The 55,221-nt window shown below is 60.0% G+C and carries 61 protein-coding genes (1 of these 61 only partly in view); 34 read left to right on the top strand and 27 right to left on the bottom strand.

Features of this window, described 5'->3' with window-relative positions; all coding sequences use genetic code 11:
- The 23 genes from LC354_RS09880 to LC354_RS09770 all read left to right on the top strand — a co-directional run.
- Positions 1 to 967, top strand: partial view of an NADH-quinone oxidoreductase subunit D gene (locus LC354_RS09880; RefSeq protein ID WP_223423395.1) — the 3' portion only. It extends 245 nt beyond the left edge of the window; 967 of the gene's 1,212 nt are visible here — the last part of the coding sequence; the start codon falls outside the window, past its left edge; it ends in the stop codon at positions 965 to 967.
- A gap of 74 nt (positions 968 to 1,041) precedes the next feature.
- Positions 1,042 to 2,151, top strand: a complete 1,110-nt coding sequence (nuoE, locus tag LC354_RS09875) for an NADH-quinone oxidoreductase subunit NuoE (RefSeq protein WP_223423379.1) — start codon at positions 1,042 to 1,044, stop codon at positions 2,149 to 2,151.
- A 44-nt stretch (positions 2,152 to 2,195) separates the two neighbouring features.
- The gene (locus LC354_RS09870; protein ID WP_223423378.1) at positions 2,196 to 2,897 is read left to right on the top strand and encodes a hypothetical protein; all 702 of its coding nucleotides are present in this window, start codon (positions 2,196 to 2,198) and stop codon (positions 2,895 to 2,897) included.
- 9 nt (positions 2,898 to 2,906) lie between these two features.
- Positions 2,907 to 3,131 carry a DUF5337 domain-containing protein gene (locus LC354_RS09865; protein ID WP_223423376.1) on the top strand — a complete coding sequence of 75 codons (225 nt, stop codon included), beginning with the start codon at positions 2,907 to 2,909 and terminating at the stop codon, positions 3,129 to 3,131.
- A gap of 6 nt (positions 3,132 to 3,137) precedes the next feature.
- On the top strand, positions 3,138 to 4,415 hold the full coding sequence (gene nuoF / locus LC354_RS09860) for an NADH-quinone oxidoreductase subunit NuoF (RefSeq protein ID WP_223423374.1): 1,278 nt from the start codon (positions 3,138 to 3,140) through the stop codon (positions 4,413 to 4,415).
- Between the two features lie 163 nt (positions 4,416 to 4,578).
- Entirely contained in the window at positions 4,579 to 4,953 is a 375-nt protein-coding gene (locus LC354_RS09855) for a hypothetical protein (RefSeq protein ID WP_223423373.1), read from the top strand.
- Entirely contained in the window at positions 4,934 to 5,392 is a 459-nt protein-coding gene (locus LC354_RS09850; protein ID WP_223423371.1) for a DUF3291 domain-containing protein, read from the top strand. Before LC354_RS09855 ends, LC354_RS09850 begins: the two co-directional genes overlap by 20 nt.
- Before the next feature lie 36 nt (positions 5,393 to 5,428).
- Complete coding sequence (locus tag LC354_RS09845; protein ID WP_223423369.1) at positions 5,429 to 5,806, top strand: hypothetical protein; 378 nt, start codon at positions 5,429 to 5,431, stop codon at positions 5,804 to 5,806.
- 153 nt (positions 5,807 to 5,959) lie between these two features.
- Positions 5,960 to 6,325, top strand: coding sequence for a DUF5333 domain-containing protein (locus tag LC354_RS09840; protein ID WP_223423367.1), 366 nt, complete (start codon positions 5,960 to 5,962; stop codon positions 6,323 to 6,325).
- Positions 6,326 to 6,328: 3 nt separating this feature from the next.
- On the top strand, positions 6,329 to 8,347 hold the full coding sequence (gene nuoG, locus LC354_RS09835; RefSeq protein WP_223423365.1) for an NADH-quinone oxidoreductase subunit NuoG: 2,019 nt from the start codon (positions 6,329 to 6,331) through the stop codon (positions 8,345 to 8,347).
- Positions 8,348 to 8,718: 371 nt separating this feature from the next.
- Entirely contained in the window at positions 8,719 to 9,756 is a 1,038-nt protein-coding gene (gene nuoH, locus LC354_RS09830) for an NADH-quinone oxidoreductase subunit NuoH (RefSeq protein ID WP_223423364.1), read from the top strand.
- Between the two features lies 1 nt (position 9,757).
- The gene (locus LC354_RS09825; RefSeq protein ID WP_223423362.1) at positions 9,758 to 9,952 is read left to right on the top strand and encodes a hypothetical protein; all 195 of its coding nucleotides are present in this window, start codon (positions 9,758 to 9,760) and stop codon (positions 9,950 to 9,952) included.
- 1 nt (position 9,953) lies between these two features.
- Entirely contained in the window at positions 9,954 to 10,448 is a 495-nt protein-coding gene (nuoI, locus tag LC354_RS09820; RefSeq protein WP_223423360.1) for an NADH-quinone oxidoreductase subunit NuoI, read from the top strand.
- Complete coding sequence (locus tag LC354_RS09815; RefSeq protein WP_223423358.1) at positions 10,445 to 10,849, top strand: carboxymuconolactone decarboxylase family protein; 405 nt, start codon at positions 10,445 to 10,447, stop codon at positions 10,847 to 10,849. The genes nuoI and LC354_RS09815 overlap by 4 nt, the downstream gene beginning before the upstream one ends.
- Complete coding sequence (locus tag LC354_RS09810; RefSeq protein ID WP_223423356.1) at positions 10,846 to 11,448, top strand: NADH-quinone oxidoreductase subunit J; 603 nt, start codon at positions 10,846 to 10,848, stop codon at positions 11,446 to 11,448. Before LC354_RS09815 ends, LC354_RS09810 begins: the two co-directional genes overlap by 4 nt.
- Positions 11,449 to 11,452: 4 nt before the next feature.
- Positions 11,453 to 11,848, top strand: a complete 396-nt coding sequence (locus tag LC354_RS09805; protein WP_223423354.1) for a hypothetical protein — start codon at positions 11,453 to 11,455, stop codon at positions 11,846 to 11,848.
- A 3-nt stretch (positions 11,849 to 11,851) separates the two neighbouring features.
- On the top strand, positions 11,852 to 12,157 hold the full coding sequence (gene nuoK, locus LC354_RS09800) for an NADH-quinone oxidoreductase subunit NuoK (protein WP_008553673.1): 306 nt from the start codon (positions 11,852 to 11,854) through the stop codon (positions 12,155 to 12,157).
- 6 nt (positions 12,158 to 12,163) lie between these two features.
- Positions 12,164 to 14,278 carry an NADH-quinone oxidoreductase subunit L gene (gene nuoL, locus LC354_RS09795; RefSeq protein WP_223423353.1) on the top strand — a complete coding sequence of 705 codons (2,115 nt, stop codon included), beginning with the start codon at positions 12,164 to 12,166 and terminating at the stop codon, positions 14,276 to 14,278.
- Positions 14,278 to 15,819, top strand: a complete 1,542-nt coding sequence (locus LC354_RS09790) for an NADH-quinone oxidoreductase subunit M (RefSeq protein ID WP_223423351.1) — start codon at positions 14,278 to 14,280, stop codon at positions 15,817 to 15,819. Before nuoL ends, LC354_RS09790 begins: the two co-directional genes overlap by 1 nt.
- 10 nt (positions 15,820 to 15,829) lie before the next feature.
- Positions 15,830 to 17,266 carry an NADH-quinone oxidoreductase subunit NuoN gene (nuoN, locus tag LC354_RS09785; protein WP_223423349.1) on the top strand — a complete coding sequence of 479 codons (1,437 nt, stop codon included), beginning with the start codon at positions 15,830 to 15,832 and terminating at the stop codon, positions 17,264 to 17,266.
- 54 nt (positions 17,267 to 17,320) lie between these two features.
- The gene (locus LC354_RS09780; RefSeq protein ID WP_223423347.1) at positions 17,321 to 18,070 is read left to right on the top strand and encodes a biotin--[acetyl-CoA-carboxylase] ligase; all 750 of its coding nucleotides are present in this window, start codon (positions 17,321 to 17,323) and stop codon (positions 18,068 to 18,070) included.
- Positions 18,071 to 18,082: 12 nt separating this feature from the next.
- Complete coding sequence (locus LC354_RS09775) at positions 18,083 to 18,856, top strand: type III pantothenate kinase (RefSeq protein WP_223423346.1); 774 nt, start codon at positions 18,083 to 18,085, stop codon at positions 18,854 to 18,856.
- Between the two features lie 4 nt (positions 18,857 to 18,860).
- A complete protein-coding gene (locus tag LC354_RS09770) occupies positions 18,861 to 20,531 on the top strand; it encodes a ribonuclease J (RefSeq protein ID WP_223423344.1) in 1,671 nt (556 codons plus the stop codon).
- Between the two features lie 53 nt (positions 20,532 to 20,584).
- Here LC354_RS09770 and LC354_RS09765 read toward each other — a convergent pair whose 3' ends face one another.
- The 4 genes from LC354_RS09765 to LC354_RS09750 form a co-directional block, all read right to left on the bottom strand.
- Positions 20,585 to 22,057 carry a DEAD/DEAH box helicase gene (locus LC354_RS09765; RefSeq protein WP_223423343.1) on the bottom strand — a complete coding sequence of 491 codons (1,473 nt, stop codon included), beginning with the start codon at positions 22,055 to 22,057 and terminating at the stop codon, positions 20,585 to 20,587.
- A gap of 124 nt (positions 22,058 to 22,181) precedes the next feature.
- On the bottom strand, positions 22,182 to 23,117 hold the full coding sequence (locus LC354_RS09760; RefSeq protein ID WP_223423341.1) for a glycosyltransferase family 2 protein: 936 nt from the start codon (positions 23,115 to 23,117) through the stop codon (positions 22,182 to 22,184).
- Between the two features lie 3 nt (positions 23,118 to 23,120).
- On the bottom strand, positions 23,121 to 24,074 hold the full coding sequence (locus tag LC354_RS09755; RefSeq protein WP_223423340.1) for a glycosyltransferase family 2 protein: 954 nt from the start codon (positions 24,072 to 24,074) through the stop codon (positions 23,121 to 23,123).
- Positions 24,075 to 24,077: 3 nt separating this feature from the next.
- Positions 24,078 to 25,685 (bottom strand): peptide chain release factor 3, encoded by a 1,608-nt coding sequence (locus LC354_RS09750; RefSeq protein ID WP_223423338.1) that lies wholly within the window; start codon positions 25,683 to 25,685, stop codon positions 24,078 to 24,080.
- A gap of 165 nt (positions 25,686 to 25,850) precedes the next feature.
- On the opposite strand from LC354_RS09750, the gene LC354_RS09745 reads away from it, so the two are divergent.
- Positions 25,851 to 26,195, top strand: coding sequence for a BrnA antitoxin family protein (locus tag LC354_RS09745; RefSeq protein ID WP_223423336.1), 345 nt, complete (start codon positions 25,851 to 25,853; stop codon positions 26,193 to 26,195).
- 104 nt (positions 26,196 to 26,299) lie between these two features.
- Positions 26,300 to 26,665: a nuclear transport factor 2 family protein gene (locus tag LC354_RS09740; protein ID WP_223423334.1), complete on the top strand. Its 366-nt coding sequence runs from the start codon at positions 26,300 to 26,302 to the stop codon at positions 26,663 to 26,665.
- A gap of 30 nt (positions 26,666 to 26,695) precedes the next feature.
- Here LC354_RS09740 and LC354_RS09735 read toward each other — a convergent pair whose 3' ends face one another.
- Positions 26,696 to 27,700 carry a Hint domain-containing protein gene (locus tag LC354_RS09735; protein WP_223423332.1) on the bottom strand — a complete coding sequence of 335 codons (1,005 nt, stop codon included), beginning with the start codon at positions 27,698 to 27,700 and terminating at the stop codon, positions 26,696 to 26,698.
- Positions 27,701 to 27,836: 136 nt separating this feature from the next.
- Between LC354_RS09735 and LC354_RS09730 the strand changes: the two genes are divergently transcribed.
- The 5 genes from LC354_RS09730 to LC354_RS09710 all read left to right on the top strand — a co-directional run bounded on the left by LC354_RS09730 (position 27,837) and on the right by LC354_RS09710 (position 31,831).
- Positions 27,837 to 28,616 carry an SDR family oxidoreductase gene (locus LC354_RS09730; RefSeq protein WP_223423331.1) on the top strand — a complete coding sequence of 260 codons (780 nt, stop codon included), beginning with the start codon at positions 27,837 to 27,839 and terminating at the stop codon, positions 28,614 to 28,616.
- Positions 28,616 to 29,743: a DNA alkylation repair protein gene (locus LC354_RS09725; RefSeq protein ID WP_223423329.1), complete on the top strand. Its 1,128-nt coding sequence runs from the start codon at positions 28,616 to 28,618 to the stop codon at positions 29,741 to 29,743. Before LC354_RS09730 ends, LC354_RS09725 begins: the two co-directional genes overlap by 1 nt.
- 362 nt (positions 29,744 to 30,105) lie before the next feature.
- Positions 30,106 to 31,158: an ABC transporter ATP-binding protein gene (locus LC354_RS09720; protein ID WP_223423393.1), complete on the top strand. Its 1,053-nt coding sequence runs from the start codon at positions 30,106 to 30,108 to the stop codon at positions 31,156 to 31,158.
- Positions 31,155 to 31,499 (top strand): Lin0512 family protein, encoded by a 345-nt coding sequence (locus tag LC354_RS09715; protein ID WP_223423327.1) that lies wholly within the window; start codon positions 31,155 to 31,157, stop codon positions 31,497 to 31,499. The genes LC354_RS09720 and LC354_RS09715 overlap by 4 nt, the downstream gene beginning before the upstream one ends.
- Positions 31,496 to 31,831, top strand: a complete 336-nt coding sequence (locus LC354_RS09710) for a Lin0512 family protein (RefSeq protein ID WP_223423325.1) — start codon at positions 31,496 to 31,498, stop codon at positions 31,829 to 31,831. The genes LC354_RS09715 and LC354_RS09710 overlap by 4 nt, the downstream gene beginning before the upstream one ends.
- 86 nt (positions 31,832 to 31,917) lie before the next feature.
- Here LC354_RS09710 and LC354_RS09705 read toward each other — a convergent pair whose 3' ends face one another.
- Positions 31,918 to 32,589 carry a helix-turn-helix transcriptional regulator gene (locus LC354_RS09705; protein WP_223423323.1) on the bottom strand — a complete coding sequence of 224 codons (672 nt, stop codon included), beginning with the start codon at positions 32,587 to 32,589 and terminating at the stop codon, positions 31,918 to 31,920.
- Between the two features lie 306 nt (positions 32,590 to 32,895).
- Between LC354_RS09705 and tatA the strand changes: the two genes are divergently transcribed.
- From tatA to LC354_RS09685, 4 genes are read left to right on the top strand one after another with little or no spacing between them, the layout of a single operon-like run.
- On the top strand, positions 32,896 to 33,114 hold the full coding sequence (gene tatA / locus LC354_RS09700; RefSeq protein WP_223423322.1) for a twin-arginine translocase TatA/TatE family subunit: 219 nt from the start codon (positions 32,896 to 32,898) through the stop codon (positions 33,112 to 33,114).
- A gap of 3 nt (positions 33,115 to 33,117) precedes the next feature.
- Positions 33,118 to 33,585: a Sec-independent protein translocase protein TatB gene (gene tatB, locus LC354_RS09695; RefSeq protein ID WP_223423320.1), complete on the top strand. Its 468-nt coding sequence runs from the start codon at positions 33,118 to 33,120 to the stop codon at positions 33,583 to 33,585.
- Position 33,586: 1 nt separating this feature from the next.
- Positions 33,587 to 34,519, top strand: coding sequence for a twin-arginine translocase subunit TatC (gene tatC, locus LC354_RS09690; protein WP_223423318.1), 933 nt, complete (start codon positions 33,587 to 33,589; stop codon positions 34,517 to 34,519).
- A gap of 23 nt (positions 34,520 to 34,542) precedes the next feature.
- Complete coding sequence (locus tag LC354_RS09685) at positions 34,543 to 35,385, top strand: ATP-binding protein (RefSeq protein WP_223423391.1); 843 nt, start codon at positions 34,543 to 34,545, stop codon at positions 35,383 to 35,385.
- Between the two features lie 121 nt (positions 35,386 to 35,506).
- Here LC354_RS09685 and LC354_RS09680 read toward each other — a convergent pair whose 3' ends face one another.
- The 21 genes from LC354_RS09680 to LC354_RS09580 form a co-directional block, all read right to left on the bottom strand.
- A complete protein-coding gene (locus LC354_RS09680) occupies positions 35,507 to 36,685 on the bottom strand; it encodes a M23 family metallopeptidase (RefSeq protein WP_223423316.1) in 1,179 nt (392 codons plus the stop codon).
- Positions 36,686 to 36,755: 70 nt separating this feature from the next.
- Complete coding sequence (locus tag LC354_RS09675) at positions 36,756 to 37,403, bottom strand: protein-L-isoaspartate(D-aspartate) O-methyltransferase (protein ID WP_223423315.1); 648 nt, start codon at positions 37,401 to 37,403, stop codon at positions 36,756 to 36,758.
- Complete coding sequence (surE, locus tag LC354_RS09670; protein WP_223423314.1) at positions 37,400 to 38,185, bottom strand: 5'/3'-nucleotidase SurE; 786 nt, start codon at positions 38,183 to 38,185, stop codon at positions 37,400 to 37,402. Before surE ends, LC354_RS09675 begins: the two co-directional genes overlap by 4 nt.
- A 110-nt stretch (positions 38,186 to 38,295) precedes the next feature.
- Positions 38,296 to 38,949 (bottom strand): SDR family NAD(P)-dependent oxidoreductase, encoded by a 654-nt coding sequence (locus LC354_RS09665; protein WP_223423312.1) that lies wholly within the window; start codon positions 38,947 to 38,949, stop codon positions 38,296 to 38,298.
- Between the two features lie 31 nt (positions 38,950 to 38,980).
- Complete coding sequence (locus LC354_RS09660) at positions 38,981 to 39,247, bottom strand: hypothetical protein (RefSeq protein WP_223423310.1); 267 nt, start codon at positions 39,245 to 39,247, stop codon at positions 38,981 to 38,983.
- Between the two features lie 103 nt (positions 39,248 to 39,350).
- Positions 39,351 to 39,764 (bottom strand): hypothetical protein, encoded by a 414-nt coding sequence (locus LC354_RS09655; protein WP_223423308.1) that lies wholly within the window; start codon positions 39,762 to 39,764, stop codon positions 39,351 to 39,353.
- 44 nt (positions 39,765 to 39,808) lie between these two features.
- Complete coding sequence (gene purF, locus LC354_RS09650) at positions 39,809 to 41,290, bottom strand: amidophosphoribosyltransferase (protein WP_223423390.1); 1,482 nt, start codon at positions 41,288 to 41,290, stop codon at positions 39,809 to 39,811.
- A gap of 110 nt (positions 41,291 to 41,400) precedes the next feature.
- Complete coding sequence (locus LC354_RS09645; RefSeq protein ID WP_223423306.1) at positions 41,401 to 41,970, bottom strand: Hint domain-containing protein; 570 nt, start codon at positions 41,968 to 41,970, stop codon at positions 41,401 to 41,403.
- Between the two features lie 381 nt (positions 41,971 to 42,351).
- Complete coding sequence (locus LC354_RS09640) at positions 42,352 to 42,906, bottom strand: CvpA family protein (RefSeq protein ID WP_223423304.1); 555 nt, start codon at positions 42,904 to 42,906, stop codon at positions 42,352 to 42,354.
- Between the two features lie 33 nt (positions 42,907 to 42,939).
- Entirely contained in the window at positions 42,940 to 44,304 is a 1,365-nt protein-coding gene (gene radA / locus LC354_RS09635; RefSeq protein ID WP_223423302.1) for a DNA repair protein RadA, read from the bottom strand.
- 39 nt (positions 44,305 to 44,343) lie between these two features.
- The gene (locus tag LC354_RS09630) at positions 44,344 to 44,787 is read right to left on the bottom strand and encodes a paraquat-inducible protein A (RefSeq protein WP_223423301.1); all 444 of its coding nucleotides are present in this window, start codon (positions 44,785 to 44,787) and stop codon (positions 44,344 to 44,346) included.
- 54 nt (positions 44,788 to 44,841) lie between these two features.
- Positions 44,842 to 45,588 (bottom strand): ABC transporter ATP-binding protein, encoded by a 747-nt coding sequence (locus LC354_RS09625; protein WP_223423299.1) that lies wholly within the window; start codon positions 45,586 to 45,588, stop codon positions 44,842 to 44,844.
- 91 nt (positions 45,589 to 45,679) lie between these two features.
- A complete protein-coding gene (locus LC354_RS09620; RefSeq protein WP_223423297.1) occupies positions 45,680 to 46,453 on the bottom strand; it encodes an MlaE family ABC transporter permease in 774 nt (257 codons plus the stop codon).
- A complete protein-coding gene (alr, locus tag LC354_RS09615) occupies positions 46,450 to 47,484 on the bottom strand; it encodes an alanine racemase (RefSeq protein ID WP_223423296.1) in 1,035 nt (344 codons plus the stop codon). The genes LC354_RS09620 and alr overlap by 4 nt, the downstream gene beginning before the upstream one ends.
- 66 nt (positions 47,485 to 47,550) lie before the next feature.
- The gene (locus LC354_RS09610) at positions 47,551 to 48,339 is read right to left on the bottom strand and encodes a DUF1194 domain-containing protein (protein WP_223423294.1); all 789 of its coding nucleotides are present in this window, start codon (positions 48,337 to 48,339) and stop codon (positions 47,551 to 47,553) included.
- 250 nt (positions 48,340 to 48,589) lie between these two features.
- Positions 48,590 to 50,083, bottom strand: a complete 1,494-nt coding sequence (locus LC354_RS09605; protein WP_223423292.1) for a replicative DNA helicase — start codon at positions 50,081 to 50,083, stop codon at positions 48,590 to 48,592.
- 254 nt (positions 50,084 to 50,337) lie between these two features.
- A complete protein-coding gene (locus LC354_RS09600; protein ID WP_223423290.1) occupies positions 50,338 to 51,018 on the bottom strand; it encodes an orotate phosphoribosyltransferase in 681 nt (226 codons plus the stop codon).
- A 79-nt stretch (positions 51,019 to 51,097) separates the two neighbouring features.
- On the bottom strand, positions 51,098 to 52,129 hold the full coding sequence (gene pyrC, locus LC354_RS09595) for a dihydroorotase (protein WP_223423289.1): 1,032 nt from the start codon (positions 52,127 to 52,129) through the stop codon (positions 51,098 to 51,100).
- A gap of 33 nt (positions 52,130 to 52,162) precedes the next feature.
- A complete protein-coding gene (locus LC354_RS09590) occupies positions 52,163 to 53,104 on the bottom strand; it encodes a phosphoadenosine phosphosulfate reductase (protein WP_317849287.1) in 942 nt (313 codons plus the stop codon).
- Positions 53,105 to 53,292: 188 nt separating this feature from the next.
- Positions 53,293 to 54,339, bottom strand: coding sequence for a glycosyltransferase family 2 protein (locus LC354_RS09585; protein WP_223423285.1), 1,047 nt, complete (start codon positions 54,337 to 54,339; stop codon positions 53,293 to 53,295).
- Entirely contained in the window at positions 54,336 to 55,025 is a 690-nt protein-coding gene (locus LC354_RS09580) for an FkbM family methyltransferase (RefSeq protein WP_223423283.1), read from the bottom strand. The genes LC354_RS09585 and LC354_RS09580 overlap by 4 nt, the downstream gene beginning before the upstream one ends.
- Positions 55,026 to 55,221: the final 196 nt, after the last annotated feature.

Below are 55,221 nucleotides of genomic sequence, written 5' to 3'. Positions count from 1 at the left end.
GCCGATGAATCAGGAACATGCCTGGTGTCTGGCCATCGAAAAGCTGACAGGTGTCGAGGTGCCGCGCCGCGCCTCGCTGATCCGGGTTCTGTATTCCGAGATCGGTCGCGTGCTGAACCATTTGCTGAACGTTACGACGCAGGCGATGGACGTTGGCGCGCTGACCCCGCCGCTGTGGGGCTTCGAAGAGCGTGAAAAGCTGATGATCTTTTACGAACGGGCCTGCGGCGCACGTCTGCACGCAGCGTATTTCCGCCCCGGCGGAGTGCATCAGGACCTGCCTGACGCGCTGCTCGACGATATCGAACAATGGGCGCATGAGTTTCCCCGTGTAATGGACGATATCGACGGGTTGCTGACCGAAAACCGCATTTTCAAACAACGCAATGCCGATATCGGCGTTGTGACTCAGGAAGACGCACTGAACTATGGTTTCTCCGGCGTGATGGTCCGTGGCTCCGGCATGGCATGGGATTTGCGCCGGTCGCAGCCTTACGAGTGCTATGACGAGTTCGACTTCCAGATCCCCGTCGGCAAAAACGGCGATTGCTATGATCGCTATCTGGTGCGCATGGAAGAAATGCGCCAATCAGTGTCGATCATCAAACAGGCCATCGCCAAGCTGCGCGATTGTCCAGGCGATATTCTGGCGCGCGGCAAGATCACACCACCCTCGCGCTCCGACATGAAAACGTCAATGGAAAGCCTGATCCATCACTTCAAGCTCTACACCGAAGGGTTCCACGTGCCGGCAGGCGAGGTGTATTGCGCTGTCGAAGCCCCCAAGGGGGAGTTCGGCGTCTACCTCGTCGCCGATGGGTCCAACAAACCCTACCGCTCCAAAATCCGCGCGCCCGGCTTCCTGCATCTGCAGGCGATGGACTACATGAGCACGGGCCATCAGTTGGCCGATGTGGCCGCCATTATCGGCACCATGGATGTGGTATTCGGAGAGATTGATCGCTGATCCCACTTCATCTTGCCAGATAAACTCCCGCCGGAGGCTCCCGACGCCTCAACACTTACCAAGGGTCAGACTTAATGCTCCGCCGCCTTCACCACACACAGCCCGACAGCTTCGCCTTCACGCCCGCCAACCAGGCGTGGGCCGAAGCGCAGATCACCAAGTACCCCGAAGGCCGTCAGGCCTCGGCCATCATCCCGCTGCTCTGGCGAGCACAGGAGCAGGAAGGCTGGTTGACCCGTCCCGCCCTTGAGACCGTCGCGGATATGCTGGATCTGGCCTATATCCGCGCACTTGAAGTGGCTTCGTTTTACTTCATGTTTCAATTGCAACCTGTTGGTTCCGTTGCACATATTCAAATCTGCGGTACGACGTCGTGCATGATTTGCGGCGCCGAAGATCTCGTGGCTGTCTGCAAGGAAAAGATCGCGGCGAAACCGCACCAGCTGTCTGCAGATGGCAAGTTCAGTTGGGAAGAGGTTGAATGTCTTGGTTCTTGCACGAATGCGCCGATGGCACAGATCGGCAAGGATTATTACGAAGATCTCACAACCGCGCGCATGGGTGAATTGATCGACGCGCTGGCCGCCGGTGAAGTGCCGACGCCCGGGCCGCAAAACGGCCGCTATGCGTCTGAACCGCTCCACGGGCTTACCTCGCTCAAGGATTTCGACAGCGGTCACACCAAATATAATGCCTCTGTCCAACTGGCGGTGGACATTGGTGACACGGTGAAACGCATTGATGGCACCGAAGTGCCCTTGATTGCGCCGTGGCAGGGCAAGGCGGCCAATGCGTCGGCGCAACCGAAAGCGACCGGGAAAACCGCGCCAGAGAAAGCCAAATCTCCGGATGCGCCTAAGGAAGTCCTTGAAAAGGCTTCAAAAGGCCTCGGTGCCAAGCCAGCGGGCCTGACTGCGGCGCGGGACACGGGTGCGGACGATTTGAAGATGATCAAAGGTATCGGCCCCAAGCTCGAAACTTTGCTCAACAATCTCGGGTTCTTTCATTTTGACCAGATTGCAACCTGGACACCGGACGAAGTGGCTTGGGTGGATCAGAACCTCGAAGGCTTCAAGGGGCGCGCAAGCCGGGACGATTGGGTCGCGCAGGCAACCGCATTGGCAGACGTTGGTGAAACGGATTCCTCCAAACGTGCGAAGAAGGACGGGATGGACGACGAATAAGTTATTGAATCATAGGGTTAGCTAAAACCGGGAGAGGAACACAGATGAACAACAATCAAGCGATGGTGGGCTGCGCCTTGGGCAGCTGGTTGGTCGCGGCATTTGCAGGCGCATTGGCCGCTGTACTACTCATGGTGCTTGGCGGTTGGAGCTTTTTGCAGGCTGCGTTCATAGGTGCCGTGGTTTTTGCAGCAGCCGGTGTGTTGATCAGTGTCATCATGTGTCGGCCCTTGCCGCCCTTGGGCGGCGCGTCTGAGATCACGGACAATTCTGCTCCTTCCGCCGCCCAGCGTGCTGCAGCATCCGAGTCCACTCGGTCCGGTGTGCAATCGTCCAAACCGATGCCAGGCCAGGATGATTTGGCCGCACGAAAAGGCGAATGGAAATACGAATCGAAAGCGGCGGCTGCACCCGCGACACCCAAGACGAAACCTGCCGCGCCTGCTAATGATGGGCCGGGCACAAAGCCACAAACGCTTGAGGCGGCCCGTGAAGACGGCCCTGACAATCTCAAACAGATCAAGGGTGTCGGTCCAAAACTCGAAGGTGTTCTGCATTCGATGGGTTTTTACCACTTCGATCAGATCGCGTCTTGGGGCGCAGATGAAATTGCTTGGGTCGATGAGAATCTGGAAGGCTTCAAAGGCCGTGTGAGCCGGGACAATTGGGTTGAACAGGCAAAAACTCTGGCCGAGGGCGGAACCACAGAGTTTTCGGCCAAGGTCAAAAAAGGCGGCGTTTATTAACGCTGAAGGATGATGGTGCAAAGACAGGGAAATTCCGCATCGGCGGGCCAACGGCTGGCGCTGGTGATCGCCGGGGTCGGGATTCTCTGGGTCTGTGCCAATGTGGCGGGATCATATCTGGGGCTGTCCAATCGGACCCGCGCCCTATTTGATCTTGCGGCCCTTGCCGGTTTCGGCTGGGCGTTTTGGATTGCAATCGGGATCTGGCGCAGCCGCCAGAATGACAAGGATTAAGTGCGCATGCTTGCTGATAAAGATCGGATCTTTACCAACCTTTACGGAATGCACGATCGGACGCTGAAAGGCGCTCAGGCGCGTGGCCATTGGGATGGCACCGACAAGCTGATCCAGAAGGGTCGCGACTGGGTTGTTCAGGAAATGAAGGACAGCGGTCTGCGCGGGCGCGGCGGCGCGGGCTTTCCGACAGGTCTGAAGTGGTCCTTCATGCCCAAGGAAAGCGATGGCCGTCCTGCCTATCTGGTCGTGAATGCGGACGAATCAGAACCCGGAACGTGCAAAGACCGCGAGATCATGCGGCATGATCCCCATACACTGATCGAGGGCTGTCTGATCGCGTCTTTCGCGATGAATGCTCATGCGTGCTACATCTACATTCGTGGAGAGTACATCCGCGAGAAAGAGGCGCTTCAGGCGGCGATCGATGAGGCTTATGATGCGGGTCTGGTTGGCCCGAATGCGTCGGGTTCGGGCTGGGATTTCGACATTTATCTGCACCACGGGGCAGGGGCCTATATCTGCGGCGAGGAAACTGCGTTGCTCGAATCGCTTGAAGGCAAGAAGGGCATGCCGCGGATGAAGCCGCCGTTTCCCGCCGGTGCCGGCCTCTATGGCTGCCCGACCACGGTGAACAATGTCGAATCCATCGCCGTCGTGCCGACGATCCTGCGCCGCGGCGCGTCGTGGTTTTCGGGCTTTGGTCGGCCGAACAATGCGGGCACCAAGCTTTTCGCGATATCGGGGCACGTGAACAACCCCTGCGTCGTCGAAGAAGCGATGAGCATCCCCTTCGAAGAGTTGATCGAAAAGCATTGCGGCGGTATCCGCGGCGGCTGGGACAACCTCAAGGCCGTGATTCCTGGCGGCTCGTCGGTGCCGATGGTGCGCGGCGAGAACATGCGCGATGCGATCATGGATTTCGACGCGCTCAAGGAAAAAGGGTCATCCCTCGGAACCGCCGCCGTCATCGTGATGGACGAAAGCACCGACATCATCAAAGCGATCTGGCGGTTGTCCAAATTCTACAAGCACGAAAGCTGTGGCCAGTGCACGCCCTGCCGCGAAGGCACCGGATGGATGATGCGGGTGATGGACCGTCTGGTAAAGGGCGAGGCCGAGGTCGAGGAAATCGACATGCTTCTCGACGTTACAAAACAGGTCGAAGGCCACACGATCTGCGCGCTTGGCGATGCGGCAGCCTGGCCGATCCAAGGGTTGATCAAGAATTTCCGGGGCGAGATTGAGGATCGGATTGCCAGCAAACGGATTGCGGCTGAGTGACAATTTGACCTCGGTCGTCGTCCGTCGGCCCATGGTATTTCAACTGGCGCATACTGTCGGTTCAATCTCATCTGTCTTGGTGTTCGTGATTTTTGGTTTGTTCTGAAGCGCAACACTCCTTTGAAGTACATGGATGCGCTCCGCTCACTTTAACGCGGGGGCCGTGATATATGATTGGCAAGATCCAGAGCATGGCGGGCGCGTCGGCACGCCCGGATTTAACGGCAATTCCCGAATCGCTGAGGATTGGCATTTGATGGACAGCTTCTTTACGATCGCGATCGTCATTCTGTTCGGGCTGAGCGTTTTTGTTCTGGCCCGTGCCGATGGATGGTCACGGCTCGCGTCCTGGGCGGTCGCCGTTGGAATATTTGCATTGCCTGCCGCTCTGTTTGTAGTTTTGTACGTCCTTCGGGTGCCTGCTTACGTGTTCGAAACAGTTCTGGGCGTAGCCGGTCTTGGCGCGTTCATCGTTTTGTTTGCATTGGCCAAATCTGTTTCAAACAAGATCAGAGGCCATGACGATGCATCTCGCTGAGTTCAACATAGGAACCCTGAAATACGATTGGGATGATCCGCGGGTGGCTGATTTTGCAGACAATCTGGACAGGGTTTATGACATCGCACGCCGCAGCCCGGGTTATGTCTGGCATCTTGTGGGGAATGAGATGGAAGCGGCTCAATTGGATGCCGAAGGTGTGCTGGGCGGCAATCCGCGGACCGCATCCACCTTGTCCGTCTGGCAAGACGCCGAAACTCTCGGGAATTTTGTCTGGAACACCGTTCACAAGCAGTTTTACGACCGCAAAGGTGAATGGTACGACCCGGATCAGGGATTGCGCCTGGTAATGTGGTGGGTGCCGGATGGGCATCGGCCAACGATCACGGAGGCGATGGAGCGCTTTCATCATCTGGCGAACCATGGCAATAGTGATTATGCCTTTGGCTGGAGTCACTTGAAAGACAAGCCGATCTAACGCACCCATGGGGGCGCTTCGGTGGAGAAGACGGAAATGACCAAGATCAGATCGCTTGCTCTGACGGATATGCGCCCGACGCTGTGGATGGGTGCGTTGCTCATGGCTGCCCTTCTGGTGTCTGCATGCAGTGGGGGCATCAGGGCGGACAAGATTGCATTTGACGGTGTGAACTTTCGCTCGAGCGCGAGCGCCATCGATAAGCAGCGCGATTTTTTCGAGGTTACTGTTGCACCCGCGTCCTCTTCGATTTTGGGCGCGCGCGAGGCGGGGCGGTATGAGGCCACACGCTATTGCATCAAGAACTTCGGCTCCTCGGACATGGATTGGGCCCAGGGGCCGGATGCCGCGGACGGAACCCTCATCATCGACAATGACAGGCTGATTTTGCGCGGTACGTGTACACCGCAATAATAATGTCGGCCGCCGCGACGTTATTTTCGCGCTGGCGGGTTGTGTACTGTGTTGATATTGCATAGCAGACCAGTGCTTTCCCATATGGTGTACGAGATACACAAGCCGTGGAGAGATGTGATGCGCGCGATGACTATGACTTTGATTTTATGTATGACCGCTGGAACCGCTTCGGCCAATCCGCATCTTCGTGATGTGCCTGAGATCGACGGCCTGCTTGTAGAAGTGCGGATCGCGGATAAGATACGCAAGAAATGCGATGACATTTCCGCGCGGTTGCTGCGAGCCAACGGTCTGGTTTATGGATTGAAGTCAAAGGCCCGTGACATGGGATATTCCGAGACCGAGATCAACGCGTACATAAATTCCGACGCGGACAAAGAGCGCCAGCGCGACCTGCGTGATGCATACATGTTCTCGCGTGGCGTGGATAAGGACAAACCAGAAACCTATTGCGCTCTGGGCAAGGCTGAGATTGAAAAAGGTGGCCAGATTGGCGCCCTACTGAGGATGAAGTGACGCATGAGCAACCTACGCAAGATCATCATCGACGGGCAGGAAATCGAAGTGGAAGGGGCGCTGACCCTGATCCAGGCGTGCGAAGAGGCGGGCATCGAAATTCCCCGCTTCTGTTATCACGAGCGACTGTCGATTGCCGGGAACTGCCGGATGTGTCTGGTTGAGGTTGTCGGTGGGCCGCCCAAGCCAGCGGCCTCCTGCGCGATGCAGGTCAAGGATCTGCGCCCCGGTCCCGAAGGGGCGCCGCCCGTCATAAAGACCAATTCGCCCATGGTCAAAAAGGCCCGCGAGGGCGTCATGGAATTCCTGCTGATCAACCATCCGCTCGATTGCCCGATCTGCGATCAGGGCGGCGAGTGCGATTTGCAGGATCAGGCCATGGCCTACGGTGTTGATTTCAGCCGCTTTCGCGAACCCAAGCGTGCCGTAGACGATCTGGACCTTGGCCCACTGGTCGAGACGCACATGACGCGCTGTATTTCATGCACCCGCTGCGTGCGCTTTACCACCGAGGTGGCGGGCATCACGCAAATGGGCCAGACGGGCCGTGGTGAAGACAGTGAGATTACATCCTACCTTGGGGAAACTCTCGATTCGAACCTGCAGGGCAACATCATCGATCTGTGCCCCGTCGGCGCGCTTGTGTCGAAGCCTTACGCTTTTACCGCCCGTCCGTGGGAACTGACCAAGACGGAAAGTATCGACGTCATGGATGCGCTCGGATCAAGCATCCGGGTCGATACCAAGGGGCGCGAAGTCATGCGCTTCCTGCCGCTGAACCATGACGGCACAAACGAAGAATGGATTTCGGACAAGACCCGCTTTGTCTGGGACGGGTTGCGCCGCCAGCGTTTGGACAAGCCCTTTATCCGCGAAAACGGCAAATTGCGCACCGCGACCTGGCCCGAAGCGTTGGGCAAGGCGGCGGCAGCCATCAAGGGGGCGAAATCCCTCGCCGGTCTGATCGGCGATCTCGCACCTGTCGAGGCAGCCTTTGCCCTCAAACAACTGATCGAAGGGCAGGGCGGTATCGTCGAGTGCCGCACGGATGGTTCCAAGCTGCCCAGCGGCAATCGCGCCGCCTATGTTGGCACGGCGTGCATCGAAGACATCGACACAGCCGAAGCCATCATGATCATCGGCTCCAACCCACGGCTTGAAGCGCCAGTGCTGAACGCACGGCTGCGCAAGGCATGGTCGCGGGGCGCGAATGTGGGCGTGATCGGCGAGGCTGTTGATCTGACTTTTGAATACAACCACATCGGTACTGATACGGACACGATCACTGACCTTCTTGGCCGGGATCATAGTGGTGTCGCCGAAAAGCCATCGCTGATCATCATCGGCCAAGGGGCTTTGACCCGCAGCGACGGTGCGGCGGTTTTGGCGGCGGCGCAAGCTCTGGCGGAGAGCACGAAGTCCGGTCTTTTGGTGCTGCACACAGCTGCGGCCCGCGTAGGCGCGATGGATGTCGGCGCAACCAACGCGGACGGGATGGCCGCAGTCGACGGCGCGGATGTCATCTATAACCTCGGCGCCGACGAGGTGGACATCGCGGCCGGTGCCTTCGTGATCTATCAGGGCAGTCATGGCGACCGGGGCGCGCATCGCGCTGACGTCATCCTGCCCGGAGCGGCTTATACCGAAGAGCCGGGCCTGTTCGTGAACACGGAAGGACGGCCCCAACTGGCTGCTCGCGCCAGCTTTGCCCCCGGCGACGCCAAGGAAAACTGGGCCATCTTGCGGGCTTTGTCGGGCGAGTTGGGTGCGACGCTTCCTTTTGACAACATCGGTGCATTGCGCACGGCCATCGTCGCGGCGCACCCGCATCTGGGGGATATCGACGTTGTTGCCCAAAACGAGGGTGCGGCATTGGAGCAGGGCAAGATGGAAGGCGGCATATTGGCATCGACCATCACGGATTTCTACCTGACCAACCCGATCGCCCGCTCCAGCCAGTTGATGGCCGAGCTGAGCGCAGGCGTCAAAGCCCGTGCACAAGGGGCCTTGGCCGCTGAATGACTGCGATGGAACTCATAACCTGCACGCCGCGTGCGGACTGCGAAACGATGCCAGTGGCCGACCTCGTCGGACCGAAGACCCGGTGTGGTCAACCGAGGGGTTGGCACGCGGGCCCGATGCTTTCATGTTTTGAACCGATCGCGCAAATCGCGACGCATGACGCACAATCTGGCGTCACAGGCCGCTGCCTGATCCGAGTGCGGGATTTTGCGCGTCATTTGCGGACAAAAATTGAAGAAGAGTCTGGCGTGTGGCGGGCGGATGCTGTTTACACGGTCACGCCAGCGCTACCGCGCGGAGTGCGCACCATCGACATAGACGTCGTGGGTGCACCCCAAGCGGAGAAGACAATTCCGACGGTGTGAGGACAAATGGCTGATTTCTTTACCACTCCTGGCGGCATCGCCGTCCTGGTCCTCGCGCAGGTTATGGCGGTTGTGGCCTTTGTCATGATTTCTCTCTTGTTCCTTGTGTATGGCGACCGGAAAATCTGGGCCGCCGTGCAGATGCGGCGCGGTCCGAACGTCGTGGGCACCTTCGGTTTGCTGCAAACCGTGGCGGACGCGCTGAAATATATTGTCAAAGAAGTCGTAGTGCCTGCAGGCGCGGACAAGACCGTCTTTATGCTCGCCCCGCTCACCAGTTTCGTGCTTGCGATGATCGCTTGGGCGGTGATCCCGTTCAACGACGGCTGGGTGTTGTCCGATATCAACGTCGCTATTCTTTATGTGTTCGCGGTGTCCTCGCTTGAAGTGTACGGCGTCATCATGGGTGGATGGGCATCGAACTCGAAATATGCGTTCCTCGGTTCCCTCCGCTCTGCCGCGCAGATGATCTCTTATGAAGTGTCGATCGGCCTGATCATCATCGGCGTGATCCTGTCGACCGGCTCGCTGAACTTCGGAGCCATCGTGAATGCTCAGGATTCGGCTTACGGCTTCTTTGGCTGGTACTGGTTGCCGCATTTGCCGATGGTGTTTCTGTTCTTTATCAGCGCATTGGCCGAAACAAACCGACCGCCGTTCGATTTGCCGGAAGCGGAATCGGAGCTGGTCGCGGGCTATCAGGTCGAATATTCGTCCACACCGTTCCTGTTGTTCATGGCGGGCGAATACATCGCCATCTTCCTGATGTGCGCGCTGATGTCGCTTTTGTTCTTTGGTGGCTGGCTGTCGCCGATCCCTGGCCTGCCGGATGGTGTGCTGTGGATGGTTGGCAAGATGGCGTTCTTCTTCTTCCTCTTCGCCATGGTGAAAGCGATCACGCCGCGCTATCGCTATGACCAGTTGATGCGCCTGGGGTGGAAGGTTTTCCTGCCATTCTCGCTGATCTGGGTCGTCTTCGTGGCCTTTGCAGCCAAGTTCGACTGGTTCTGGGGCATTTACGCACGATGGGCCGTAGGGGGCTGATATGAGCATTGCACAAGCGATCAAAAAATCGAACGCCCGTGACCTCGCCGATTTGACCGCGTTTATCGTGTCGGAGTGCGAGATGGTCACGCAAGACACCGACGGCAACATGATCGATATCAAGAATGCAGATGTGATCAAAGCCATCCAGGCATGGGCCTATATGCACCTTAACGACGGCACCCCGGGGGATTGAGATGACTCAGATCGACTATGGACGCGCTGCCAAGTACTTTCTTCTGCAAGACTTTTGGGTCGGCATGAAGCTGGGCCTGAAATACTTTTTCTCGCCCAAGGCGACGATCAATTACCCGCATGAAAAGGGCCCGCTGTCGCCGCGGTTTCGTGGCGAACATGCACTGCGCCGCTATCCCAATGGGGAAGAGCGCTGTATCGCGTGCAAGCTTTGCGAGGCGATCTGCCCGGCGCAGGCCATCACGATTGATGCCGAACCGCGCGAGGATGGCAGCCGTCGCACGACCCGCTATGACATCGACATGACCAAATGCATCTATTGCGGCTTCTGTCAGGAAGCCTGCCCGGTGGATGCGATTGTCGAGGGACCGAACTTCGAGTTCAGCACTGAAACCCGCGAAGAGTTGTACTACGACAAGGAAAAACTGCTCGCCAATGGCGATCGTTGGGAAGCCGAGATCGCCCATAACCTAGAGCTGGATGCACCTTACCGATGACCGAAACTCCGCCAAACCCGTTTGCGGCCATGATGGCGCAAGTGCAGGAAATGTCCAAAGCGTTTCCCCAAATGGAAGCCTTCAGTACCAAGGGAATGGAGGCCATGTGGCCCGTCATGCCCAAGGATCTGATGGAAACCTGGTTTGGCAACACCTTCAACGAAGACGGTCTGGATGCGCGGACCCGCCTGTTATTGACTTTGGCCGGGCTCACCATGCAAGGCGCTCAGGCTGACACAGCGATCCGCCAGACTGTTCGCCACGCCCGCGAGGCCGGGGCGACCGATCAACAGATCAGTGAGACTTTGGGCATGATGTCGGTGTTTGCCGGTGTGCCTGCCATGACGCGCGCCATGGATTTGGCCCGCGAAGTCATGGATGATGATGAGGACGAGACATGACCGTTGCAGCATTTTACCTTTTTGCGATCAGTCTGATCACGGGCGGTCTGTTCACCGTCGTCAGCCGCAGTCCGGTGCATTCAGTGCTGTGGTTGATTCTGTCCTTCCTCAGTGCCGCGGGCCTTTTCGTGCTGTTGGGGGCTGAATTTGTCGCGATGTTGTTGGTGATCGTCTATGTGGGTGCGGTCGCGGTGCTGTTCCTCTTTGTGGTGATGATGCTCGACGTTGATTTCGCCGAACTCAAGGCGGAGATGGCGAAATACTTGCCGTTGGCGCTGCTGATCGCGCTGGTCGTCCTGATGCAGTTCGTTCTGGCCTTTGGCGCATGGGAGGCCAACCCGGCCGCCGAAGCGCTGCGCGCGCAGGTTATCCCTGTGGACCGGCACAATACCGAAGCCCTCGGCATGATCCTTTATGATCAGTACTTTCTACTCTTTCAACTGGCTGGCTTGATCCTGTTGGTTGCGATGATCGGCGCCATCGTTCTGACGCTGCGCCACCGTCCGGATGTCAAACGCCAGGACGTTGTTGCCCAGATGATGCGCGATCCTGCAGCCGCGATGGAGTTGAAGGACGTCAAACCGGGGCAGGGACTGTAAGCCTATGACATTGCAATTCAAGATCGGGTCCCGGGCGATACTGGCCGGTGTCGGGCTGTCTTTGATGGTCAGCGTCGCCTTGGCCGAGACCGAGATCAACAACCCGAATGATACGATCAACAAACACTTTGCCGTCGCAAGCAAACTGTTTGGAGCGGATGAAGTTCAGTTTCATGCCCGACAAGAGGGTGAGGACGGAAGTCGCAACAAGGTCTACTCCTTCAATTGCATTCAAAAGACGTACAATGAGCTTTTTGATGAAGAATTCGAGCCAACCGACTTTCCGTTGGAGTCGCAGCCGTCTTCGATGCAGCCGTTTGACCAATACTCAGAAGTCGCGCCCTTGGCGGCGCATGCATGCAAGCAGCACGGGGCCCCTATCCTGGGGTTTGAATGGTGATTTATGATCGGACTTGAACATTACCTGACAGTGGCGGCGACGCTGTTTGTCATTGGCATCTTCGGGCTGTTTCTGAACCGCAAGAACGTCATCATCCTGCTGATGAGCATCGAATTGATGTTGCTCGCCGTGAATATCAATCTGGTCGCATTTTCTAGTTTCCTCGGGGATCTGGTGGGGCAGGTCTTTACCTTGTTCGTGTTGACGGTCGCTGCCGCCGAAGCGGCGATTGGTCTGGCCATTCTGGTCTGTTTCTTCCGCAACCGTGGCACGATCGCCGTCGAAGACGTCAATGTGATGAAGGGCTAAAGAACTATGGAAACCATTATCCTCTTTGCCCCGCTGCTTGGCGCTCTGCTTTGTGGCTTTGGCTGGCGCCTGTTTGGCGAAACCGCCGCGATGTGGATTGCCACCGGCCTGTTGTTTCTGTCGGCTTTCCTGTCGTGGATCGTGTTCTTCACATTTGACGGTGTCACCGAGCAAATCCAGATCATGCGCTGGATCGAAAGCGGCAGTCTGAGCACCGATTGGGCGATCCGCATGGACCGTCTGACTGCGATCATGCTGATTGTCGTCACCACCGTATCCAGCCTCGTCCACCTGTATTCCTTTGGCTACATGGACAAGGATCCGCAGTGGAAAGAGGGCGAAGTCTACAAGCCGCGGTTCTTTGCCTACCTGTCGTTCTTTACCTTTGCGATGTTGATGCTGGTGACGGCGGATAACCTGGTGCAGATGTTTTTTGGCTGGGAAGGCGTGGGCGTTGCCTCGTACCTGCTGATCGGGTTCTATTATCGCAAGCCATCGGCCAATGCCGCGGCGATCAAAGCCTTTGTGGTCAATCGGGTTGGCGATTTCGGCTTTGCCCTCGGTATCTTTGGCCTGTTTTTCCTCACCGACAGCATCCGCTTTGACGACATCTTCGAAGCGGTACCAACGATTGCTGAAACGCAACTGACCTTCCTGTGGAGCGAATGGAACGCGGCCAACCTGATCGCCGTTCTGCTCTTTATCGGTGCGATGGGGAAATCGGCGCAATTGTTCCTGCACACATGGTTGCCTGATGCGATGGAAGGCCCGACGCCCGTTTCGGCCCTGATCCACGCGGCCACCATGGTGACGGCGGGTGTGTTCCTTGTCTGCCGCATGTCCCCTTTGATGGAAGTCGCGCCACAGGCAATGATGTTCGTCACGGTTCTTGGGGCGTCCACGGCCTTTGTTGCGGCCACCATTGGTTTGGTGCAAACCGACATCAAACGCGTGATCGCCTATTCGACCATGTCGCAACTGGGCTATATGTTCGTGGCGGCAGGCGTCGGCATGTATTCGGCGGCGATGTTCCACCTGTTCACCCACGCGTTCTTCAAGGCGATGTTGTTCCTTGGCGCGGGCTCGGTCATTCATGCGATGCACCACGAACAGGACATGAACAACTATGGCGCGCTGCGTAAAAAGATACCTTACACCTTTGCCGCCATGATGATCGGTACATTGGCGATCACCGGCGTGGGTATTCCGCTGACGCATATCGGTTTTTCCGGCTTTCTGTCCAAGGATGCGATCATCGAAAGCGCCTTTGCGGCCGGGTCCGGTTACGGGTTCTGGATGCTGGTGATCGCGGCGGCGATGACCTCGTTCTATTCCTGGCGTCTGATGTTCCTGACCTTTTACGGCGAGGCGCGCGGCGACAAGCATACGCACGACCATGCCCATGAAAGCCCGCTGGTGATGTTGATCCCGCTTGGGGTTCTGGCGCTTGGCTCGGTCTTTGCCGGGATGATCTGGTACAACAGTTTCTTTGGGCACACAGATCAGGTCGGTAAGTTCTATGGCATTCCTTACGCCGAAGCAGGCGCCGCACATGGCGGGGCCGAAGCCGAGGATCACGGCGACGATCACGCGGCCACCACAACCGAAAGCCATGGCGAAGAAGATGCGCATGGCGGGGAACATCACTATGTGTTCACCGGCAAACCGGGTGAGGGTGCGCTCTATATCGCTCCGGACAACACAGTTCTGGATGACGCACATGCGGTTCCGAAATGGGTCAAGGCCTCGCCCTTTGTGGCAATGCTCTTTGGCTTCATCATGGCCATGTGGTTCTATATCTGGAACCCGTCACTGCCCGCGCGCCTGGCAGAGAACCAGCGCCCGCTGTACCTTTTCTTGTTGAACAAATGGTACTTCGACGAGCTCTACAACGTCGTCTTTGTCAAACCAGCGATGTGGATCGGCAAACAGTTGTGGAAAAAGGGCGATGGTGACGTCATTGACGGAACACTGAACGGTGTCGCAATGGGCATCGTACCCTTCATCACGCGCCTCGCAGGCCGAGCGCAGTCTGGCTATATCTTTACTTACGCCTTCGCCATGGTGATCGGAATTGCAATTCTTGTCACTTGGATGACGCTCAGCGGGGGAGCAAACTGATGGACAACCTTCTTTCCATCGTCACCTTCATCCCGGCGCTGGCCGCTCTGATCCTGGCCGTGTTCTTGCGCGGCGAAGACGAGGCAGCCCAGACCAACGCCAAGTGGGTCGCCATGTTTGCCACTTCGGCGACGTTCCTGGTGTCGCTGTTCATCCTGTTCGAGTTCGACTCCAGCAATACCGGCTTTCAGTTCGTGGAAGAAGCCGAATGGCTGATGGGCCTGCAATACAAGATGGGCGTAGACGGGATTTCGGTTTTGTTCGTGATGCTCACCACCTTCATGATGCCGCTGGTGATTGCGGCCTCGTGGAACGTGAACACCCGCGTCAAGGAATACATGATCGCTTTCCTGCTGTTGGAAACGCTCATGTTGGGCGTGTTCATGGCGCTGGATCTTGTGCTGTTCTACCTCTTCTTCGAGGCGGGTCTGATCCCGATGTTCCTGATTATCGGGATCTGGGGCGGGGCCAACCGAATTTATGCATCGTTCAAATTCTTCCTCTACACCTTCCTCGGCTCGGTTCTGATGCTGGTGGCAATGGTCGGCATGTTCGCCGATGCGGGCACCACGGATATCGAACAGTTGCTGACACACAACTTTGCATCCGAGACATTCAGCCTGATGGGTATTCAGATCATCGGGGGCATGCAGACGCTGCTGTTTATCGCTTTCTTTGCCAGCTTTGCGGTCAAGATGCCGATGTGGCCGGTGCATACCTGGTTGCCGGACGCCCACGTGCAGGCTCCGACGGCAGGGTCGGTCGTTCTGGCGGCGATCCTGTTGAAAATGGGGGGCTATGGCTTCTTGCGGTTCTCGATCCCGATGTTCCCTGTTGGGTCTGAGGTTCTGACACCGCTGGTTCTGTGGATGTCGGCCATCGCGATTGTCTATACCTCGCTGGTTGCACTGGTTCAGGAAGACATGAAAAAGCTGATTGCCTATAGTTCCGTGGCCCACATGGGCTTCGTCACCATGGGCATCTTTGCGGCGAACCAGCAGGGCATCGATGGCGCTATCTTTCAGATGTTGTCGCATGGCTTCATATCGGGGGCATTGTTCCTGTGCGTCGGCGTGATTTATGACAGGATGCACACGCGCGATATCGACGCCTATGGGGGGCTGGTCACACGGATGCCAGCCTATGCGCTGATCTTCATGCTGTTCACCATGGCCAATGTGGGCCTGCCGGGCACGTCCGGGTTCGTGGGCGAGTTCCTGACGCTGATGGCCGTGTTCCAGGTCAACACCTGGGTGGCGGCTGTGGCTACGACGGGCGTGATCTTCTCCGCAGCTTATGCGCTCTGGCTCTATCGCCGGGTGGTTCTGGGCGATCTGATCAAGGAAAGCCTCAAGTCCATCACGGACATGACCACGCGCGAGCGGGCGATTTTTGCGCCGCTGGTGGTGATGACGATCCTGTTGGGCGTCTATCCCGCACTGATCCTCGACATCATCGGCCCTTCCGTGGCTGCCCTTGTCTCACAATACGATACGGCCCTGGCCGCGGCAGAAGCTGCGACCCAAATGGCTTTGAATTAAGGACGCTGACATGTCTGCTGATCTGACCATCATCTTGCCGGAAATCCTGCTGTCTCTCTTTGCACTGCTGGGTCTGATGGTTGCTGTGTATACATCCAAGGATGGGATGGCGTCGTTGTTGCTTTGGGTGACAGCGGCGGTGTTTGTGATCTTGGCGGCGTGGATCGGATTTACGGGCGAGGGCACGCACATCGCGTTCAATGGCATGTTCATCGACGACGGGTTCTCCCGCTTTGCCAAGGTGGCCATTCTGCTGGCGGCGGCGTCCGTGCTGGTCATGGGCGAGGGCTATATGTCCGCCCGGGGCCTGTTGCGCTTTGAATACCCCGTGCTTGTGGCGCTGAGCGCTGTCGGCATGATGATGATGGTGTCGGCGGGCGATCTGATGGCGCTTTATATGGGGCTCGAATTGCAGTCTCTGGCACTCTATGTCGTGGCCTCCCTGCGCCGCGACAGCGTCAAATCGACAGAAGCGGGTCTGAAGTACTTTGTCCTGGGCGCGCTGTCCTCCGGTATGCTGCTCTATGGCGCGTCGATGGTCTACGGCTATACGGGCACCACGGTGTTTTCGGGTATTGTACAAGTTGCCCAGGAAGACATGTCGCTGGGGCTGCTCTTTGGCCTTGTGTTCCTGATGTCAGGCTTTGCCTTCAAAATCTCGGCCGTTCCCTTCCACATGTGGACTCCGGACGTCTATGAAGGCTCTCCGACCCCTGTCACGGCTTTCTTTGCCACGGCGCCAAAGCTCGCGGCGATGGGCTTGTTTGCGCGGGTGATGCATGATGCCTTTGGCGGCGCAGTCGCGGACTGGCAGCAGATCATGGCCTTGTTGTCGGTTCTGTCGATGTTCCTCGGGGCCTTTGCTGCCATCGGTCAGACCAATATCAAGCGACTGATGGCCTATTCGTCGATCGCCCATATGGGCTATGCCTTGATGGGCCTTGCGGCGGGTACGGTCCTCGGTGTGCAGGCGATGCTGGTCTATATGGCGATCTATGTGACGATGAATGTCGGGACCTTTGCCTTTATCCTGATGATGGAGAAAGACGGCCAGCCGGTCGTCGAAATCTCGTCGCTGAACATGTATTCCAAGCGTGAACCGGGCAAGGCGCTCGCGATGCTCGTGCTGCTCTTTTCGATGGCGGGTGTGCCGCCCATGCTGGGCTTTTTCGGCAAGTTCTATGTGCTGCGCGCGGCGTTCGACGGTGGCCTTGCATGGCTTGCCGTCGCCGGTGTGATCGCGTCCGTCATCGGTGCCTACTACTACCTGCGCATCGTGTTTCTGATGTATTTCGGCGACGCCGCCGAAGAAGGGCTGAATGGTGGTAAATCGCCCGTTCTCTGGGCCTTCCTGATGGGCTCTGCTGTTGTGATGGTTGTCGGTATCGTCAACATGTTTGGCGTCGAGGGCGCTGCGGCGATGGCAGCGGCCACGCTGGTGAACTAGGCGCAGTATTGCAACCCGGCCCTTCGGGGAGGATTTTTTGAGAACAGAGAAGCGATGACCGGCTGGCCCACCGGGTATGGACGCCGCGTTTTGAGCGAAGTGGATTCCACGCTGAGCGAGGCGGCACGTATTGCGCCAGAGCTTGCGGGACCTACGTGGATTTTGGCGCATGTTCAAACGGCAGCCCGCGGACGCCGTGGGCGTGCCTGGGTGATGCCGCCGGGCAATTTTGCGGCAACGCTTGTTTTACCCTTGAACGAGGCGCCGGGCCACGCGGCTCTGCGATCCTTTGTGGCGTCCCTTGCTTTGCGCGATGCCTTTGTAGCGGTGTCGGGGCGTGAGGATGCATTTGCACTGAAGTGGCCCAATGACGTTCTGTTGCGTGGAGGTAAAGTGGCCGGGATCTTGCTGGAATCCGCCAGTGCAGGCCAGGGCGTGACCGCGCTGGCGATTGGCGTTGGTGTAAATCTGGTGACCGCGCCGGGGGCGGATAAGGTCGAAGACGGGGCCGTTCCGCCGGTTTCACTCAAGGCGAGCCTTGGCGTAGAGGTGACACCCGAGGCCTTTTTGGACCAACTGGCACAGGCCTATGACCGCTACGAGACACAGTTTGTTACCTACGGCTTTGCGCCCATTCGCACCGCCTGGCTGGCCCATGCGGCCCGCTTGGGTGCGCCGATCACCGCCCGCACAACCCGTGAAGTGCATCACGGAACCTTTGCGGATGTGGACGGTGACGGCCAACTTGTTCTAGAGACATCCAAGGGCCGGATCAGTATTCCGGCCGGAGACGTCTATTTCTGAAAAGGGGCTCCCATGCTTTTGGCGATTGATTGCGGCAATACGAATACTGTTTTTGCCATCTGGGATGGCGAGCGGTTCATCGGCACCTGGCGCACCTCGACCGAATGGCAGCGCACGGCGGACCAGTATTATGTCTGGCTGTCGACGCTGATGAAGTTTCGCAACATCGATGTCGAGATCACGGACATGATCATCTCGTCCACAGTGCCGCGGGTCGTGTTTAACCTGCGCGTGTTGGCGGATCGCTATTTCGGGACGCGCCCTTATGTGGTGGGCAAGCCCGATTGCCTGTTGCCTGTCGGCGTGCGGGTGGACGAAGGCACTCAAGTGGGACCGGACCGGTTGGTCAACACCGTAGCGGGCTTTGACATGTTCGGCGGCGACCTGATCATGGTGGATTTCGGCACCGCCACGACCTTTGACGTTGTGGATCACGATGGCGCCTATATCGGAGGGGTGATTGCCCCCGGCGTGAACCTGAGCCTTGAGGCGCTGCACAATGCGGCCGCCGCCTTGCCACATGTCGATATCTCCAAGCCGCAATCCGTGATCGGCACCAACACTGTGGCTTGCATGCAATCTGGTGTCTTTTGGGGTTACGTGGGCCTTGTCCGTGAGATATGTGCCCGAATTAAGGCGGAACGCGACCGCGACATGCGCGTGATCTCTACGGGCGGGCTGGCCCCATTGTTCCAGCAGACCGAGAGACTTTTTGATGACTATATTGATGATTTGACGATGCATGGCCTGACGGTCATCCATCGCTATAACAAGGAAAACAACTGAACTCATGAGCAGTGAACGATTGATCTACCTGCCCCTTGGGGGGGCGGGCGAAATTGGCATGAATGCCTATGTCTATGGTTATGGCGCACCGGAACACGAGCGTCTGATTGTGGTCGACCTTGGCGTGACCTTTCCCGATATGGATGGCAGTCCGGGCGTTGACCTGATCCTGCCCGATATTGCGTGGCTGGCCGAGCGCAAGCACCGCATCGACGGTATTTTCATCACCCACGCGCACGAAGACCATGTGGGTGCTGTGTCACATACCTATGACCAACTGGGCGCACCGATCTTTGCGCGGCCCTTCACCGCGAATATCGCGCGCCGCAAGCTCGACGAACGCGGTTATCCCGAGGATACTGTGACCGTTGCGGGCACCTGGCCTGAAACCGTTACCGTCGGGCCGTTTACCGTGGGCTTTTTGCCTATGTCCCACTCGATCCCGGAAAGTGCCGCGCTGATCATCGACAGCCCCGAGGGGCGGGTGATCCATTCGGGCGACTTCAAGCTGGACGAAACGCCGCTGGTGGGTGAGCCGTTCGATCCTGAATTGTGGGCCGACGTCAGCAAGAACGGCGTCAAGGCGCTGGTCTGTGACAGCACGAACATCTTTTCCCCCAATCCCGGACGCTCGGAAGCGACCGTGGGTCCCGAGATCGAGAAATTGATCCGTGGCCACACGGACGGCGTGGTGGTTGCAACGACATTCGCGTCGAACGTGGCGCGGGTCAAAACGCTGGCCGAAGCGGGCGAGCGGGCAGGGCGATCGATTGTCCTGCTCGGTCGGGCGATGCGCCGGATGATCGAGGCCTCGATCGAAACAGGCGTTCTCAAGGACTTCCCGTCGGTTATCAGCCCCGAAGATGCGCGCAACGTGCCCCGCGAAAACCTGATGCTGCTGGTGACCGGATCGCAGGGCGAGCGCCGTGCGGCGTCGGCGCAGCTGGCGAATGGCAAGTATATGGGGCTCGAGTTGAAAGAGGGCGATCTGTTCCTGTTCTCCTCCAAGACCATTCCGGGCAATGAGCGTGGTGTGATCCGCATCATGAACCAACTGTCGGAAAAAGGCGTGGATGTGGTGGACGATTCGTCTGGTCTGTATCACGTATCGGGCCATGCGAACCGGCCGGATATCGAGCGCCTGCACGACATCGTGAACCCGCAGATCGTTGTGCCGATGCACGGCGAACACCGCCACTTGCGCGAACATGTGAAACTGTCCGAAGGCAGGGGGCGGGCGGCTGTGCTGGCCGTCAACGGCATGATGATCGATCTTTCGGGCAATGCGCCCAAGGTGGCCGAGTATATCGAGACGGGTCGGACCTATCTCGATGGAACGGTGCAGATCGGTGCGCTCGACGGTGTGGTACGGGATCGTATCCGTATGGCCTTGAACGGGCATGTGCTTGTGACCCTTATCCTGGACGAAGAAGACGAACCTTTGGGGGAGCCGTGGTGCGAAACCAAAGGGCTGGCCGAGACCGGTCGGTCGCGGGCATCTTTGGTCGAGGTCTTCGAAGAGGATCTGAGCCAGTTTTTGGGACGCGCAGATGCCAAGACCCTGCGCGACGATGGCGCGCTTGAGGAAGCGTTGCGCCGGATCGTGCGCAAAACCGGTCAGGATGAGATCGGAAAGAAACCTGAAGTGACCGTCGTGATCAGTCGGATGCACTAAATGAAAAAGGCGGGCTGCAAGGCCCGCCTTTTTCAATTCCGAGGGTCAGGCGTTTAACTTACGCGCCGTTCCTCAAAGCTCAGCCCGATAAAACTTGGCGTGTGATCGCCAAGGCCGACGACCTTGCTGCCACCGCGGTCATCGCGGTTGGATGACGACCGACTGCGGCCAGACGACGACCGGCTGCGGTTGGACGATGACGTTTTGGCGGGTTCGGGTTTGGGCTCCGGCGCTGTTTCGGCGGGTGGCGCTTCGTTCGTTTGGGTGGCGTCGTCTGTCACCGCGACGACATCGGCCTTGGGCTTGCGCGACGACCGCGACCGCTTTGGCTTTTCCGCGTCTTTTGCCGTCTCCGGCGCGGCTGCGGTTGTCGAGGACGCCAAGGGGTTATCGATGCGCGGAATGTCTTTTTGAAGCAGCTTTTCAACGTCTGCAAAGTTCCGTTCGTCGCGCGGCACGCAGATCATGATCGCCTTGCCGTCACGACCGGCCCGACCGGTCCGGCCGATCCGGTGCACATAATCTTCGGGGTGGCTGGGCACATCGAAGTTGAACACATGGCTGACCGCCGGAACATCCAATCCGCGTGCGGCCACATCAGAGGCCACGAGGAACCGCAGATCACCGTTGCGGAACCCATCGAGGGTGCGCGTGCGCTGGCTTTGGTCAAGATCGCCGTGGATCGGGGCTGCATCATAGCCGTATTTGGTGAGCGACTTGGCGACAATATCCACATCCGTTTTGCGGTTGCAGAAAATGATGGCGTTGGTGCATTTATCGCCCTCACCGTCGATCAACATGCGCAAGACCTTGCGCTTTTCCGAGGCTTCGCGATCCTTGCGCGAGCCTTTGAACATGACGACGCCCTGTTCAATCGTCTCGGACGCGCTGGCCTGACGGGCAACTTCGATCCGTGCAGGATTGGACAGGAAAGTGTTGGTGATCCGCTCGATCTCGGGGGCCATGGTGGCCGAAAAGAACAGCGTCTGGCGGGTGAACGGCGTCAGGCCAAAGATGCGTTCGATATCGGGGATAAAGCCCATATCGAGCATCCGGTCCGCTTCGTCGACGACCATGACCTTGACGTCATTCAGGATCAGCTTGCCGCGTTCGAAATGGTCCAGCAGACGGCCCGGTGTGGCGATCAGAACGTCGACACCCTTGTCGATGAGGGTATCTTGCTCCTTGAACGACACGCCGCCGATCAGCAGCGCCTTGCTCAGCTTGACGTGCTTGGCATAGGTGTCGAAGTTTTCGGCCACCTGGGCGGCCAATTCGCGGGTCGGGCAGAGCACGAGGCTGCGCGGCATGCGGGCGCGCGCACGGCCGCGCGCAAGCATCGTGATGAGGGGCAGGGTAAAGCTGGCCGTCTTACCGGTGCCTGTCTGGGCGATGCCCAGGACGTCGCGTCCTTCGAGAGCAGGGGGAATCGCACCGGCCTGAATAGGCGTTGGCGTTTCGTATCCCGCTTCGACGACGGCTTTCAGCACTTTGGGGTTTAGATTCAGTTCTGAGAATTTTATCATGTATGTCCGTTTGTTACGGACACTTACCGGGCCCGCTACGTCTCGTGATGTCGGCCCGAATGGCCCTATTGGGGGAGCGTTGCTCCAACATGCTGCGCGTCCATAGCAAAGGCGATGCACGGCGTCAAATGAAGGCGTCGGGGAAGTGTCTGTGCGCCGCTGCGTCAAGGTCGATTTTAATCAGCCGCAAAAGGCCGTGGGCCTCAAGGCGGGCGCGCAGATCAGGGCTGTCGCCGATGACCTCGTCATAGAATTGGCGGAGTCCGGCAAGGCCGGACTCCGCCTCGATCAAGGTAAAGAGATCATGCAGGGACAAGCCGCCATTCTCCGGCGTGGTCGCGGGTTTGATCTCTGACCGGTAGGACCCCTTTTGCAGGCGGTACGTGTACGCCGCGCGCCATGCGTCCCAGGATTTGGCGTGGCAATGCGCCAGATCCATTTGCGTGAGTTCGACCGCATCGACCAGCATCTTGCCGTCCTGAAACGCATTGTGAATACGCACGGTCATGTCGGGTAATCCGGTGCGCACAAACAGCTTTCCTGCCAGATGGCTGAGAAAGCCACCCCGAACATATGTGCCGAAGGTGGGATAAATCTCATTCACCAACGCTCGCCGGTTCGGGCCTGCTGGAATAAAGGCCTTGAAGGCCCGGTCACTGCCGCCGAGCAACTCCACGGGGCGGACACGGGCCGCGATCTGTGTGCGGTCCAACGCACCCAAGGCCTCTGCGATCGGGGGCTGAGACACGAGGAATTCGTCGACATCCATATGGATCAACCAATCCACCTCGGCGCGACGATTGTAGGCGTGGGTGGCATTTAGGGTCTGCCGCACCTGATGCCGGTCCGGTCGTTTGCCGATCAGCTTTTTCCAATGCGCCACGTCGCAGGTTTGCACCCGGATTTTGGAATGGGCCTTGAGGGTGGCATATGCGTCCGGGTTTTCCGCATCAAGATAGAGGTAAAGCCGGTGCGCGCCCTGCTCCAGATGATAGGCCGCAAAGCGCAGAATGTCGGGCGCAGGGGCCAGGATCGTGGCGCTGAGGCCCCATTTGGTCAACGATCAGCCCTCCAGCTTGCCGAAAAATCGCGCGACCTTGGCGTCAAGATCAAGCGTCCGGGTGACCAGCATGTCATGGGTGGCCAACAGGTCAAGCCGTTCAGGTGTGGCGACGGACAGTTCTTCGTGGAAGTGCCGCAAGGCGGGGATGCCGCCATCTTCCATCAGCGTCGTGATCAGCCCGCCCAGAGGGTTGTAGCGGCCCTTGCGATTGCGATAGCTGCCTTTGTCCAGGCGGTATGTAACGTGGCGGTGAAAGGTTTCCCAGTCCGGCGCGTGGGCGTGTCCGATATCGAGATCTGGGATCACGGTGGCAGGGCGCACGATATTGCCGAAATGGCGCAGGGCGTGAATGCCCAACCGCACGCCCTCCAGCCCGGTGCGCGCGATGTTCTTGGGACTTTGCGTGCTGAGAAAGCCGCCAGAAATGTGATCGCCATAGGTGGGATAGATTTGGCGCACCGCCGCCCTGCGCCCGATACGTTTGAAGTACTGCGGATCGCCCGGGTGGTCGAGCATCTCGACCGGGGTCATTGCGATATGCGTGGTGAGCGGGTCTGCCCCTGCCAGCGCTTCGGTCATCGGCGCAGGAGCAAGGATGAACTCGTCCACATCGATATGCGCGAGCCAGTCCAGTTTGCAGATCCGGTAGATGCGACTTGCATTAAAAGCCTGACGTAACTGATGGCTGTGGCGCAGTTTTTCCTGCTTCCCGGCCCAGTACGCGTCATCGCATTGGTAAAACCGAACACGCGGATGGGCGAGCCGCTCCGCGATGGCGGGGTCGGGTTGATCCAGGTGCAGATGGATGCGGTGGGCGCCCATATCGAGGTGAAAGGCCACGAACCGCGCGACCTGTGCCAGCGGTGCTTTGACTGTCGATACGATGCCCCAGCGCAGTTTCGCCGGATCCGTCTGGACCGGTTGCGGCACCAGCAAAAGGGGGCCGCCCGCCATATTTCAGACCATCATTTCCTTGGTCGCGGTCAGCGTCACATCGGGGTAGTCCCGCCCAACCCGGTCGATATCCCATTGCAAACGCGTGAGATAAACGATGTCGCCGTCGTGATCATGGGCGATGTGCTGCTTGTTGGCGTCGCTGAATTTTTCGACGGCCTGTTTCTCCCCGCTGACCCATCGGGCAGAGGTGAATTGTGACGCCTCGAACCGAACGGGCAGCCCGTATTCCAGCTCGATCCGGCTGGCCAGCACCTCGAATTGCAGCGCGCCAACGACGCCCACGATAAAACCGGAGCCGATGGAGGGTTTGAACACTTTGGCGGCCCCTTCCTCGGCAAATTGCATCAGCGCTTTTTCAAGGTGTTTGGCCTTGAGCGGGTCGCCCGCACGCACCCCTTGCAACAGTTCCGGCGCAAAGGACGGGATACCCGTAACACGCAAAGCTTCCCCTTCGGTTAACGTGTCACCGATGCGCAACTGGCCGTGGTTGGGGATGCCGATGATGTCGCCGGCCCAGGCCTCCTCGGCCAGTTCCCGATCCGAGGCGAGGAACATCACCGGATTGCTGATCGCCATGGGTTTTTTCGAACGCACATGGGTCAGTTTCATCCCGCGTTTGAAGTGGCCCGAGGCCATGCGGACAAAGGCGACGCGGTCGCGATGTTTGGGGTCCATGTTGGCCTGGACCTTGAAGACAAAGCCGGAAACCTTTGTTTCTTCTGGTAAAATTTGGCGTGGTTGGGCTTTTTGGATTTGTGGCTCCGGGCCGTAAGTCGCGATGCCTTCCATCAATTCCTTGACGCCGAAGGAGTTGATCGCGGAGCCGAACCAGATCGGCGTCAGCGACCCTTCGAGCATCGCGGCCCGGTCCAGCGGCGGCAGCAATTCGCGGGCCATTTCAAGCTCTTCGCGCAGTTGGGCCAGTTGGGCTTCGGGGACGTGCTGCGCCAGTTTGGGGTCGTCCAGGCCGTTGATTTCGATGGATTCCGCGACCTTGTTTCGGTCGGCCCGGTCCATCAGTTCGAGCCGGTCGCGCAGGATGTCGTAACAGCCGATAAAGTCGCGGCCCACACCGATGGGCCAACTGGCCGGGGTCACGTCAATGGCCAGGTTTTCCTGAATTTCGTCAATGATTTCAAAAACGTCGCGGCTTTCGCGGTCCATCTTGTTACAGAATGTCAGGATCGGCAGGTCGCGCATGCGGCAGACCTCAAAAAGCTTTTGTGTCTGGCTTTCCACGCCCTTGGCCCCGTCGATCACCATGACGGCGGCGTCCACGGCGGTGAGCGTGCGATAGGTGTCCTCGGAGAAGTCCGAGTGACCGGGTGTGTCCACCAGATTGAACCGGAACTCTTTGAAATCAAATGACATTGCAGAGGCCGAGACAGAAATGCCGCGATCCTTCTCCATCGCCATGAAGTCGGAACGTGTGCGCCGCGCTTCGCCCTTGGCGCGGACCTGTCCGGCCATCTGGATCGCCCCGCCAAAGAGCAGGAATTTTTCCGTCAGCGTGGTTTTGCCCGCATCGGGATGCGAGATGATCGCAAAGGTGCGGCGGCGGGCAATTTCGGGCGGCAATTCTGCGCGATTTGAAGTGGTGTCCAGCATGTCGCCGCGTATAGAGCGCGGCCCTGCATGGTGCAAGACACCGTGGGGGCACCGGGCGTGCACCCTATGTGCACCGGATGTGCACCGGCAGCGCGCGCCCGGCTTGGCAGTTGTTAACTTGTTGTCAGCATTCTTTGCAGATCACCTGCAACAGGAGCCTGGCCCATGACCCGCAAGACAGCGCATACCGACATGATCCAAACGCTGGAGGATCACCAGCAGGAGATGATGTTCAAGTGGATCGACGGCAGTCTGCCGGATGAGTGGAACGGCATGGACACCTGGCATCCTGTGCGTCGTCACAAGACCCGCGTCACCCTGCGGCTGGACAGCGACATGGTACGCTGGTTTCGCAAGCTGGGGCCGGGCTATGGCCAGCGGGTGAACGATGTCTTGCGAATCTATTACACCGCGTTGCTCGCCGGTCACATCCGCGCCCATTACGATGATGACGTCACGCCGCGCCTTGTTTCGGAGGCGCGCCGCCAGGTGGAAGCCTTGAATGGCTGACGCGGAGCGCACGGCAGGGTGGCGAACAAAAATGGGCTACTGACAAAAACTGTCAAGTGCCCCTCCTAAGCAGGCCCCATAAACCCGCCAAGGAAGGCACTCAAATGACACTTGATGAAATTGCGAACGAATTGGTTGCAGGCTGCCGCGAAAATCGGACCACGCCCAATCTGGACAAGCTCTATGCGCCCGATGCGACGTCGGTCGAGGCCGTGGACATGGGCGGGGGCCGTTCCGTTCAGGGGCTCGATGCGCTCAAGGGCAAGCACGCCTGGTGGGACGAGAATTTCGAAGTGCTGGGTGGCAGCATTTCCGACCCGATGCCGCATGGGGACGATCGCTTTGCGGTGATCTTTGAAATGCAGGCAAAGAACCTCAAGAGCGGCGAGATCGAGGATATGAAGGAAGTCGCCGTTTACCATGTGTCGGGTGGCAAGATCGTGCGCGAGGAATTCTTTTACAACGCATGAAGAAATGACTGTCGTCGCGTTTGGCCCGGTCTATCGGGTCGACGCGCGGCGCAGGATTTCCGTGGCGTCGGGGCGGTCGAGCAATGTCTCGGTGACGTCGAAGCCCGATAGCCCGCCATCTGTGCTGTCAGGCAACTTCGCGGTTACCTCATGCGGGACAACAGGCTCGCTGCGCGTGTCGATCAACATGGATTCCGCTGCAATCCCCTCGGCGTAGATGATTTGATGCGTGTCAAAAACGAGCTCGAAATAGTCGACGAAGCCGCCATCCTGAACGGTCACGCTCTCTCCGTTCACAAGATGCCGTGCCTTGATCATGAGCTCGGAGCGGCCCGCACCCAGCCGATCCTGCCGCTGATAGATGAACAGGCGATGATCGGGGGACACGATCAGATCGTGCATGTTGTTGAGCGCGCCTGCGCGAATGCAAATGGGGGCAAACTCCCCCACGGCGCGAACTGTCGACTGCCCGATCCAGCGGATCTCCCGCGCGCCGTCATTGCGCGTCAGAACCCGGTCGCCGACGGACAGGTCTTCGATCGGGGTCTGAAGGCCCGAGGACATGGTGATGTGCGTGCCGCGGGTGAACCGCGCGGAGGACAGGTGCGCGAATTTGGCCTGCGCACTGTCGCGGTCAATCCCGACAAGCGCGTATGACGTGCGTGGCACCAGAGGCGAAAGGGGCATCAGGTAGATCCCGTCGATATCGCCCGCATCATCGACCTCGACCAGAACAAGCGCATCGGTGATCTGCCCATCGGGGGACATCAGCGTCAGGGCGCAATCGAGGTGAATCGTGGCCCCGGTTTGGCCCACGGTGCTGTCAGGCGCGACGGTCAGGACGGCATGCGCGCTGGTGTTCAGCGTCAAATGTTCGGGGATCGCAGTCAGGCTCAGCTGATAGACGTCGTCCAACATCAATTCATCCGCGTGCGACAGGGGATCGCCAAGATTAGCCCCGTGCGTGACCACGAAACTCTCGGCCCGGTAAACCGGCAGGCTTTGGCCTGAGCTGGGTATGGATATATGTGTCATGGCCCGTCATGGATGAGGTCTCATCAACTTATAATGTAGAATTGTGGCGCGGATCGGTCAACGGCGCGGTCTTTGGCTGGCGCATCGGGTGACGTATGGTTACTTCTGAGGCTTCGGAATGATCGGGAGAGATGGAATGGATTTGGGAATTGCAGGCAAACGTGCGGTGGTGTGCGCATCGTCCAAGGGTCTGGGGCTGGGCTGTGCAGAGGCATTGGCCGCGGCCGGATGCAATCTGGTGATGAACGCGCGCGGCTCAGAGGCGCTGGAGGCGTCGGCCGCTGACATTCGCGCGAAGCATGGTGTGGATGTTGTGACGGTTGCGGCGGATGTGTCGACGGCAGAGGGTCAGGCAGAGGTGATCGCGGCGGCCGGAAATGCGGATATTCTGGTCAACAATGCGGGCGGTCCGCCCCCCGGCATGTGGACGGATTGGGACCGCGACGACTTCATCAAGGCGCTGGACGCCAACATGCTCGCCCCGATTGCGCTGATCAAGGCATTGGTGCCGGGGATGATGGAACGCGGTTGGGGCCGGGTTGTGAACATTACGTCGCAATCCGTCAAGGCGCCGATCCCGGTGTTGGGCCTGTCAAACGCGGCGCGCACCGGCCTGACCGGCTATGTGGCCGGGACGTCGCGCCAGGTTGCGGGGCAGGGCGTGACTATCAACAACCTGTTGCCCGGTATCCATGCGACGGATCGCGCCATCGCGTTGGACGGCGGTGTGGTAAAGGCGCAAGGCATCACGCTTGAAGAGGCGCGCGCACGGCGTGAGGCGACGATCCCGGTTGGGCGATACGGTACACGCGAAGAATTTGGCGCGACCTGTGCGTTCCTGTGCTCGCAACATGCGGGCTTTATCGTGGGCCAGAACATCCTGCTGGATGGCGGAGCGACTGTGGCCACCATTTGATGGCAAAGGGTCCGCCGACATTTTCGGCGAAGGATCAGCTGTTTAACGCGAGATCTTTGGGTGATTTGGCGGATGAGTACGACGCGACCTTGTCCGGTTTTGACCGGGCGGGGTTTCTGGAGGCGTCGCTGTCGGGCATTCCGGATCGGTCGTTAATGGCCTGTCTGGACTGGTTTGCGGAGTGTCTGGAGCCGTATCTGGCTTCTGATTTTCCAACGATGGCGGATCAATTGGAAGCCGCGCTGCCGCCGCGTCTGGATCCCACGTTGCGCGACGACGATTTTGGCCGCTTCATCCACGCGGTTCCCGGTGTGCTGGCGGTACGTCATGGTCTGGAGGCGCATCCGGAGCGCGCGCTCGATCTGATCCATGCGGCGACACAACGTTTTTCGATGGAATTCTACATCCGTCCGTTCGTGAACCGCTGGCCGGATGTGACGCTGGCGCGGTTGCGGGACTGGGCGGGGGACGGGAATTACCATGTGCGCCGATTGGTCAGCGAGGGGACGCGGCCCAGATTGCCCTGGGCGCGCAAGGTTGATCTGACGCCGGACCAGACCCTGCCTTTGCTGGACCGGCTGCATGGGGATGGCACGCGCTTCGTCACCCGCTCTGTCGCCAATCATCTGAATGATATCGCCAAGTTCGATCCGGATGCGGTGTTGGACCGGCTGGAGGCCTGGGAGGCAAGCGGCGCGCAAAACGCCAGAGAACATCAGTGGATGCAGCGTCATGCCATGCGCACGCTGATCAAGACCGGTCATCCGCGCACGTTGGATATGCTCGGGTTTGCACGTGACGTGCCTGTGGCTGTCACGGTGGACATTGAAACGCCGCAAGTGATGCGGGGGGATGGATTGGCGTTCACGGTCACCGTGACCGGGAAACGGTCCGTCCCGGTGTTGATTGACTACCGGATACGTTTTGCGCGACCTGGCGGCAGGTGGGTGGAAAAGGTGTTCAAGCTGAAGGTGGGCACGGTGACGGCGGGGTCTCCGTTGGTCATCCGAAAGGTGCACAAGCTGAAAGCGGACGCGACGACCTTTGTGCTGCATCCGGGGGCCCACGGGCTTGTGGTGCAAGTCAACGGCGTGGACCGTACCGAGGCCCGTTTCGATGTGATTTGATCGCTGTGCGGCACTGTTTTGGCCCGGGGGGCCAAAATGCGCCCGCCCACCGACCCTTGGGAGGCGTGTCCCTCGCGCAATGGGCGCATTTTCGGGTATTCGTAAGCGTGAGGGGGTGAAGATTTTTCGGAGAAAAATCTTCGATGGTTGGCAGGAGTGAGTCGCCTTAAAGTAGGTCGGCACCTTGGTGCAATCGCACTTGCGCAGTCAACAGCGTGGTTCGTTCTGCGTGCATTTCCGTGCCTGATCCGGGGCTTGGCCGTCTGCGAACGCTTGCGGGTTCGCGACCAGCCTGATACCTCCCGACTGTTTTAATCGGGAATGCGTCAGTGACAGCACCGCGTCTGGAAATTCGAAACCTCATGCGCAGCTTTGGTGGGCGCACCGTGGTCGACGGTGTGAGTCTGAGTATCCAACCGGGGCAGGTCACCTGCCTTCTGGGTCCGTCCGGATGCGGTAAATCCACGACATTGCGGATGATCGCCGGTGTCGAAATGCAGGATTCTGGCGAGATTTACGTCGATGGCAGTTTGATTTGCGACACCGTTTTTCGAATCCCACCGGAGCGTCGCGAAATTGGTCTGATGTTTCAGGATTTCGCCCTGTTTCCGCATTTGAGCGTGGCCGGCAATGTGGCCTACGGCCTGTCCGGGTCGAAAGACGCGCGTCGTGCCCGTGTCACGGAAATGCTGGAGCGCGTTCACATGAGCCGCTTTATCGATATGTATCCGCATCAACTCTCGGGCGGTGAACAGCAGCGCGTGGCCCTGGCACGTGCTTTGGCCCCCCGTCCAAGGATCATGCTGATGGACGAGCCGTTTTCTGGCCTTGATAACCGTCTCAGGGATGGCATCCGCGACGAAACGCTGGCGATTCTCAAGCAAGAAGACACCGGCGTTTTGCTGGTGACCCATGAGCCGGATGAGGCGATGCGCATGGCCGACGAAATCGCGTTGATGCGCGACGGCAAGATCGTGCAGCGGGGTGCACCCTACAACGTTTACACCCGACCGGTTGATCGGGCATCGGTGGCGTTTTTCAGTGACGCCAACAGGTTGCGTGCGACGGTTCAGGGGGCGTTGGCCATGACGCCTTTTGGCCGTTTCCTCGCGCCGGGCGTCCCGGATGGCACGGCGGTCGATATTGTTTTCCGGCCCCAGCATGTGCGCATCGATTTCGACCGTGCCGGTGTCGGGCCTGGGCCCACGGCGGCCGAAGGGACGGCCGCCCGGGCCGAGGTCATCCGTGCCCGCTTCATGGGCAACGAGAGCCTTGTGGAGTTTCGTCTGAGCCATGACGGGTCGGTAATGAAGGTGACCGTGCCGGGGGTGTTCCTGCCGCAGATGGGGACGGCCATGTGGCTGCGCATCCGGCGCGACAAGTGTTTTGTATTTCCAGCGGAGGCGCGCGCATGAGTGGCCCGATGATTGTGGAGTTTGGCATGGGGACATCCCTGCGCCGCGGTGACTATACGGAGGCGGCAGCACGTGCGATCCGGGCGGCCTTGTGGCGCAATTCGATCAATCTCTCGGAGTATATGGGGGTGGGCAAAGATGCGATGCGCATCGGCGTCCGTATTGGCTGCGCACGGCCCGAGGCGGTGGATGTGGCCGCGTTGGCGGACGTGTTTCCTTATGGTCAGGTGACCTTTGTCGTTGAGCAGGGCGGGCTGGACGTGGCCCGTCCGGACGGTGTCGGCCATCCGACGGTGATGGCGCAGGCGGCCCTGATCGTATCCGTGGATGTGCCGTCATGACCGAACAGCGTATCATCATCGAAATGGCGCAGGGCGTCGATCTGCATGGCCGCGACGACACCAAGGCGGCCCGCCGGGCGGTGGAGCAGGCCTTGCAGGGCGCGTCCTTGCCGATTTTCGGAACTCTGGATCTGCCCCGTGATATCATGCGTGTTGTCGTGCATATCGGGGTGCCGCGTCCGGAGGCGGTGGATGTGGCTGTGATCGCGGCATTACTGCCCTATGGATCTGTCGAGGTGCTTGTCGAAAAGGGCGGTCTGGATGTGCCTGTGGCGGGTGATGTGGCCGTGATGGCTGCGGCTGCGTTAGAGGTATTTTTACCGGTGCGGTAACGTGTTTGTCACGCGTTGTGCGTTGTGCGTCGTGCGGGACTGTTTTGCGCAGGCGCAAAAGGCGCCCGCCCGCCGACCCATATGCCTCACAGGTTCGGGTCGTAGTCACTGAGGCTTTTGCCGGGCTCATCAATGAACATTTCGGGCAGCGCTTCGGCGGACTGGATCAGGTCCACGCGGAAGACGCGGAAGGCCTGGCGCAACTCGCACCATGCGGTGAGGGTCCAGACGCGCCCCCAATATTCCATGTGCAGGGGGCGGATCGTGCGGCTGGTGATCGTGTCGCCTTTGGAATGATAGGTGAGTTTCAGTTTCTGCTTGGCGCGGATGGCCGCGCGCAGGGTCGGCATTTGGGAGAATCCGCGCACCACGTCGGCGAAGGGGTAGACGGCGAATTTCCATTTGTCCGCATCCGCGATGCCGCGTTCGGGCAGGACGGCATCGATCTTGTCGGCCAGAGACGTGGCGGCGGCCCGGAGCGTGTCATCGGCGGCTTCGGCCACGATGGCCATGCCTAGGTTGAGCGCTTCGAGTTCTTCGGGCGTGAGCGTGAGGGGTGGCAGGCTGATCGCCTGGGTGATCCGGTAGCCGACGCCGCGCGCGCCTTGGACCGGCACGCCGGAGGCCACCAAAGTGTCCATGTCGCGGTAGAGCGTGCGCACTGATACGTTCAAGGCCTGCGCCATGTCCTGCGCACGATGCAATTGCCCGTCGCGCAGAATTTGCATGATGTCAAAAAGGCGATCGGTGCGGCGCATGTCACCCTACCTTTGCGTGTTGCGGCAGTCCGTTTGGTGCGGCGATCATGGCCGCAACATCGGGTGCGAGCCTATGTGTGACTGGGCGCAAGTAAGCCGAGTATTGGCCCTCAAACGTGACAGTGCAGGTTTGGGTCGCACCAACTGACATTAACTTGTCAGTTGGTGCGTGGCCAGTCATTTTTTTCGTATTCAGAACCGGAAAGACACGCTCAAGAGGGCGCATCGGTCTTTTCGCACCCGCAGCACAAGCGTAGAACACTCGGTGACAGGCGGGCACTCTCCCGCCACTGAGGGAGATAGACTATGTTGAACAATATTGGCCTGCCGGGCATCCTGCTGATCGCCGTTGTGGTTCTTGTGCTCTTTGGACGGGGCAAGATCGCGAGCCTGATGGGCGAAGTGGGCAAGGGCATCACCAGCTTCAAGAAGGGCGTCAAGGAAGGGCAGGATGAGCTGTCTGACAGCGTTGCTTCGGACGAGTTGAAAGACGTCACGCCCGAGACCGAAAAAGACAAGGCTTAACCCATGCTCGATCTCGGCTGGACCGAGTTGCTGGTCATTGGGATTGTGGCGCTGATTGTCGTCGGCCCGAAGGACCTGCCCGTACTGTTTCGCAATGTCGGCCAGTTTGTCGGCAAGGCCAAGGGCATGGCGCGCGAATTTTCGTCGGCCATGAATCAGGCGGCGGATGATGTCGGCGTCAAGGATATCCAGAAAACGATAAGATCGGCGGCAAACCCTGTCGGATCGGCGATGGACGGCGTCAAGGACGCGGCCAAGGACATCACGTCTTCGCTGGCCGATCTGGACCCCGAAAGCGAGACCGGTAAGTTGGCCGCCCAAAAGGCCGAACGTGCCGAAAGCGCGAAGAAAATCCATGCAGCCACTGCACGTGCGGCGGCCGAACGCAAGGTCCGCGAGGCCGAAGAGGCCCTGAAGCGGGCGGAGAAATACGAGGCGGAACTCGCCCCAGAGCCCCCCAAAGAAAGCTGACATGAGCCAAACCGAAGACGTGGACGACAGCACAGCGCCGCTGATCGAACATCTGGCCGAGCTGCGCACCCGCCTTATCCGGGCGGTGCTGGCCTTTCTTGTGGGCATCATTCTGGCGTTTGTGGTGGCCGAGCCGATCCTGCAATTTCTGCTGGAACCGATCGAGGCGACGCTGCGCGATCTGGGCGACCCGTCGCCGACGATGCAGTATACCAGCCCGCAGGAATATCTGTTCACCTTGTTCCGCATCTCGATGGTCTTTGGCTTTGCGCTGGCCTTTCCGGTGATCGGGTTCCAGCTGTGGCGCTTTGTGGCGCCGGGGCTGTATAAACAGGAAAAGAACGCGTTTTTGCCGTTCATGATCGCCTCGCCGATCATGTTTTTTCTGGGCGCGTCCTTTGCACATTTCGTCGTGACGCCGCTGGCGATGGCGTTCTTTCTGGGCTTTGCCGATGTGCCGTCGATCATCGCGGACATCATGAGCGGATTCGTGACGACCGACGTTCCCGGCCTCGATGTGCCGGTTCTGGAAGAGGCTGCGATCCCCGTCACCGATGAAGGCATCCGCATCACCTTCTTTGGCAAGGTGAACGAAAGCCTTGATATCACGCTGAAGTTCATCATGGCCTTTGGCTTGTGTTTCCAACTGCCCGTGCTGCTGACACTGATGGGCAAGGCCGGGTTGGTCAGTGCCGAAGGTCTTGGCAATGTGCGCAAATATGCCGTCGTTGGCATTCTGGTCCTGGCCGCTTTGGTCACGCCGCCGGATGTGATCACCCAAGGGATTTTGTTTGTCGTTGTCTACGGCCTGTACGAGGTTTCGATTTTCCTCGTGCGCCGGGTGGAAGCCAAACGCGAAGCCAAGCTGCGCGCCGAAGGTTATTATGACGACGAGGACGATCTGGGCGATGTGCCGGAAGATGACGCGAAATGAACGTAATGTCGGAGCACACAACGATGAATGACGACCCGATGGACCGCATCGCCGCGGCGCTGGAGCGGATGTCCCCGGCACCGCTGGCCGCACCGGATTTCGACGCGGCGGGGGCCTTTGTCTGGCAGACCGGGCCGGATCGCTTGGAGCCGGTGACCCATGTCGCCCGCGTGCCGCTGGAGTTGTTGCTTGGGGTGGAGCGGTCGCGCGATACGTTGCTGGCGAACACCCGCCAGTTTGCTCAAGGCCTCGCGGCGAACAACGCCTTGCTTTGGGGCGCCCGGGGCATGGGGAAATCAAGCCTTGTCAAGGCGATACACGGCGCGCTTCATTCTGAATTCCCTGAGTTGAAGATCGTGGAATTGCACCGCGAAGACCTACCGTCCGTCGGCCGTTTGCTGAATGTCTTGCGGCAGGCGGAGACGGCGCGTTTTGTTCTGTATTGCGACGACCTGTCGTTCAGCCATGATGACCAGCATTACAAATCCCTCAAGGCGGTGCTGGACGGCGGGATCGAAGGGCGGCCGGACAATGTGATTCTGTACGCCACGTCGAACCGGCGTCACCTGATGCCGCGTGACATGATCGAGAATGAGCGGGGATCGGCGATCAATCCCAGCGAGGCGGTTGAAGAAAAAGTGTCTTTGTCGGATCGGTTCGGACTGTGGCTGGGCTTTCACGCCTGCGATCAGGATCAGTACCTGGCGATGATTCGCGGCTATTGCGGCGCGTACGGCGTCGAGATCGACGACGACACGCTCTGGGCCGAGGCGATTGAATGGCAGGCCACGCGCGGGTCGCGGTCGGGCCGTGTGGCATGGCAATATTTCTGTGATCTGGCCGGGCGGCGCGGCGTCCGCCTGTAGGCCGAAGCCTGCGCGATCACGCAGCACCGACTGAATGCTGCGTTGGGTTCACGCCCGTGAAATTTCATTCATTTGCTAGATGTCAGCGGCCATTGGCCATGAATTCTGGCAGGTCAGTCCATCACTCGAGGAACGGGGCCGGGTCGACGCTGTCGAAGCCATCGCGGACTTCGAAATGCACATAGGCGTCGTTTGCGTCGGGACGCAGGCTGGCGATGACCTCATCCCGTTTCACGCTGTCGCCCTTGGCCACTTTGACCTGATCGACATTGGCATAAACGGTCAGGATATTGTCGACGTGGCGGATGACGATGATGGGCACCCCATCCGCGCTTTGCGTGATGGCGGCGACGTTGCCGTCTGCGGCGGCCTTGACGGGTGCGCCGGGGGCGGCCTTGATGTCGATACCTTCGTTACGTCCCTTGCTATAGGCACGGATGATGCTGCCTTGCACGGGCAGGGCCATTTTAGCCGACCGGCTGGTCTGGCCGACATCTGCGACCTGTGTGTTGGGCGCGGAAATATCCGGTGGGTTCGCGGTATCGTCTTCGGGCAGCGGTTTGATCGAACTGGGCGGCGTCGGCGTGGGCGACCCGGTGCCGGGGGGCGCATCCGCGGCCGAGCGTGCAGGGGGCGCGACGCGCGCGATCGGGATCAGCAGGTACTGACCTTCGCGCACGGCGTAATCCGTGCCCAGGCCGTTCCATTCGGCCAATGATTTTGCAGGCACCTGATAGAGCCGCGCGATGGTAAAGGCGGTTTCGCCCCGCTCGACCTGATGGCGGACCGGCTCTTGCCCGGTCGCGGCGGGCAGTGGCGTTGTCGTGGGGGCGGTTGGTGTCGTGACCGGCGTTGGCTGTGCATTGTCGATCGCGTTGCCTGCCAGTGTTGTCACGTCGACACGGGATGTCTGGATTGAGCCGGTGCCAAGGGTGCCGGGTGCGGGCTCCGCGACACGGCGGGGCAGGGCGACGACTTCGCCGCTGCGCAGCGGCACGCCCTCGCTGATTCCATTGAAGCTTGCCAGTTCGGCGGCAGGCAATCCAACACGGGTCGCCACATCATTGATGGTGTCACCGCGTCTGGCGATGGCAACCTGATAGCTGGGGTAGGAGATCACACCACGGCTGTCCGGCGTCGGCCGGTCCGCTGTGGCGGTCTGAACCGCCTGTGCAGTTGAGAACCCGCCGCCTGCGCCACGCATGTCGAAATCGAGCGGCTGGTCGCAAGCCGCGACGCCAAGCAGCGCGCAAGTGGCCAAAAGAAGCGGCTTGCGCCGCGCATGATTGATCCGGATCATCTGCATCGTCCTCTGCCGGTCCCCTCTGAAATGGGGGTGTTGCCGGTTTGAAGGGTATTTTACACCACTTTTACTCTTTACCCAAGCCTTCCAGCAAAGGCACAAAACGTACGTCCCGCAATTCGTCATATTCCAGACCGCTTTCGGTTTTGTGGACCCGGATCAGGCTCTGGACCGCGTCGGACTGGCCCACCGGAAGCACCATGATACCACCAACCTTGAGTTGTTTGAGCAGAGGCCCCGGAGGGTCTTCGGCGGCGGCGGTCACCAGAATGCGGTCAAAGGGGGCCTGATCGGGCAGGCCGTATGAACCGTCGCCGATGATGGCGGTAATGGTATGCAGGCCCAGTTCGTCAAAGATGGTGCGGGCCTCTTGCACAAGGCGGCGGTGCCGGTCGATGGTGTAGACCCGGCGCGCCAGTTTGGCCAGAATGGCCGCCTGATAGCCGGACCCGGTGCCAACCTCGAGCACCTTGTCGCGTGCGGTGATGCCGAGCGCCTGCGTCATCAGTCCCACCACGGAGGGCTGGCTGATCGTTTGTCCGCACGCAATCGGCAGGGGCATGTCCTCATAGGCGCGTTCCGCAAAAAGCCCACGAATAAAGGGGCCGCGGTCGATCTCTTCCATGGCTTGCAACACGCGTTTGTCCGTCACCCCCTTGGAGCGCAGCGCATAGAGAAACTGCATCTTGCGCGTGGCGAGATCGTCGTCGGTCATGTGGCAATCGTGCCAAGCTGGTCGAGCATGTCATGGGCTGTCAGATCCGCGCGCATCGGTGTGACCGAGATATAGCCCTCAAGGTTCACGGCTGCATCGGTACCGGGAGCGGTCGGGATCTGCTGATTGCCGCCCTTGATCCAGAGGAATTGCCGACCCGTCGGGGAGGTTGAGGCCTCGGTGTGAAAACCGGTGCCGCTGCGCAGACCTTGAGGGACAACACGCGTGCCCTTGACGTCCTTGGCGGCAACGGGCGGCACGTTGACGTTGTAGAACAGTTGGTAGCCCGTACCGGGCGGCGGCGTGGCGGCGATTATCCGCTTAATCACCGACAAACCATGCACCGCAGAGGCGTCAAAAGTGTTTTCGAGATCGCGATTTTCCGGTCCGTAGAATTGCGAAATGGCGATGGAGAGCACGCCTTGCAGCGCGCCTTCGATGGCCGCGCCGAGGGTGCCGGAATAGAGCGCGTTCTCGGCAGAATTGTTGCCCCGGTTCACGCCGGACAGAATCAGATCGGGTTTGTCGTCATGCAAGACGTCATGCAGGCCCGCCAGAACGCAATCCGCGGGGCTGCCCTCGACCGCGAAGCGTCTGGGTTCGAGTTGCTGGATCATCATCGGCCGTGTGTAGCTGATGCAGTGGCCGACACCGGATTGTTCGAAGGCAGGCGCAACCGTCCACACTTCGCCCTCCGGTCCGGCCAGTTCATTGGCGATCTGGGTAAGTACGGCCAGTCCCGGCGCCGAGATGCCGTCGTCATTTGTGATGAGAATGCGCATGTGCTGCCCCCTTGCGCCTTACTAGGCCAGCGGGGCGCGGTTGAGCAACCGAAGGAGCCTCCGGCGGGGATTTTTTTGGAACAGAGAAGGAGGATCGTTGCGCGGGAGACTCAGTCTGTCGGTCCGAGGTTCAGATCCGCCAGAATGCGTTGTGCTTCGGAGGCGGGATCTGTCAGCGCCTCGCGATCTTCGCCCGGGAAGAACCGCGCCCGCGTGGCCGTCGGCATGGGGGCGGGAGTGGCAATGTGCACATGGGGTCCGGTGCGTTGGGTTTCGGATTGCCAGCAGCGTGCCAGGGCAATCTGTGCGGCCTTTGTGGCACCGTAGCTGCCGAAAAATGGCGCACCCGCGCGCGGGTCGTCAAAGAAGATCGCGCTGCCGGTCTGGCCAAGCAGCGGGGCGACGAAGGTGATCAGCGTCGCCGTTGCCGTCACATTGGCGTTGACCGATTTGCTCATGTCCTTGGCGTCGATCATGTTTGCGGGGGCAAGCGGGGCTGCGTGAATGGCGGCATGCACCCACAGGTCGAGGGTACCCCAGCGGTCATAGATCCCACGGCAGAGCGTCGCCATGGCCGCTTCGGTGGTGATGTCCATGGGGGCCAATGTGGCCGCCCCGCCGCGCGCCTTGATCCGGTCGTCCAGCTCTTCGAGGGCGCCGGTTGTCTTGGCGACCGCAATGATGTGATGGGTGGAAGCCAGTTCGAGGGCGAGCGCCGCGCCAAGTCCGCGCGACGCGCCGGTGATGAGTGCAGTTTTTGTCATGTCGCCGTGATGCCTGTGCGCGTGCGCGTCGTCAAGCGGCGCTGCGCGTTGGCAGTGTCAGTTTCTGCGCGCCCGTGGGGGTATCAATCATCACGGCATCCTCGGAGATGGCTATGATCTTGCCGGGTTTGAGCGTGTCGCCCAAAGTGAGCGTTTCGATTTTTCCTCCGGGAAAACGGACCAGGACGCGTCGCTTTTCTGCGGTGCCGACAATGCCGATCAGGGTGCGTTTGTTCAGGTTGATCACGCCGATCTCTGTCGCGTGTTGCGCGATGGTCGGGTTTGATGTTTCGGTCATTTCAGCCTTCGTTTCATAGCTCGAAAGCTGCCGCTAGCATGGGGTCTGCCGCACCGCCATGTGGTGAAATCAGTTCGGCGGTGCGGCGCTTATTTCCCTAAGGTCAACGGGCTGAACCATGCTTGGCCCGGTGATAGGTGAACGTGAGAAAGGTCAGTTGCCACAGGGCATCTGTGTCGGGGGCCAACAGATCGAAGCGCAGTGCACGTTTGCCATCATTGCCGGACAGGTCGGGAAAGCGGAGTTGCATTTGCGCGGCAAGGTCTGTTTTACAATCCACATAGGCCGTGATGCGTGCCGGGTCAGCTGCGGACCAATTGAGCCGCAGCGTGCTGCCCGTGCGCGGGGTGCGTGGCCGCCACGCCGGTTGTCCCCATTTCAGACCTTCATCGAGAGGACCCACCCCGGCGGCCTCAGCCACGTTATGAAAGACCGTGCGCATTGATTGCAGCTGCAATTGTGCGGAGGCGGGCCAGCGGATGATCTGGTCAAGGATGGCAGCGGGAATCGGCATCATGCCATGTTATGTCCCGCGCTGCTGACAGATTATGGCGGCAATGGTTATTCCGCAGCCTTCATTTCGAACCCTTTTTCGATCATATCTGCGGGCTCCACAGGGTATTCGCCACTAAAGCACGCGTCGCAATATTGCGGTGCGGCACTGTCCCGGCCCCCGGCTTCGCCAACGGCGCGGTACAGCCCGTCGAGAGAGATAAATTTCAGGCTGTCCACGCCAAGATGTGCACACATCTCGTCCTCGGACATGGTTGCCGCCAGCAGTTTTTCGCGCTGCGGCGTGTCGACCCCGTAAAAGCATGGCCATGCGGTAGGGGGCGAGGCGATGCGGAAATGCACCTCCGCGGCACCGGCATCGAGGATCATTTCCTTGATCTTGCGGCTGGTGGTGCCGCGCACAACGCTGTCGTCGACCAGAATGATCCGTTTGCCACGCACCAGCGCCCGGTTCACGTTCAGTTTCAGGCGCACACCCATATTGCGGATGTTTTCGGTGGGTTCGATGAAGGTCCGGCCCACATATTGGTTGCGGATGATCCCCATGGCGTAGGGAATACCGGATTCCAGCGAGAAGCCGATGGCCGCAGGCGTGCCGCTGTCGGGCACCGGGCAGACGAGATCGGCGTCCACGGGGGCTTCCTTGGCCAGTTCGCGGCCGATGTTTTCCCGCGTCTCATAGACGGACCGCCCGCCGAGGATGCTGTCGGGGCGACTGAAATACACATGCTCAAAGATGCAGAAGCGCGATTTTCTGCTTCGGAAGGGAAAGCGGCTTTCGATGCCGTCATCGGTGATCACGACCATCTCGCCCGGCTCGATCTCGCGGACGAATTCGGCACCGATGATGTCGAGGGCACAGGTTTCCGAACTGAGCACGTAGCCAGTGGGCAGTTTGCCCAGCATCAGGGGACGGACCCCCAGCGCATCGCGCACGCCGATCAGTTTGGTGCGGGTCATCGCGACGATGGAAAACGCGCCTTCGACGCGGCGCAGAGCATCTTCCATCCGCTCCGGCACGTTGCGCTGCAGCGAGCGGGCCATGAGGTGGATGATGCATTCGCTGTCGGACGAGCTTTGGAAAATCGAGCCGCGCTCGATCAGCTCGCGGCGCAGGGCGATGGCGTTGGTGATGTTGCCGTTGTGGGCAATGGCGGCCCCGCCCATGGCGAATTCGCCAAAGAAGGGCTGCACGTCGCGGATCGCGGTTTGTGCCTTGGAGCCGGAGGTCGAGTAGCGCACATGCCCGATGGCGAGCGGGCCGGGCAGGGTCTCCATGATCGATTGGGACGTGAAGTTATCGCGGACGTAGCCAAAACGGCGGGCAGAGTTGAAGCCTTGGGTGGCGTCGTAGGAAACGATTCCCCCCGCTTCCTGACCGCGGTGCTGGAGGGCGTGAAGCCCGAGGGCGACGAAATTGGCTGCATCGGTGGTGCCAAGGACACCAAAGACCCCGCATTCTTCTTTCAATTTGTCGTCGTCGCAGACATCGCGCACTGCATCAAAGTCAAAAGGGTGGGCGGGTGGCATCCGCACTTCGGAAGAATCGGACAATGGGCAGCTCCGGATCCGGTTGAGTCTGGGGCGGTGTAGCAAGCCCACGCTGCACTGTCACGAAAGGATCACAATTCAGCCGCGCTTTACGCCGCGACACTGTCCGGTTGACCAAGGCGCGCCTGCAAAAGCGCGATTTTTGCGCAGGTTTCACCATAGCTGAGCCGTTCGAAAAACGTATCACCGGCGGGGCTGGCGTGAATCAACAAGCCGGTCTGGGCGTAAATCAGCTCTTCGGTATCGAAGTGGAGCGTCGCCAGTTCCGCCGCGCCGGACAAGGTGGGACGAATACCGTTCCAGCCGCACAGGGCATTGAGCGGCGCCGTTACAAGCGGTGCGTCGCTGATATGCCCTGGCAGGTCCAGCCCCACATGCACGTTGCCCGGCAACATGACATCCGAACAATTGGACAACGCGCCGCCGGGGATGCGGACCATGGCACTTGTGATCTCCGGCGTGCTGATCGCGGTGATCGGCACAAAGCCTCCATCCAGGGTGGCGAGGGTATCCCCCGCGCGCAAGGTGCGGGCCGCAACCCAGCCTTGCAGTGTTTCGACAAGTGTTTCCCCGCTCAACGTTGTCTGTGCGGCGGGCGATGGGGCAGGAGTGATAGCGGCGTTGAAATCGGCGAATGCGGTTGTATGGTTGTGAAACATGGGGTCCTCCGGGACTGTCGGTTTGGTCTGTCTTTATGCAGCCTATATCGCACCACGAATCCGCCGCTTTTTGGACACAACCGGGGCCAAAGGCGGGCTCTGTTTCGGTTTGGACATCAGTGAGCGCCACCGGGCGCAGACTGGCCGTTGAGCGGCGACGCGATTCATCAGCCGCTAACCATTACTGCCGTGTCGCGCCAAGGATTCGCCGTGTTTGCTGCGGTCGTGTGTGAACGGTACAATGACCCGCCTGAGCACAGCGGCTGCAAAGGTTCAGAGTAAAAGCAATGACCCCGGATCAGCCCATGACTTCATGGAAACGGACGTGCCCGCCCGTGTCCGCTCCGGCCGGTTTTTCGTGACGTTCAAACTGTCTGCAACTTACTCGCCGCAGTTGCTCACCAGGCTCTCATACTGGCTTGTGATCCAGCCGAGTGCTTGTTCTGGGTTCCGCTCCTCGATCTGGTCCGTGAAACGGCCAAAGACGACGGCAGAGCGGCTTTCATCCACGATGGTGAATTCCTGGCCGGTGATGACGGTGTCATAGACAAAAAAGGCCAGCGCAACGAGCAAGATGCCGCGCGCGACCCCAAAGAGGAAGCCAAGGGCCTGATCGACCCCGCCCGCCGCCGAGCGTTGTACGACCGAGGAAAACAGAGGTGTAAAGAGCGACACGACGATCAGCGAGATCGCGAAGACGATGGCAAAGGCACCAATCATGCTCAACTCGCAACTGTCCGCTACAAACTCACCGACGACCGGGATTTCGCGCACCATCGGCTCGACCTTCGGGGCGAACAGGAATGCGAGCACGGCCGCCGCGACCCAGCCTGCGATCGCCATTGCTTCGCGCACGAGACCACGCCCATAGGCCAGCAAGGCCGAGAGGATGATGACCACGGCGACGACGCCGTCGATAATTGTGAACCCGTCCATGGTCCTGCCCCTTATTCTCTTTCTCGAAGGCGCTCAACCTGCGCCGAATACTTCGCCCACAAATCCGGTCAGATCACCCATCTGATTGAGCTTCATTCCGGATGCGCCAAGCGCTTTGCCACCCTTGGGGGCGATCGCGCTGGTGAAACCAAGTTTTTGCGCTTCTTTCAACCTGTTTTCCGTCTGAGGTGCGGGTCGGAGGGCCCCGGACAGGCTGATTTCCCCGAAAACCACGGTGTCGGCAGGCAAGGCACTGTCTTCTCGGGCACTCAGAAGGGCTGCGGCCACGGCCAGATCGGCGGCGGGTTCGGAGATTTTCATGCCACCGGCCACGTTGAGGTAGACGTCGAGCCCGGTAAAGGGGATGCCACAGCGGGCCTCGAGCACGGCAAGGATCATGGCGAGCCTGCCGCCATCCCAGCCCACGACCGTGCGTCTGGGTTGTGAATGTGGAGAGGGGGCAACGAGTGCCTGCAACTCGCACAGGACGGGCCGTGTGCCTTCGATCCCGGCAAAGACGACGGAGCCTGGCGACGGCTCGCCCCGCTCGCTGAGGAAGAGGGCGGAGGGGTTGGTGACCTCGGCCAATCCCGCGCCGGTCATTTCAAACACGCCGATCTCGTCGGCGGGGCCAAAGCGGTTCTTGACCGCGCGCAGGATGCGGAACTGGTGGCCCCGCTCGCCTTCGAAATAGAGCACCGTGTCGACCATGTGTTCGACGACGCGGGGGCCTGCGATCTGGCCGTCCTTGGTAACGTGGCCGACCAGAATGACGCTGACGCCCTTGCGTTTGGCAAAGGTGGTCAATTCATGGGCTGCGGCGCGCACCTGGCTGACGGATCCCGGCGCGCTGTCGACGGTGTCGAGCCACATGGTCTGGATCGAATCGATGATGGCGAGGCCGGGGGCCTCGGATTCGAGCGTTGTGAGGATGTTGCGCAGGTTGGTCTCGGCGGCCAGTTGGACCGGCGCGTCGGTCAGATCGAGACGGCGGGCCCGCATGCGGACCTGTGCGCTGGCCTCCTCGCCGCTGACATAGATGGTTTTGAGCCCACCGCGTGCAAATTGTGCGGCTGCCTGCAAAAGCAGGGTGGATTTGCCGATGCCGGGATCGCCGCCCACCAATATGGCCGAGGCAGGCACCAGACCGCCGCCCAGAACACGGTCCAGTTCGCCCATGCTGGATTGGGTGCGGGGGGGTGGTGTTTCTTCGGCGCGCAGGTCGGTCAGGGTGACAGTGGCGCCGCGTTTGGACCCCAGTGATTTGCTACCCGGGCCGGTCGAAAGGCCTGCATCTTCGGTGATCGTGTTCCACTCGCCGCAGCCGTCGCAGCGCCCGGACCATTTGGTGAAGGATGCCCCGCAGGCGGCGCAGGAAAAGGATGGGTTTTTTGCCATGGCTGCGGTGTGCCTGAGCCGCAGCGCGGCGTCAAAGGGTTATTCGGAGGTTTGGGTGCGAGCCCGTTCCGTTGCCCAGCTGATCCAGAGTGACGTCAGGATACAGGCGGTAAAGAGGTAGAGGCCCCAAGCGACTTCCAGCCTGCCAACGCCAATGCCTTTGGCCAGCGTGATGTAGAGCGCGATCAGGAAGATATCGGCCATCGCCAGTTTGCCCAGAAAGGCCAATAGAGGCGCTGCGCGGGGACTGAGCCAGTGCCAGTGCACCAGCGCCAGACCGATGGTTTTGAGATAGGGCGCGATGAGTGCAAAAACCGCGACGACGACCGCGAGAAAGATGTCAGTTTGCCAGAGCGATTGCAGCCCCGAGATCACGCTGACCTCAGAGAGTTTGAACAGCGGTAGAAGCCCGGCCTTCATCAGCGGTGCAAACCACGAGATCGGATAGGCCACCAGCAAGGCAAGGTTGATATAGCGGTACATGGGCGTAGAGGGCTGATTTTAGCGCCGTTGGTCAAGGCGGGACTTGGCTTTGGGCTAGCGCACCGACGCAATTGGCCCGTCGGCGCGGCCATGGACGAATTGATCCACGTAAGGATCGCCTGCGGCGTCCATTTCAGAGGTTGGCCCTGTCCAGCGGATCTTGCCGTTGTGCAGCATGGCCACGTGATCGGCGATCGTGCGCACCGAGGTCATGTCATGGGTGATGGTCATGGTGGTGGCCCCCATTTCGGTCACGATCTCGCGGATCAGGTCGTTGATCACGCCTGCCATGATGGGATCAAGCCCGGTGGTGGGTTCATCGAAGAAGATGATCTCGGGCTCGGCGGCGATGGCGCGGGCAAGGCCGACGCGTTTTTGCATGCCGCCCGAAAGCTCGGCGGGCAGCCGGTCGGCCACATCGGGGGTCAATCCGACGCGGCGCAGCTTTTCGATGGCGATGGCACGGGCCTCATCGCGCGGTTTGGCGAGGCTGCCGCGCAGGAGGCGGAACGCCACGTTTTGCCAGACAGGGAGCGAATCAAACAGAGCGCCGCCCTGGAACAGCATGCCAAAGCGCGCCAGAAAAGCGTCGCGGTCGGTTTTGGTGACGTCGATGCCGTCGACGGTGATGGTGCCTTGATCGGGCGTCACGAGGCCAAGGATGGTCTTGATGCAGACCGATTTGCCGGTGCCCGAGCCACCGATGATCACCATGGATGTGCCCTTGCCGACCTGCAGGTTCACGCCGCGCAGGACGTGGTTGTCGCCAAAGGACTTATGTACGTTGTCCAGCGTGATCATGCTTCGGTGCCTGTGGTGGCTTTGGGGAGCCTCCGGCGGGAGTTTATCCGGCAAGATGAAGGGGTCAATTTTACGGGGCGTTGGCTTTGTTTCATACGGAAAAGAAAACTCCGGTGAGCACGAAGTTGGCGGCCAGGATGAGCACGGCGGCGGCCTCGACCGAGCCTTTGGTGGCGCGGCCTACACCTTGCGCGCCCCGGCCAGAGTTCATACCGAAATAGCAGCCCATGAGAGCGGCGATGAAGCCGAAGACCGCGCCTTTTGCGAGGCTGGAGGTGATGTCCTTGAGTTCCAGAAAGTCGACGGTATTCTGGATGTAGGCCGCCGCGTTGAAGCCCAGCGTGCCGGTCGCTACGGCGTAGCCGCCGAAGATGCCGATGATGTCGCCGACGCCGACCAGCAAGGGCACTGTAAGCGTTGCGGCGAGCACCCGCGGGGCGGTGAGGTATTTCATTGGATGCGTGGAGAGGGTGATCAGCGCGTCGATCTGTTCGGTGACCTTCATCGTTGCGATCTCGGCGGCGACCGAAGACGTAACGCGTGCGGCGATCATCAACCCCACAAGAACGGGACCCAATTCGCGCACCATACCGATGGCCACGATCTGCGGGACCACTGCTTCGGCATTGAAGCGCGCGCCGCCTGCGTAGATTTGCAACGCCAGCGCGCCGCCCGTGAAGATCGCCGTGAGCCCCACGACGGGGAGGGACAGCCAGCCGATGTTCAGGAGTGCAATCCCGAATTCGCGGGGGTAGAACGGCGGCCGGAGCAAATGCGTCAGCGTTGCCCAGGCAAAAAGGCTGACCCGCCCGATCGTCGCCAGAAGGCCGAGCGTTGCCCGTCCGATCGCGGCGAGAAATCTCATTCGATGATGGACCTGTGGTAGCGGTGCCCCAGAGATGTCAGGATTTCGTAGCCGATTGTCCCGGCGGCTGTCGCCACGGTTTCAACGGTCTGGTGTTTGCCCAGAAGCTGAAGGCTGTCGGGCACCTCGCCCAGATCGGTGATGTCGGCGGTGATGAGGTCCATCGACACGCGACCCACGACCGGGCAGGGGGTGTCTTCTGCGTAGAGTGTGGCATTCGCTCCCATGGCACGGATCAGCCCGTCGGCATAGCCGCCCGACACCGTCGCAATCCTGCTGTCGCGCTCTGCGACCCAGCTGTTGCCATAGCCCACGGTTTCGCCCGGCACCACATCGCGCACCTGTATGATCGGCAGATCGAGGCTGACCACGGGCAGGGCTTTCGCGAACGGCATGCCGCCGTACAGGCCCACGCCGGGCCGTGTCATATCGAAGTGATAGGCTTGCCCCAGCAGGGTTCCACCCGTCGCGGCCAGCGAGCGAGGGATATCCAGACCGTCGGTCATGGCCTGAAACGTTTCGAGTTGATGCGCGTTCATCGGGTGATCTGCATCGTCTGCACAGGCCAGATGCGAGACGATCAGCGCGGGGCCTTGCGCGATGGCAATGTCGCGCACGGCAAACCATTCGCTTGGTTCCATGCCCAGACGGTTCATGCCGGTGTCGAGCTGGATGCCAAAGGGGTGGCCGGGCAGTGCCTCGACGTGGCGCAGCATCTGATCGACCGAATTCAGCATCGGGGTCAGAATGCCTGCGCGAATTGCGTCGGTGTCCCCGTGCATATGGCCGGAAAAGACGAAAATATCGGGCCCTGCGCCGAGGGTATCCCGCAGCGCTGTACCTTCGAGGGCGGTGGCGACGAAAAAACGGCGCACGCCGACTTTCGCCAGTGCGCGGCCAACCACGTCAGCGCCGAGACCATAACCGTTGGCCTTGACCACGGCACCGGTTTCGCCTGTGCTCAAAGCGTCGAGTGCGCGCCAGTTACGCACCAGTGCGCGCAGGTCAATTGTAAGTGTCGCAGATGTCATGGCGGGGTTTTGACAGGCTCGTGCCCATTGGTGAAGAGGGAAAACGCATCCGCTTTGAGACCTTGATCAGGGGAAGGCAAAGATATCGCGGTTGCGCTCCCAGATCTGCTCTCCGATCATGCAATTGTAGGGAGCGGTGGCCTGCGCGTGGTAGATCCGATCGGGTTGCGCCGCGATTTCGAGGACCAGTTTGCGCCGGATCGCACCTTCGAATTCGGCCCAGTCGGTGACAGGCAATACGAAAGCCCCGATGCCCCCGATCACACAGGCGGTGTAATAGGCATCAAGATCGGGAATGCTCCACCGGGAGAAGCTGTCGGCCCCGTGTGTCATCAGGGGCAGGCCGTTGATCGTGATCCCTTGTGCCAGAACCCGGTCGCGGGCCTCGGTTACGGGCGGGCCCATATTGTTCGGGCCGTCGCCTGATATATCGATGACACGGCGCAGCCCGATGTACTGATTTGCGGCAATGGACGCGGACGCGTAGTCCAACACTGACGAGATCGACGTGCGGCGCAGCCCGTCGTCAAACCGCGCGGTGATCTGGCGGGCCACGCGGTCCGCATCGGCCTGGCTCTGGATCATTGTCCAGGGCACGATGATGCGTTGACTGCCGGCCCCCGCCCATTCCACATAGGTGATGGCGATGCGTCCCAGCATGCCGCCTGACAGCGCGTTTTGCACTTCGGTGCTGGAGAGGGCGGCAGCGTAACCGCGGCGTTGAATCTCAAGCTCAAACGGTTGCATGGAGCGTGACACATCGGCTGCCAGAAACAGCTCGACATCGACCTCGACCCGCTCCTGCGCGTGCAGGGGCAGGGTCCAGAGCAGGAGGATCACAATCAGCAGGTGCATGGCACTATTGCGCCGCAAATTATGGCCTCTGTCCAGTCACGACTGGGTCAGATCGGAATTTACCCGGTTTGCCGGGGAAGCTTTCGCCTGTTTTGCCCAAGGGATCACCATGCCGGGCCCGCCACGTTATGGGGCCAGTGCCCCGGTATGGTCTGGCCGGGACCTGCCTTTGGCGGGAAGGCACCGGTGCGCGCGCCGGATCGGTGACACTGCGACCGCGGCGATGCTGCTAATCGGTGGCTGCCGTGGATCAGAACTCCTGATCGTTTCCGGCTCCTTGCTGCCAGGGCTGGACAAGGTTGCCAAAGCGGGTAAAGCGACCCTCAAAGCTGAGATCGACGGTGCCAATGGGGCCGTGGCGCTGTTTGCCGATGATGACTTCGGCGCGCTGGTGCAGGCGTTCCATCTCCTCTTGCCACTTGGCCATGGCTTCCAGGTCGTGATCGCCGGGCTTCTCCCGCTCTTTGTAGTATTCCTCGCGGAACACGAACATGACGACGTCGGCGTCCTGCTCGATCGAGCCTGATTCCCGCAGGTCGCTGAGCTGGGGGCGTTTGTCTTCGCGGTTTTCCACCTGACGCGAGAGCTGCGACAGGGCGACGACGGGGATGTTCAACTCCTTGGCGATGGCTTTGAGACCCATGGAAATCTCGCCGATCTCCTGCACCCGGTTTTCGGCGACGCCACGTACCAATTGCAGATAGTCCACGATCAGAACGTCCAGCCCGTGGGTCCGTTTCAGACGGCGGGCGCGGGCGGCAAGCTGCGCGATCGGGATCGCGGCAGTGTCGTCGATATAGAGCGGGCAAGCTTCGAGCGCCTTGGCTGCATCGACAAAACGGCGGAACTCGGCTTCTGTCATGTCGCCGCGGCGGATCTGTTCGCTGGGCACTTCTGACGCCTCGGAGAGGATCCGGGCGGCCAGCTGTTCGGCACTCATTTCAAGTGAATAGAAGCCTACGACGCCGCCTTCGATGGCGCCTTCGGATCCATCCGGCCGGATACCCTTCTTGTAGGCTTTGGCGATGTTGAAGGCGATGTTCGTGGCCAGTGAGGTTTTGCCCATGGAGGGGCGACCAGCAAGGATCAGCAGGTCGGAGGAGTGCAGTCCGCCCAGCTTTTTGTCCAGGTCGATGAGGCCGGTCGAGACGCCGGCAAGCCCGCCTTCGCGTTGATAGGCCGCATTGGCGATGTTGACGGCGTCGGTGACGGCCTTGAGGAAGCTTTGAAAGCCGCCTTCGGAGGTGCCTTGCTCGGCGAGTTTATAGAGCGCCTGTTCGGCCTCGACGATTTGTTCCTTGGGCTCGGAGGCCACGTCGACCTTGGCGGCCTTGGCGCTGATGTCGCGGCCCAGAACGATCAGATCGCGGCGCACCGCCAGATCATAGATGATCTGGGCATAATCGCGCGCGGCAAAGGCGCTGATGGCGGCGCCGGCAAGGCGGGCCAGATAGGCGGGGCCGCCCAGTTCCTGCAAGCCTTCGTCGTCTTCCATGAACGCCTTGAGGGTGACGGGGCTGGCGAGGTTGTTCTTGGCGATGCGCGCGGACGAGATTTCGTAGATCCGCGCGTGCACGGGATCATAAAAATGCTTTGGGCCAATGATCGAAGCGACACGATCATAGATGTCATTGTTGGTCAGGATGGCGCCCAACAGCTGCTGTTCGGCCTCAATCGAGTGCGGCATTGTTTCGGCATCCTGAACGGCGACACCGGTTGGATTGAATGCTGTAATCTCGTTCATCGGCCCGTTTCCTGCTCTTTTTTCTACCCGTTGCAAGGCTCATGCCACAGGTGGACGCGGGTTGGAAACCCGGGAACATCTCTGGGGATGACCATGGGGATAACCTTTTTTTGCACCCAGTTTGATCAAAGTGTCGCGTCAGCTTGCAATCATGCTACCACATGTAGAGGGACTGGTCTGCAAGAATCGTGGTTGTTCACAGGGGGTCGGCAGGTTTTTTCCGCAAAATAAGTCTTGCCGTTAAAGGGATAACCCTACGACTGCGTACGTTCAGCTTGCCAGGCGCGGGGATCCTTCAGGAAAGCCTCGACGCCGGTCAAGGTTGCCTCGTCAAAGGCACCGCTGACGCGGGCCTCGGCCAGAACGTCCCACCATGTGCACAAGTGATGTAATTGAACGCCGTGATCGCCCAGCGTTTTTTCCGTTTCGGGAAAAATGCCATAGTAGAAGATGACCGCCGTATGGGCGCAGGTGGCCCCGGTGTCGCGGATGGCATCCACAAAGCTGATCTTGGAGCCGCCATCTGTGGTCAGGTCCTCGACCAGCAGCACCCGTTGGCCTTCGCTCATGTCGCCTTCGATTCGCGCATTGCGCCCGTAGCCTTTGGGTTTTTTGCGCACGTAGGTCATGGGCAGGGCCATGCGTTCTGCCACAAGTGCAGCGAAGGGGATGCCCGCCGTTTCGCCGCCTGCGATATTGTCGAACGCCTCAAAGCCCGCATTACGCATGACCGTGACGGTCAGGAAATCCATCAATGTGGCGCGGATCCGAGGGTAGGATATCAGCTTGCGGCAATCGATATAGGTGGGGCTGGGCAAACCGGAGGCCAGCGTAAACGGCTCTGCTGCATTGAAATGCACGGCCTTGATTTCCAGCAGCATACGGGCGGTCAGGCGCGCCATTTCTTCGGAGGTGGGATAGCTGGTGGGGATCATGGCTGTGACTTTCGAAGTGAGGTGCGTGTGGAGGATGCGGGTGCCTCCGGCGGGAGTTTATCTGGCAAGATGAAGGGGATCAGGTGACCGACCAGAGCAGGGGATATCCGGGGTCGAAGACGGTGACGGGGCCGTCGTCTGTTTCCACGTGGGAGGGCACCTGCGGGGGCGTTTTGGTGAGCGTCATTGTATCGGTGTTGACGGGCAGACCGTAGAAGGCGGGGCCGTTGCGGGACGTGAAGCCTTCGAGGTGGGTCAGGGCGTCTTCTTCCTCGAACACCTGTGCGAGGATGGGCATTGTATTGGGCGCGGTAAAGCAGCCGGCACAGCCGCAAGGCAGCAGTTTGTTGGCGTCTGTGTGCGGGGCGCTGTCAGTGCCGAGGAAGAACCTGCCCTCGCCCGAGGTTGCGGCGGCGCGCAGGGCCAGCCTGTGCTCTTCGCGTTTGGCAACGGGGAGGCAGTAGTAATGCGGTTTGATGCCGCCAGCCAGAATGTGGTTGCGGTTGATCACAAGGTGGTGCGTGGTGATCGTGGCGCCCAGCGTGTCGCCCTGAGCGCGCGCGTAGTCCACGGCGTTGCGCGTTGTGATGTGTTCCATCACGACGCGGAGCCCCGGCGTCGCCCGGCGGATCGGGTCGAGCACGCGGTCGATGAACACCGCTTCGCGGTCGAAAATATCAACGTCATGATCGGTGACTTCGCCGTGGACGCAAAGCGGCAATCCAATTGCTGCCATGCGGTCCAGTGTCGGGCGGACTTTGTCGAAATTGGCGACGCCGGAGGCGGAGTTGGTCGTGGCGCCTGCCGGGTACAGCTTGACCGCCTTGACCAGACCAGAGGCATGCGCCGCGGCCACATCATCCGGGTCTGTGTCTTCGGTCAGGTAGAGCGTCATCAGCGGCGTGAAGTCCATCCCCTCTGGCAGCGCGGCCATGATCCGATCGCGATAGGCGGCGGCCTGTGCGCTGGTGACCACCGGAGGCACGAGATTTGGCATGATGATGGCGCGGGCAAAGTCGCGTGCGCTGTGGGGGAGAACGGCCTGCATCATGGCGCCATCGCGCAGATGAAGGTGCCAGTCGTCGGGGCGGGCGATCGTGAGTGTTGTCATAAACGCCCGTTAGCACGGGCGCCGGGGCGGTGGCTAGCCCTCGGACGCGATTGCACGCGCGGCGTCGATCTCGGCGAGGCGGCGTTCAAAGCGCGGGGCCTTCATCCTGCGGGTCACGTTGCGCGCCATCATGTACACAAGGCCGTCGCGCTCTTCGAATTCGAGCGCTGCCATCACACGCCTGAGGTAGGGTGGGTGGGTGCGACGGGCACGGTACAATCGGGCGAAACTTGTGCCGTCAAGTCTGTCCTCGGCGACATGCACCAAGAGCGGTGCAAACAGATTCATTGCCATAAGGTCGCTCTGGATCGCATCGCCCATGTGCCGCATGCGCAGCTGGGTGACGCCGGGCCGGGTGAAAAGGGCCGCATGCGCAGCGTCCAGCGATTCAAGCGGGTCATAGAGGACAAAGGCCTGATCGCAGGCGTCGAGCATGTCAGGCGCATAGCCGTATCGGTCGGTGAAGCTGGTGCGGCGCATTTCGCAATATCTGTCGTCCCATGCGGTCACGCGCGGATCGAGCGTGGCCTGCGGTTGCACCGTGATCACACGCGCGCCGGGTGCGGCCACGGAAAAGGCCGCCGCAGCGTATCCGCACGGCCCCGCACCATAGAACACAACGGTCTCAAAGGCGTCAAAGAAACCCTCGTCCGTCATGTCATCGAAGAATTCGAATACGTCGCGATCACGGAACCACGTATTGCCGTCGCCGACCATGCAGAGATGGGACCAGCCGTTTTCACGCACCATGCGCCAGCCCATCGGCTCGCAGAGCGCGGACAGGCCACGCATATCCTGAACCGTTTCAAAGCTGACCAGAAGCGTATCGCCCCGCCGAATATGCGTCGCAAAATGGCGCTTGCCCAGCTGTCGGAAAAACCCATGGTCCTGGCCGATCTTCTGCATATGGGCCATCCACACGGCCTTGGTCAGGTCGGCCAGATCAGGATCAAAGGCGCTGTATGTGTCCGGCATCATAATATCCTCGCGTCCGCAAGCTTTCGGCGGGTTTCAGATCGGCATAGGCAGGCAATGCGGCAGAATTATGGAAAATTTGAGCGGTTCGCGTTTTTCGAAAAACCTGAATCACGCAACGCTGTCCGAAGTCACAGGGGTCATCCGGTTGCGAGATGACTGTTGCGTCATGTCTTCACAGAATCGCTTCAGTGTGCCGACTTGCGCGCCAGATTGGCATATCTGACCAGAAATCGGGCTGCTGATTTCGAAACCGGATGTGTCGGCTGTGACATCAGAAGACGGCCAAAAAGCCCGCGGAACGGCTCCTGCTGCATCAATGCGTCAAAGCGGGACTTGCGCCAGCCCACGGCGGCGTCATGCAGTTTTGCCAACGCGGCGTCGGAGCGCAAGGCGTCCAGATGGGCATCGCGCGCGGCGTCATACCGCCGGATCGTATCGTCCTGGGTTGTGCAAAAGTTTCGCTCGACCCAATAATCCAGACCCAGCATGTCATCTGAGTGCACCGCCCGCCCACGATCGGCTTTGAGCACAAAGCTTTCCATGGATCCCAGCGGGTAGTGATTGAGTTGAGCCAGTCCAAAATTCGGACGGCCATAATTGGAAAAGATGCGCCGTGTCTTGAATTGATCGTCCAGTACCCGGCCATGGCTGTCATACCAGACGGCCTTTTCCAGACGGTTGTGATTGGGGCTGCGGGGGCGGTGTACGCCGGGTTTGTCATAGCTGCCATCATTGGCATAGAGCGTCTTGAACATGGAGGCCCGCCACGGCCAGTACAGAATTTCGGGCGCGGCTCTGGTGAAGCTTTGGGTCACGGGCACGTCTTCGAAGCGGACCTGTTCGTTATTGCCAAAGAGGCGCCATGTGAGCGTGATGGCGGTGGCATCGGGCAGGGCATCGTGCAGGGCACGCAACGTGCCATCGCCGGTGTGGATGTTGACGAACTCGTCTATGTCCAGCGGCAAGATCCAATCGGCATTGCGCACCTGATCCATCCTGGCGGCCGCCTTCAGAGCGGTGAACTGGATGCCGCCCTTGTCATAAGGCCCTTCATTCCGGATGTGGGTCAGTCCACCCAGTTCTGCAAGACGGTCCAGTATGGTGTCTGTTCCATCGTCGCAATCATTTGAAAATACAAGAAAATCATCAAAACCGATTGCTCGGTGGTGGGCGATCCATTCGAGCAGGAACGCGCCTTCGTTACGGACAGTCAGGATCGCAAGGTGGCTCACGCGGCGACAAACCCGATGATACGCCCCGCGCTGATCCGCGGATCGTAGGCCAGCCCCGCGGCGGTTACGCTGTTGAAGAGCTTTCGCATCCCTGCATGGCCGATATTTTTCGGGTGGAGTTTGACGACAAGGTGCCTGACACTTTTCAGGCTTGCACCGTCCAGCAAATCAGCCTCGCCCCCCTCAATATCACAGATAATGACAGTGGGTTTGAGGGCCGCCAGTGTGGTTTGGAAGTTGTGCATCTCGACGGTCGTTTCGCGCGCGTTTTCGCCTTTGTGCGGTGCCAACGAGGAGGCGGCGAAGGGGGTGCGAATGTAGAACGGCACGGTGGATTTGCGTTTGCCCAGTACGGCATGGGTGAGCGTGACGTTCTTGAACCCGTTGGTCGCAAGCATTGCCTCGGCATAGACAAGCGGCGCTGCATTGCCGTCATAGCCGTGGATCGCGACCACTTTGCGCCGTTTTGCCAACATGCCTGCGACAAAGCCGAGGCCGCACCCGAGATCCAGCACCGTGTCGCCTTCGCGTGTGGCCTTCAGCGCGGCGGCGGTCAGAGCGCGTTCATAGGCGTTTTCTCGAAGCACCCTGCGCACCTTGCGTGTCAGATAGGTGTCGTCCTTGGGGAATTTCAGACCACGCGACTTGATGTAGCCTTCTGGATCGATCGTCTCGCTTCCGTCCATGTCAGCTCTCCATATCCAGCGCCAGAGCATAGGCGACGCGTTCAGTCTCGGTCAGTTTCACTTTCCACCTAATGGATCGAAGCCACCGGCTTCTAGCCGGTCCGCTTCAGCGAATCTTTCTCTGATCTTCTCTCCTGAATTTTGAAACCCGCTGTGGCGGTATGGTTTCAAAATTCAGGAGAGAAGATCATGCGTT

Origin of the sequence: Tateyamaria pelophila, assembly GCF_019966495.1 — a bacterium.
Lineage (GTDB): Bacteria > Pseudomonadota > Alphaproteobacteria > Rhodobacterales > Rhodobacteraceae > Tateyamaria > Tateyamaria pelophila.
This window is presented reverse-complemented; position numbering and strand designations above follow the sequence as displayed.

Bases quoted from the DNA above. Each gene is read 5' to 3' on its own strand.
- LC354_RS09625 (WP_223423299.1), bottom strand. From the start codon at position 45,588: ATGATCACGCTGGACAACGTACATAAGTCCTTTGGCGACAACCACGTC.
- LC354_RS09735 (WP_223423332.1), bottom strand. From the start codon at position 27,700: ATGACACATATATCCATACCCAGCTCAGGCCAAAGCCTGCCGGTTTAC.
- LC354_RS09620 (WP_223423297.1), bottom strand. From the start codon at position 46,453: ATGAGATTTCTCGCCGCGATCGGACGGGCAACGCTCGGCCTTCTGGCG.
- surE (WP_223423314.1), bottom strand. From the start codon at position 38,185: ATGCGCATTCTCATCACAAATGACGACGGCATCTCGGCGCCGGGACTG.
- nuoG (WP_223423365.1), top strand. From the start codon at position 6,329: ATGAGCAACCTACGCAAGATCATCATCGACGGGCAGGAAATCGAAGTG.
- LC354_RS09775 (WP_223423346.1), top strand. From the start codon at position 18,083: ATGCTTTTGGCGATTGATTGCGGCAATACGAATACTGTTTTTGCCATC.
- LC354_RS09605 (WP_223423292.1), bottom strand. From the start codon at position 50,083: ATGAACGAGATTACAGCATTCAATCCAACCGGTGTCGCCGTTCAGGAT.
- LC354_RS09665 (WP_223423312.1), bottom strand. From the start codon at position 38,949: ATGACAAAAACTGCACTCATCACCGGCGCGTCGCGCGGACTTGGCGCG.
- LC354_RS09645 (WP_223423306.1), bottom strand. From the start codon at position 41,970: ATGTTTCACAACCATACAACCGCATTCGCCGATTTCAACGCCGCTATC.
- LC354_RS09600 (WP_223423290.1), bottom strand. From the start codon at position 51,018: ATGATCCCCACCAGCTATCCCACCTCCGAAGAAATGGCGCGCCTGACC.
- LC354_RS09630 (WP_223423301.1), bottom strand. From the start codon at position 44,787: ATGTACCGCTATATCAACCTTGCCTTGCTGGTGGCCTATCCGATCTCG.
- LC354_RS09685 (WP_223423391.1), top strand. From the start codon at position 34,543: ATGAATGACGACCCGATGGACCGCATCGCCGCGGCGCTGGAGCGGATG.
- tatB (WP_223423320.1), top strand. From the start codon at position 33,118: ATGCTCGATCTCGGCTGGACCGAGTTGCTGGTCATTGGGATTGTGGCG.
- LC354_RS09680 (WP_223423316.1), bottom strand. From the start codon at position 36,685: ATGATCCGGATCAATCATGCGCGGCGCAAGCCGCTTCTTTTGGCCACT.
- LC354_RS09780 (WP_223423347.1), top strand. From the start codon at position 17,321: ATGACCGGCTGGCCCACCGGGTATGGACGCCGCGTTTTGAGCGAAGTG.
- nuoE (WP_223423379.1), top strand. From the start codon at position 1,042: ATGCTCCGCCGCCTTCACCACACACAGCCCGACAGCTTCGCCTTCACG.
- LC354_RS09610 (WP_223423294.1), bottom strand. From the start codon at position 48,339: ATGCACCTGCTGATTGTGATCCTCCTGCTCTGGACCCTGCCCCTGCAC.
- LC354_RS09840 (WP_223423367.1), top strand. From the start codon at position 5,960: ATGACCGCTGGAACCGCTTCGGCCAATCCGCATCTTCGTGATGTGCCT.
- LC354_RS09850 (WP_223423371.1), top strand. From the start codon at position 4,934: ATGACGATGCATCTCGCTGAGTTCAACATAGGAACCCTGAAATACGAT.
- pyrC (WP_223423289.1), bottom strand. From the start codon at position 52,129: ATGACAACACTCACGATCGCCCGCCCCGACGACTGGCACCTTCATCTG.
- LC354_RS09705 (WP_223423323.1), bottom strand. From the start codon at position 32,589: ATGCGCCGCACCGATCGCCTTTTTGACATCATGCAAATTCTGCGCGAC.
- LC354_RS09755 (WP_223423340.1), bottom strand. From the start codon at position 24,074: ATGGCGGGCGGCCCCCTTTTGCTGGTGCCGCAACCGGTCCAGACGGAT.
- LC354_RS09865 (WP_223423376.1), top strand. From the start codon at position 2,907: ATGATGGTGCAAAGACAGGGAAATTCCGCATCGGCGGGCCAACGGCTG.
- LC354_RS09720 (WP_223423393.1), top strand. From the start codon at position 30,106: ATGCGCAGCTTTGGTGGGCGCACCGTGGTCGACGGTGTGAGTCTGAGT.
- LC354_RS09730 (WP_223423331.1), top strand. From the start codon at position 27,837: ATGGATTTGGGAATTGCAGGCAAACGTGCGGTGGTGTGCGCATCGTCC.
- LC354_RS09660 (WP_223423310.1), bottom strand. From the start codon at position 39,247: ATGACCGAAACATCAAACCCGACCATCGCGCAACACGCGACAGAGATC.
- nuoK (WP_008553673.1), top strand. From the start codon at position 11,852: ATGATCGGACTTGAACATTACCTGACAGTGGCGGCGACGCTGTTTGTC.
- nuoN (WP_223423349.1), top strand. From the start codon at position 15,830: ATGTCTGCTGATCTGACCATCATCTTGCCGGAAATCCTGCTGTCTCTC.
- LC354_RS09805 (WP_223423354.1), top strand. From the start codon at position 11,453: ATGACATTGCAATTCAAGATCGGGTCCCGGGCGATACTGGCCGGTGTC.
- LC354_RS09715 (WP_223423327.1), top strand. From the start codon at position 31,155: ATGAGTGGCCCGATGATTGTGGAGTTTGGCATGGGGACATCCCTGCGC.
- LC354_RS09640 (WP_223423304.1), bottom strand. From the start codon at position 42,906: ATGGACGGGTTCACAATTATCGACGGCGTCGTCGCCGTGGTCATCATC.
- tatC (WP_223423318.1), top strand. From the start codon at position 33,587: ATGAGCCAAACCGAAGACGTGGACGACAGCACAGCGCCGCTGATCGAA.
- purF (WP_223423390.1), bottom strand. From the start codon at position 41,290: ATGCCACCCGCCCACCCTTTTGACTTTGATGCAGTGCGCGATGTCTGC.
- LC354_RS09725 (WP_223423329.1), top strand. From the start codon at position 28,616: ATGGCAAAGGGTCCGCCGACATTTTCGGCGAAGGATCAGCTGTTTAAC.
- LC354_RS09790 (WP_223423351.1), top strand. From the start codon at position 14,278: ATGGACAACCTTCTTTCCATCGTCACCTTCATCCCGGCGCTGGCCGCT.
- LC354_RS09590 (WP_317849287.1), bottom strand. From the start codon at position 53,104: ATGCCGGACACATACAGCGCCTTTGATCCTGATCTGGCCGACCTGACC.
- LC354_RS09710 (WP_223423325.1), top strand. From the start codon at position 31,496: ATGACCGAACAGCGTATCATCATCGAAATGGCGCAGGGCGTCGATCTG.
- LC354_RS09765 (WP_223423343.1), bottom strand. From the start codon at position 22,057: ATGATAAAATTCTCAGAACTGAATCTAAACCCCAAAGTGCTGAAAGCC.
- LC354_RS09580 (WP_223423283.1), bottom strand. From the start codon at position 55,025: ATGGACGGAAGCGAGACGATCGATCCAGAAGGCTACATCAAGTCGCGT.
- tatA (WP_223423322.1), top strand. From the start codon at position 32,896: ATGTTGAACAATATTGGCCTGCCGGGCATCCTGCTGATCGCCGTTGTG.
- nuoL (WP_223423353.1), top strand. From the start codon at position 12,164: ATGGAAACCATTATCCTCTTTGCCCCGCTGCTTGGCGCTCTGCTTTGT.
- LC354_RS09745 (WP_223423336.1), top strand. From the start codon at position 25,851: ATGACCCGCAAGACAGCGCATACCGACATGATCCAAACGCTGGAGGAT.
- LC354_RS09810 (WP_223423356.1), top strand. From the start codon at position 10,846: ATGACCGTTGCAGCATTTTACCTTTTTGCGATCAGTCTGATCACGGGC.
- LC354_RS09770 (WP_223423344.1), top strand. From the start codon at position 18,861: ATGAGCAGTGAACGATTGATCTACCTGCCCCTTGGGGGGGCGGGCGAA.
- LC354_RS09815 (WP_223423358.1), top strand. From the start codon at position 10,445: ATGACCGAAACTCCGCCAAACCCGTTTGCGGCCATGATGGCGCAAGTG.
- LC354_RS09750 (WP_223423338.1), bottom strand. From the start codon at position 25,685: ATGCTGGACACCACTTCAAATCGCGCAGAATTGCCGCCCGAAATTGCC.
- alr (WP_223423296.1), bottom strand. From the start codon at position 47,484: ATGACATCTGCGACACTTACAATTGACCTGCGCGCACTGGTGCGTAAC.
- nuoH (WP_223423364.1), top strand. From the start codon at position 8,719: ATGGCTGATTTCTTTACCACTCCTGGCGGCATCGCCGTCCTGGTCCTC.
- radA (WP_223423302.1), bottom strand. From the start codon at position 44,304: ATGGCAAAAAACCCATCCTTTTCCTGCGCCGCCTGCGGGGCATCCTTC.
- LC354_RS09655 (WP_223423308.1), bottom strand. From the start codon at position 39,764: ATGATGCCGATTCCCGCTGCCATCCTTGACCAGATCATCCGCTGGCCC.
- LC354_RS09825 (WP_223423362.1), top strand. From the start codon at position 9,758: ATGAGCATTGCACAAGCGATCAAAAAATCGAACGCCCGTGACCTCGCC.
- nuoF (WP_223423374.1), top strand. From the start codon at position 3,138: ATGCTTGCTGATAAAGATCGGATCTTTACCAACCTTTACGGAATGCAC.
- LC354_RS09740 (WP_223423334.1), top strand. From the start codon at position 26,300: ATGACACTTGATGAAATTGCGAACGAATTGGTTGCAGGCTGCCGCGAA.
- LC354_RS09870 (WP_223423378.1), top strand. From the start codon at position 2,196: ATGAACAACAATCAAGCGATGGTGGGCTGCGCCTTGGGCAGCTGGTTG.
- LC354_RS09845 (WP_223423369.1), top strand. From the start codon at position 5,429: ATGACCAAGATCAGATCGCTTGCTCTGACGGATATGCGCCCGACGCTG.
- LC354_RS09675 (WP_223423315.1), bottom strand. From the start codon at position 37,403: ATGACCGACGACGATCTCGCCACGCGCAAGATGCAGTTTCTCTATGCG.
- nuoI (WP_223423360.1), top strand. From the start codon at position 9,954: ATGACTCAGATCGACTATGGACGCGCTGCCAAGTACTTTCTTCTGCAA.